The organism is Modicisalibacter xianhensis (assembly GCF_900113605.1).
Taxonomy (GTDB): domain Bacteria; phylum Pseudomonadota; class Gammaproteobacteria; order Pseudomonadales; family Halomonadaceae; genus Modicisalibacter; species Modicisalibacter xianhensis.
Window position 1 is genome coordinate 113,880 of record NZ_FOPY01000007.1, and the last position, 57,384, is coordinate 171,263.

The 57,384-nt window shown below is 61.8% G+C and carries 54 protein-coding genes and 2 tRNA genes (2 of these 56 running past the window's edge); 36 read left to right on the forward strand and 20 right to left on the reverse strand.

What is annotated here, in order from left to right:
- The 6 genes from BM194_RS09865 to thpD form a co-directional block, all read left to right on the forward strand.
- Positions 1–1,310 carry the 3' portion of a S8 family serine peptidase gene (locus BM194_RS09865; protein ID WP_092846230.1) on the forward strand. Its footprint begins 952 nt before the window's first position, so 1,310 of the gene's 2,262 nt are visible here — the last part of the coding sequence; its start codon lies beyond the left edge, outside the window; its stop codon occupies positions 1,308–1,310.
- 274 nt (positions 1,311–1,584) lie between these two features.
- The gene (locus BM194_RS09870; protein WP_092846232.1) at positions 1,585–2,799 is read left to right on the forward strand and encodes a thiamine pyrophosphate-dependent dehydrogenase E1 component subunit alpha; all 1,215 of its coding nucleotides are present in this window, start codon (positions 1,585–1,587) and stop codon (positions 2,797–2,799) included.
- Positions 2,792–3,769, forward strand: a complete 978-nt coding sequence (locus tag BM194_RS09875; RefSeq protein WP_092846234.1) for an alpha-ketoacid dehydrogenase subunit beta — start codon at positions 2,792–2,794, stop codon at positions 3,767–3,769. Before BM194_RS09870 ends, BM194_RS09875 begins: the two co-directional genes overlap by 8 nt.
- A gap of 26 nt (positions 3,770–3,795) precedes the next feature.
- Positions 3,796–5,430: a dihydrolipoyllysine-residue acetyltransferase gene (locus tag BM194_RS09880; protein WP_092846236.1), complete on the forward strand. Its 1,635-nt coding sequence runs from the start codon at positions 3,796–3,798 to the stop codon at positions 5,428–5,430.
- Positions 5,431–5,457: 27 nt separating this feature from the next.
- Positions 5,458–7,299, forward strand: a complete 1,842-nt coding sequence (locus BM194_RS09885; RefSeq protein ID WP_092846238.1) for a protein kinase domain-containing protein — start codon at positions 5,458–5,460, stop codon at positions 7,297–7,299.
- Positions 7,300–7,415: 116 nt separating this feature from the next.
- Positions 7,416–8,327: an ectoine hydroxylase gene (thpD, locus tag BM194_RS09890; protein ID WP_092846240.1), complete on the forward strand. Its 912-nt coding sequence runs from the start codon at positions 7,416–7,418 to the stop codon at positions 8,325–8,327.
- Positions 8,328–8,467: 140 nt separating this feature from the next.
- Here thpD and BM194_RS09895 read toward each other — a convergent pair whose 3' ends face one another.
- Positions 8,468–9,418 carry a potassium channel family protein gene (locus BM194_RS09895; protein WP_092846242.1) on the reverse strand — a complete coding sequence of 317 codons (951 nt, stop codon included), beginning with the start codon at positions 9,416–9,418 and terminating at the stop codon, positions 8,468–8,470.
- Between the two features lie 119 nt (positions 9,419–9,537).
- Between BM194_RS09895 and BM194_RS09900 the strand changes: the two genes are divergently transcribed.
- Together BM194_RS09900 and BM194_RS09905 are read left to right on the forward strand one after the other, a co-directional pair.
- Entirely contained in the window at positions 9,538–10,128 is a 591-nt protein-coding gene (locus BM194_RS09900; protein ID WP_092846244.1) for a DUF4202 domain-containing protein, read from the forward strand.
- Positions 10,129–10,323: 195 nt separating this feature from the next.
- On the forward strand, positions 10,324–10,776 hold the full coding sequence (locus BM194_RS09905) for a hemerythrin domain-containing protein (RefSeq protein WP_092846246.1): 453 nt from the start codon (positions 10,324–10,326) through the stop codon (positions 10,774–10,776).
- A gap of 79 nt (positions 10,777–10,855) precedes the next feature.
- Here BM194_RS09905 and BM194_RS09910 read toward each other — a convergent pair whose 3' ends face one another.
- A complete protein-coding gene (locus BM194_RS09910; RefSeq protein WP_092846248.1) occupies positions 10,856–12,523 on the reverse strand; it encodes an FMN-binding glutamate synthase family protein in 1,668 nt (555 codons plus the stop codon).
- 109 nt (positions 12,524–12,632) lie between these two features.
- On the reverse strand, positions 12,633–13,376 hold the full coding sequence (locus tag BM194_RS09915; RefSeq protein ID WP_244890927.1) for a helix-turn-helix domain-containing protein: 744 nt from the start codon (positions 13,374–13,376) through the stop codon (positions 12,633–12,635).
- 248 nt (positions 13,377–13,624) lie between these two features.
- On the opposite strand from BM194_RS09915, the gene BM194_RS09920 reads away from it, so the two are divergent.
- The 5 genes from BM194_RS09920 to ku (BM194_RS09940) all read left to right on the forward strand — a co-directional run bounded on the left by BM194_RS09920 (position 13,625) and on the right by ku (BM194_RS09940) (position 18,997).
- A complete protein-coding gene (locus tag BM194_RS09920; RefSeq protein WP_092846252.1) occupies positions 13,625–14,122 on the forward strand; it encodes a ferritin family protein in 498 nt (165 codons plus the stop codon).
- Between the two features lie 209 nt (positions 14,123–14,331).
- Complete coding sequence (gene ligD / locus BM194_RS09925) at positions 14,332–16,902, forward strand: DNA ligase D (protein WP_092846254.1); 2,571 nt, start codon at positions 14,332–14,334, stop codon at positions 16,900–16,902.
- 16 nt (positions 16,903–16,918) lie between these two features.
- A complete protein-coding gene (locus BM194_RS09930) occupies positions 16,919–17,140 on the forward strand; it encodes a hypothetical protein (protein WP_143097581.1) in 222 nt (73 codons plus the stop codon).
- Between the two features lie 14 nt (positions 17,141–17,154).
- Positions 17,155–17,931 (forward strand): non-homologous end joining protein Ku, encoded by a 777-nt coding sequence (gene ku, locus BM194_RS09935; RefSeq protein WP_092846258.1) that lies wholly within the window; start codon positions 17,155–17,157, stop codon positions 17,929–17,931.
- On the forward strand, positions 17,924–18,997 hold the full coding sequence (gene ku / locus BM194_RS09940; protein WP_092846260.1) for a non-homologous end joining protein Ku: 1,074 nt from the start codon (positions 17,924–17,926) through the stop codon (positions 18,995–18,997). The genes ku (BM194_RS09935) and ku (BM194_RS09940) overlap by 8 nt, the downstream gene beginning before the upstream one ends.
- Before the next feature lie 4 nt (positions 18,998–19,001).
- On the opposite strand, the gene BM194_RS09945 is transcribed toward ku (BM194_RS09940), so the two are convergent.
- Complete coding sequence (locus BM194_RS09945) at positions 19,002–19,349, reverse strand: TraR/DksA family transcriptional regulator (protein ID WP_177223384.1); 348 nt, start codon at positions 19,347–19,349, stop codon at positions 19,002–19,004.
- 52 nt (positions 19,350–19,401) lie between these two features.
- Between BM194_RS09945 and BM194_RS09950 the strand changes: the two genes are divergently transcribed.
- Entirely contained in the window at positions 19,402–20,202 is an 801-nt protein-coding gene (locus tag BM194_RS09950) for a L,D-transpeptidase family protein (RefSeq protein WP_340148079.1), read from the forward strand.
- A gap of 77 nt (positions 20,203–20,279) precedes the next feature.
- Positions 20,280–20,543: an Lpp/OprI family alanine-zipper lipoprotein gene (locus BM194_RS09955; RefSeq protein ID WP_092846266.1), complete on the forward strand. Its 264-nt coding sequence runs from the start codon at positions 20,280–20,282 to the stop codon at positions 20,541–20,543.
- 131 nt (positions 20,544–20,674) lie between these two features.
- On the opposite strand, the gene BM194_RS09960 is transcribed toward BM194_RS09955, so the two are convergent.
- Positions 20,675–21,745 (reverse strand): L,D-transpeptidase family protein, encoded by a 1,071-nt coding sequence (locus tag BM194_RS09960; RefSeq protein WP_092846268.1) that lies wholly within the window; start codon positions 21,743–21,745, stop codon positions 20,675–20,677.
- Between the two features lie 133 nt (positions 21,746–21,878).
- Positions 21,879–25,343, reverse strand: a complete 3,465-nt coding sequence (gene mfd / locus BM194_RS09965; RefSeq protein WP_092846270.1) for a transcription-repair coupling factor — start codon at positions 25,341–25,343, stop codon at positions 21,879–21,881.
- 255 nt (positions 25,344–25,598) lie between these two features.
- Here mfd and BM194_RS09970 point away from each other — a divergent pair, with 255 nt between their 5' ends.
- From BM194_RS09970 to sthA, 10 genes are all read left to right on the forward strand, one after another.
- The gene (locus BM194_RS09970; RefSeq protein WP_092846272.1) at positions 25,599–27,059 is read left to right on the forward strand and encodes a glyceraldehyde-3-phosphate dehydrogenase; all 1,461 of its coding nucleotides are present in this window, start codon (positions 25,599–25,601) and stop codon (positions 27,057–27,059) included.
- A gap of 292 nt (positions 27,060–27,351) precedes the next feature.
- Complete coding sequence (locus tag BM194_RS09975) at positions 27,352–28,701, forward strand: Na(+)-translocating NADH-quinone reductase subunit A (RefSeq protein WP_092846274.1); 1,350 nt, start codon at positions 27,352–27,354, stop codon at positions 28,699–28,701.
- Positions 28,701–29,936: an NADH:ubiquinone reductase (Na(+)-transporting) subunit B gene (locus tag BM194_RS09980; protein WP_092846276.1), complete on the forward strand. Its 1,236-nt coding sequence runs from the start codon at positions 28,701–28,703 to the stop codon at positions 29,934–29,936. Before BM194_RS09975 ends, BM194_RS09980 begins: the two co-directional genes overlap by 1 nt.
- A complete protein-coding gene (locus BM194_RS09985) occupies positions 29,933–30,706 on the forward strand; it encodes a Na(+)-translocating NADH-quinone reductase subunit C (RefSeq protein ID WP_092846278.1) in 774 nt (257 codons plus the stop codon). The genes BM194_RS09980 and BM194_RS09985 overlap by 4 nt, the downstream gene beginning before the upstream one ends.
- Positions 30,707–30,708: 2 nt before the next feature.
- On the forward strand, positions 30,709–31,383 hold the full coding sequence (locus tag BM194_RS09990; protein ID WP_092846280.1) for an NADH:ubiquinone reductase (Na(+)-transporting) subunit D: 675 nt from the start codon (positions 30,709–30,711) through the stop codon (positions 31,381–31,383).
- The gene (nqrE, locus tag BM194_RS09995; protein WP_092846282.1) at positions 31,383–32,003 is read left to right on the forward strand and encodes an NADH:ubiquinone reductase (Na(+)-transporting) subunit E; all 621 of its coding nucleotides are present in this window, start codon (positions 31,383–31,385) and stop codon (positions 32,001–32,003) included. Before BM194_RS09990 ends, nqrE begins: the two co-directional genes overlap by 1 nt.
- A 23-nt stretch (positions 32,004–32,026) precedes the next feature.
- The gene (nqrF, locus tag BM194_RS10000) at positions 32,027–33,259 is read left to right on the forward strand and encodes an NADH:ubiquinone reductase (Na(+)-transporting) subunit F (protein WP_092846283.1); all 1,233 of its coding nucleotides are present in this window, start codon (positions 32,027–32,029) and stop codon (positions 33,257–33,259) included.
- Between the two features lie 50 nt (positions 33,260–33,309).
- On the forward strand, positions 33,310–34,317 hold the full coding sequence (locus tag BM194_RS10005; RefSeq protein WP_243836112.1) for an FAD:protein FMN transferase: 1,008 nt from the start codon (positions 33,310–33,312) through the stop codon (positions 34,315–34,317).
- 2 nt (positions 34,318–34,319) lie between these two features.
- Positions 34,320–34,577 (forward strand): (Na+)-NQR maturation NqrM, encoded by a 258-nt coding sequence (gene nqrM, locus BM194_RS10010; protein ID WP_092846285.1) that lies wholly within the window; start codon positions 34,320–34,322, stop codon positions 34,575–34,577.
- 49 nt (positions 34,578–34,626) lie between these two features.
- Positions 34,627–36,018: a Si-specific NAD(P)(+) transhydrogenase gene (gene sthA, locus BM194_RS10015; RefSeq protein WP_092846287.1), complete on the forward strand. Its 1,392-nt coding sequence runs from the start codon at positions 34,627–34,629 to the stop codon at positions 36,016–36,018.
- An 84-nt stretch (positions 36,019–36,102) separates the two neighbouring features.
- On the opposite strand, the gene BM194_RS10020 is transcribed toward sthA, so the two are convergent.
- The 4 genes from BM194_RS10020 to BM194_RS10035 all read right to left on the reverse strand — a co-directional run bounded on the left by BM194_RS10020 (position 36,103) and on the right by BM194_RS10035 (position 40,176).
- Positions 36,103–36,969, reverse strand: coding sequence for a DNA replication terminus site-binding protein (locus tag BM194_RS10020; protein ID WP_092846289.1), 867 nt, complete (start codon positions 36,967–36,969; stop codon positions 36,103–36,105).
- Between the two features lie 123 nt (positions 36,970–37,092).
- The gene (gene trhO, locus BM194_RS10025) at positions 37,093–38,049 is read right to left on the reverse strand and encodes an oxygen-dependent tRNA uridine(34) hydroxylase TrhO (protein ID WP_092846291.1); all 957 of its coding nucleotides are present in this window, start codon (positions 38,047–38,049) and stop codon (positions 37,093–37,095) included.
- A gap of 158 nt (positions 38,050–38,207) precedes the next feature.
- The gene (locus tag BM194_RS10030; RefSeq protein WP_092846293.1) at positions 38,208–39,107 is read right to left on the reverse strand and encodes a carbon-nitrogen hydrolase; all 900 of its coding nucleotides are present in this window, start codon (positions 39,105–39,107) and stop codon (positions 38,208–38,210) included.
- Between the two features lies 1 nt (position 39,108).
- Positions 39,109–40,176, reverse strand: coding sequence for an agmatine deiminase family protein (locus tag BM194_RS10035; RefSeq protein ID WP_092846295.1), 1,068 nt, complete (start codon positions 40,174–40,176; stop codon positions 39,109–39,111).
- 187 nt (positions 40,177–40,363) lie between these two features.
- Here BM194_RS10035 and BM194_RS10040 point away from each other — a divergent pair, with 187 nt between their 5' ends.
- Complete coding sequence (locus BM194_RS10040) at positions 40,364–41,605, forward strand: lipoprotein-releasing ABC transporter permease subunit (RefSeq protein ID WP_092846297.1); 1,242 nt, start codon at positions 40,364–40,366, stop codon at positions 41,603–41,605.
- 9 nt (positions 41,606–41,614) lie between these two features.
- On the forward strand, positions 41,615–42,307 hold the full coding sequence (locus BM194_RS10045) for an ABC transporter ATP-binding protein (protein ID WP_244890928.1): 693 nt from the start codon (positions 41,615–41,617) through the stop codon (positions 42,305–42,307).
- A gap of 3 nt (positions 42,308–42,310) precedes the next feature.
- On the opposite strand, the gene BM194_RS10050 is transcribed toward BM194_RS10045, so the two are convergent.
- Positions 42,311–42,916, reverse strand: a complete 606-nt coding sequence (locus BM194_RS10050) for a DUF2062 domain-containing protein (RefSeq protein WP_244890929.1) — start codon at positions 42,914–42,916, stop codon at positions 42,311–42,313.
- On the opposite strand from BM194_RS10050, the gene BM194_RS10055 reads away from it, so the two are divergent.
- The 9 genes from BM194_RS10055 to murB are packed head-to-tail and all read left to right on the forward strand — an operon-like array spanning position 42,915 to position 51,689.
- Complete coding sequence (locus BM194_RS10055) at positions 42,915–45,293, forward strand: DNA internalization-related competence protein ComEC/Rec2 (RefSeq protein WP_244890930.1); 2,379 nt, start codon at positions 42,915–42,917, stop codon at positions 45,291–45,293. The two genes, BM194_RS10050 and BM194_RS10055, sit on opposite strands and share 2 nt — an antisense overlap.
- A gap of 55 nt (positions 45,294–45,348) precedes the next feature.
- Positions 45,349–46,020: a MotA/TolQ/ExbB proton channel family protein gene (locus tag BM194_RS10060; protein ID WP_092846301.1), complete on the forward strand. Its 672-nt coding sequence runs from the start codon at positions 45,349–45,351 to the stop codon at positions 46,018–46,020.
- Complete coding sequence (locus BM194_RS10065) at positions 46,017–46,451, forward strand: ExbD/TolR family protein (RefSeq protein ID WP_092846303.1); 435 nt, start codon at positions 46,017–46,019, stop codon at positions 46,449–46,451. The genes BM194_RS10060 and BM194_RS10065 overlap by 4 nt, the downstream gene beginning before the upstream one ends.
- Complete coding sequence (msbA, locus tag BM194_RS10070; RefSeq protein WP_092846305.1) at positions 46,448–48,190, forward strand: lipid A export permease/ATP-binding protein MsbA; 1,743 nt, start codon at positions 46,448–46,450, stop codon at positions 48,188–48,190. Before BM194_RS10065 ends, msbA begins: the two co-directional genes overlap by 4 nt.
- Complete coding sequence (gene lpxK, locus BM194_RS10075) at positions 48,187–49,200, forward strand: tetraacyldisaccharide 4'-kinase (RefSeq protein ID WP_092846307.1); 1,014 nt, start codon at positions 48,187–48,189, stop codon at positions 49,198–49,200. The genes msbA and lpxK overlap by 4 nt, the downstream gene beginning before the upstream one ends.
- Entirely contained in the window at positions 49,193–49,426 is a 234-nt protein-coding gene (locus tag BM194_RS10080) for a Trm112 family protein (protein WP_092846309.1), read from the forward strand. The genes lpxK and BM194_RS10080 overlap by 8 nt, the downstream gene beginning before the upstream one ends.
- A complete protein-coding gene (gene kdsB / locus BM194_RS10085; RefSeq protein WP_092846311.1) occupies positions 49,423–50,199 on the forward strand; it encodes a 3-deoxy-manno-octulosonate cytidylyltransferase in 777 nt (258 codons plus the stop codon). Before BM194_RS10080 ends, kdsB begins: the two co-directional genes overlap by 4 nt.
- Before the next feature lie 3 nt (positions 50,200–50,202).
- Positions 50,203–50,676 (forward strand): low molecular weight protein-tyrosine-phosphatase, encoded by a 474-nt coding sequence (locus tag BM194_RS10090; RefSeq protein WP_092846313.1) that lies wholly within the window; start codon positions 50,203–50,205, stop codon positions 50,674–50,676.
- Complete coding sequence (gene murB / locus BM194_RS10095) at positions 50,673–51,689, forward strand: UDP-N-acetylmuramate dehydrogenase (RefSeq protein ID WP_092846315.1); 1,017 nt, start codon at positions 50,673–50,675, stop codon at positions 51,687–51,689. Before BM194_RS10090 ends, murB begins: the two co-directional genes overlap by 4 nt.
- A 68-nt stretch (positions 51,690–51,757) precedes the next feature.
- Here the strand turns inward: murB and BM194_RS10100 are convergent.
- The 9 genes from BM194_RS10100 to BM194_RS10140 form a co-directional block, all read right to left on the reverse strand.
- Positions 51,758–51,834: transfer RNA gene (locus tag BM194_RS10100), tRNA-Met, on the reverse strand.
- 66 nt (positions 51,835–51,900) lie between these two features.
- Entirely contained in the window at positions 51,901–52,992 is a 1,092-nt protein-coding gene (gene ychF / locus BM194_RS10105; protein WP_092846317.1) for a redox-regulated ATPase YchF, read from the reverse strand.
- 173 nt (positions 52,993–53,165) lie between these two features.
- Positions 53,166–53,750: an aminoacyl-tRNA hydrolase gene (pth, locus tag BM194_RS10110; protein WP_092846319.1), complete on the reverse strand. Its 585-nt coding sequence runs from the start codon at positions 53,748–53,750 to the stop codon at positions 53,166–53,168.
- A 37-nt stretch (positions 53,751–53,787) separates the two neighbouring features.
- Entirely contained in the window at positions 53,788–54,432 is a 645-nt protein-coding gene (locus tag BM194_RS10115) for a 50S ribosomal protein L25/general stress protein Ctc (protein WP_092846321.1), read from the reverse strand.
- 97 nt (positions 54,433–54,529) lie between these two features.
- On the reverse strand, positions 54,530–55,471 hold the full coding sequence (locus tag BM194_RS10120) for a ribose-phosphate pyrophosphokinase (protein WP_177223385.1): 942 nt from the start codon (positions 55,469–55,471) through the stop codon (positions 54,530–54,532).
- 204 nt (positions 55,472–55,675) lie between these two features.
- Positions 55,676–55,750 (reverse strand) — tRNA-Gln (locus BM194_RS10125).
- Between the two features lie 71 nt (positions 55,751–55,821).
- Positions 55,822–56,673, reverse strand: coding sequence for a 4-(cytidine 5'-diphospho)-2-C-methyl-D-erythritol kinase (gene ispE, locus BM194_RS10130; protein WP_092846325.1), 852 nt, complete (start codon positions 56,671–56,673; stop codon positions 55,822–55,824).
- Positions 56,670–57,296, reverse strand: a complete 627-nt coding sequence (gene lolB, locus BM194_RS10135) for a lipoprotein insertase outer membrane protein LolB (protein WP_092846327.1) — start codon at positions 57,294–57,296, stop codon at positions 56,670–56,672. The genes ispE and lolB overlap by 4 nt, the downstream gene beginning before the upstream one ends.
- A 41-nt stretch (positions 57,297–57,337) precedes the next feature.
- A protein-coding gene (locus BM194_RS10140) for a tetratricopeptide repeat protein (protein ID WP_092846329.1) crosses the window boundary here: on the reverse strand, positions 57,338–57,384 show its end. The gene runs 1,666 nt beyond the window's last position; 47 of the gene's 1,713 nt are visible here — the last part of the coding sequence; the start codon falls outside the window, past its right edge; its stop codon occupies positions 57,338–57,340.

Below are 57,384 nucleotides of genomic sequence, written 5' to 3' on the forward strand. Positions count from 1 at the left end.
TCGATACAGCGAGCAAGTCGTCCGACCTGTACCGGCAGAATACCTGCGGGGCGGCGGGGGCCACCAACTGTGGTGTCTACTACCTTGGCCAGGGCGAAGCGGATATCCAGGCAGCCTTGTCGCCTCAGGGCGAGCTGTCGGTGCCGACAGGCGACCGGGTCGAAGGCGAGTCTCATACGGCCAGTCAGAGCGTGGCCCAGCTTTCCGGGGCTTTTGGACAGGCACTGGCCGATTCCGGGGCGCTGAGCGACGTGGCCATGTTCGACGATTTGGGAAGAGATTATCGTATCGACCTCTCCGGGCATGTCGCGGCGCAGTCATCACGCTCGGAAGATATGCGCCTCGCCATGGGGCGCATGGCCGGTGCGTCGATGAAAGCGCGTTCGGTCGTTGAGACAGGCGGTACGCAGTCCGGCTTCATGGCCCGTTTCGATATGTCAGGCGAAGGCGTCGCCTCGCGCTTCGATGGCCAGTTGGGGCGCAGCCACTGGACGTCGTTCCAGTATCGGGGAGGTGAAACAAGCCCGGTCGGGCCATTCGCGGAAGCGGGCTTCATGCCCATGCTGTCTTTCCAGGGCGGGTCGGCATTCACACGCCATCTGGATAGCGTGACCGGGCTCGAGAGCCGCTATGCCTTGACGGAGGCCCTGTCGCTGACGGCCGGGCACTGGCAGGGCGATAGCGAACGGCAACAGGCATTGAGCGATTACGCGGTAGAGAGGACAGATCTCGGACTGAATTATGCGCTGACCGATGACCTGACGCTGTCTGCCGGAGCCGGTCTGGTGCAGGAGGAAAATGGCCTGCTGGGCGCTCAGGGCAGCGGGGCGTTCGATCTTGGCGAAGAGAATCGTCTGACCTTGGGACGTGTTGGCCTTGATTATGCGTTCGGCGATCGCTGGTCGGGCTTTGCCAGCTACGAACGGGGCCATGGCGACAGCGTGCCGGGAGACGGCCTGATTGAGCGCATCGATAATCTTCGTGCCGAGGAGATGGCGTTGGGCATGCAGTGGCGTGGCGATCGCCACCAGGCGGCGCTGACGCTCAAGCAACCCCTGCGCCTGGATGATGCCACGGCCACGCTCGACGTGCCGGTAGGGCGCACACTGGACGGCCAGGTCGTTCGCGAAACACGTCGTGTGCCGCTGGCGCCGTCCGGACAGCAGCGCGATATCGAACTGGGCTATGCCTTTCAGCAGGACCTGCTGACCCAGTGGCGTCTCAACTTGTTGTACACCCTGGAGCCCGGTCACGACCGCGGGGCCGATAGCGAGATGGCTACGCTGCTGAACTACTCGCGCACCTTCTGACCCCTGCCATGCACGTCTCTGCAAGGCGGCCTCGTGCCGCCTTTTTTCGTGCTTGCATAGACTAACGTTGCAGACTGCAATGGCTGACGTGGCGACGTGCTTTCTCTATCTTACGTTAACGTAAACCTGCAATCTTGCGCATACGCCGGTGGCCTCGCCACCTTGCGTGCGAAAGGTGCGGCGGCGACACCGCCGGCGGGTGACCGACACCAGGCACCCACAAGGTGTCATAGCGTCTCTCCCTACCCGGGACACGAGAACGAGGAAGAGGACCATGACCACAACAACAACGGCACCCGTCGTGCATTCGCTGGCCTTCATGAACGGCGACGAGTTCCGTATTCCCGTCTTCAAGTTGCTCAAGCGCGACGGTACCCCCTACAAGCACGCCAAGCTGCCCGAGCTCGACAAGGACAAGGCGCTGCGCATCTACCGCGCCATGCTGTTCACGCGCGTGCTCGACGAACGCATGCTGGCCGCCCAGCGTCAGGGGCGGCTGAGCTTCTACATGCAGTGCACCGGCGAGGAAGCCACCATCATCGGCAGCGCCGCAGCCCTGGACGATGAAGACATGATCATGGCCCAGTACCGCGAGCAGGGCGCACTGGCCTATCGCGGCTTCGGCGTCGACGAGTTCATGGACCAGTTGTTCGGCAACGAGCGCGATCATGGCAAGGGGCGCCAGATGCCGGTGCACTATGGCTCGAAAGACCTGCACTACATGACCATCTCGTCGCCGCTGGCCACCCAGATACCGCAGGCCACCGGTTACGCCTATGGCCAGAAGTTGTCCGGGCTCGGCCACTGCACACTGACCGTGTTCGGCGAAGGGGCGGCATCGGAGGGCGACTTTCATGCAGCCCTGAACATGGCCTCGGTGCATCAGGTACCGGTCATCTTCCTGTGCCGTAACAACGGCTACGCGATTTCCACACCGGCCCACGAGCAGTTTTCCGCCGATGGTATCGCGCCGCGTGCCTTTGGGTACCACATGAAAGTCGTGCGAGTCGATGGCAACGATATCCTCGCTGTTTACCAGGCGACGCGCGAGGCACGCTGCTGGGCGGTGGAGAACAACCGGCCTGTGCTGATCGAGGCCATGACCTATCGCCTGGCGGCGCATTCATCGTCGGACGATCCTTCCGGCTATCGCAGCAAGAAGGAAGAGGAGGCCTGGCGCGACAAGGATCCGGTGCTGCGCATGCGCCTTTGGCTGGAGCAGCAGGGGTGGTGGGCCGAGGAAGACGAGAAGCGCGAACAGGACACCCTACGGCGCGAGGTGCTGGAGGCCATGAAGCGTGCCGAGAAGCGCCCGCCGCCGCCGTTGGAAAGCCTGGTCACCGACGTCTACGATCAGGTGCCCCCGTTGCTGGCAGAACAGCTCGACAGGCTCAAGGAGCATATCCGCAAGTATCCCGATGCCTACCCGAGAGGGGCCAGAGGCCTGAAGGAAGACACCCAGGGCAGCGGAGGTGGCGAACATGCCTAAGATGAACATGTTGCAGGCCATCAATAATGCGCTCGACATCGCCATGGCCGCGGACGACAAGGTGATCTGCTTCGGTGAGGACGTGGGCATTTTCGGGGGCGTGTTCCGCGCCACCAGCCACCTGCAGGAAAAATACGGTCGGGCGCGCTGCTTCAACACGCCGCTGGTCGAGCAGGGCATCATCGGCTTTGCCAACGGCCTGGCCGCCCAGGGCTCGACACCCGTGGCCGAAATCCAGTTCGCCGATTACATCTTTCCGGCCTTCGACCAGATCGTCAACGAGTCGGCCAAGTTCCGCTATCGTTCGGGAGATCTGTTCAATGTCGGTGGGCTGACCATTCGCACACCCTACGGTGGCGGGATTTCCGGCGGGCTTTATCACTCGCAATCGCCGGAGGCCTATTTCGCCCATACCCCGGGGCTCAAGATTGCGGTGCCACGCAACCCCCACCAGGCCAAGGGCTTGTTGCTGGCGGCGATTCGCGACCCCAACCCGGTGCTGTTCTTCGAGCCCAAGCGCCTCTACCGTGCCTCTACCGGCGAGGTGCCGGAAGAAGACTACCAGTTGCCGCTCGGGCAGGCCGAGATCGTCAAGGAAGGCGGCGACATTACCCTGCTGGCCTGGGGGGCGCAGATGGAGATGGTCGAGAAGGCTGCCGAGCTTGCCGAGAAGGAAGGCGTTTCCTGCGAGATCATCGACCTGCGCACCATCGTGCCGTGGGACATTGACACCGTGGTCGACTCGGTGCTTAAGACCGGGCGCCTGGTCGTCACCCACGAGGCGCCTTTGACCGGGGGCTTCGCCGGCGAGATCGCCGCGACAATACAGGAGCGCTGCTTCCTCTACCTGGAATCGCCCATCGCCCGAGTGACCGGCCTGGACACGCCTTTCCCGCTGACGTTGGAAAAGGAATACATGCCGGATCACCTCAAGGTCTTCGAGGCGATCAAGCAGAGCATGGCCTTTTGAGCACGGGACGATTCCAGGAGCAAATCATGAGCGATTTCATACTGCCGGACATCGGCGAAGGTATCGTCGAGTGCGAGCTGGTCAAATGGCTGATCAGCGAGGGTGACATCATCGAGGAAGACCAGCCGGTTGCCGAGGTCATGACCGACAAGGCGCTGGTGGAAATTCCCGCACCCCACCGGGGCCGTGTGACACGGCTGTACTACAAGGAAGGCGAGACCGCCAAGGTGCATGCACCGCTGTTCGCTGTCGAGGAGGAGAGCGATGGGGCCCAGGGTGCTGCGGATGATGCAGATGCAGCACGCACCGCGGCCAGCGCTCACGATACGAAAGATGATCTTGAGAGCGATGCGCTACAGGTTGCGCAGGGCGACAGTGGCGACGAGGCCAGCGAGGATTTCATCCTGCCGGACATCGGCGAGGGCATCGTCGAGTGCGAGGTGGTGACCTGGCGGGTCCGCGAGGGCGACGAGATCGCGGAAGACCAGCCGGTGGTCGATGTAATGACCGACAAGGCGCTGGTCGAGATCACCGCACCCGAAGCGGGGCGCGTCACGCGGCTCTATTACCGCGAGCAGGAAAGTGCCCGCGTGCATGCACCGCTGTTCGCCTTCGTCCCGCATGGTCGGGCTGCGCAGCCTAAGCCAGGCACTGCCTCGTCGTCACCGGAGCCTGTGGCTTCGCGGCCCGAATCCCGGCTACTAGCGGCATCCGCCGACAATGCGCGTGGCCAGGGCGCTCGCGGACGCATTCCCGCCAGTCCCGCCGTGCGCCGTCTGGTGCGCGAGCTCGGGGTGCGACTCGAGGACATTCCCGGCTCCGGCAAGGACGGGCGTGTGCTCAAGGAAGATATTCTGGCCTGGCAAAAGCAGGGTGGCGAAGCGACGCCGACCGAGCCTGTCGTTGCCCAGCGGGAACCCGCGCAGCCGATGCCGGAGCGCAGTGCTGCTCCGGACGACGTCCGTGTCGAGCCGCTGCGTGGCATGCAGGCGGTCATGGCCCGGCGCATGGTCGAATCGGCCACGACCATTCCGCATTTCCATTATGGGGACGAGATTGATGTCACCGAGTTGCTGGCGCTGCGTGAGCGGCTCAAGGCTCGCGCCGAGCGCGAGGGTATTCGCCTGACATTGATGCCGCTGATCATGAAAGCGATGGCCTTGGCGATTCAGGAGTACCCTGTACTCAACAGCCGGCTGGGCGGTGCAGGCGACGAGATACACTACCTGCCGCACTGCAACATGGGTATGGCGGTGGACGGCAAGTCCGGGCTGGTCGTGCCCAACGTCAAGCGGGTCGAACGGTTGAGCCTCATGGAGATTGCCCGCGAAGTCGAGCGGCTCACCGCGGCGGCACGCGAGGGCCGGGTCGCCCAGGATGACCTGCGCGACGGTACCATCAGCATTTCCAATATCGGGGCGCTGGGGGGCACCTATGCGGCGCCGATCATCAACGCGCCGGAAGTGGCTATCGTCGCTCTGGGCCGGGTTCAGCAGCTGCCGCGCTTCGACATGGCAGGCAATGTGGTGTCACGGTCGATCATGACCATTACCTGGGCGGGCGACCATCGCCTTATCGACGGTGGCACCATTGCGCGCTTCTGCAACCTGTGGAAGGGGTTTCTGCAGGAACCGCAGGACATGCTGTTACACCTGGCCTGACGTCGGTCGGGCGCAAGAGGCGTTGCCGTGAGTCAGGAGAAGCTCGAGCAGTTCTACATTCCCGAAGAGCAGTCGATCTACCTGCTCAGCCATGACGATGCGCGCAAGCTCAGGGACTGGGTGGCGCTGTGTCGCTCGCAGCTCGAGCAGCTCGGCTATCGTGACATCGAACTGATCGGCAAGGGGGCCTACGGCTTCGTGTTCGGGGGCGTCACGGCGCTCGGTGACGAATACGTCTTCAAGTTCACGCGCATCACCCTGCCGCAGCCGATCCAGGACCGCCTCGAGGAAGAGGCCTTCATGCTCGAACAGGTCGAGCATCCTCGCGTGCCTCGCCTGATCGCCTTCCAGCGAGTGCGGCGTCAGGCGATCCTGGTCATGGAGCGTGCTCCTGGGATCAACCTCGAGGAGTTCTCGCTGCGTCATGGGCGCCTGTCGCCACGCCTGGTCGTGCGCATTGCTGCCCAGCTTGCCGATATCCTGCGCAGCCTGCGCCGCGAGGCCGGTCCGGCTGGCAAGCCCATCGTGCACGGCGACATCAAGCCATCCAATCTGGTCTACGATCCGCATGCCGAGCGCGTGGCCCTGATCGACTGGGGATCGTCGGTGTTCGCCCAACTCGATGCCAACCAGCAGTTCGTCTCGGCCAACGTCATGGAGCTGATGTCCGACGACCTGCAGCAGACCAATGCGCGTCTCGGTGATGTCTACTTCATCGGTGAGGAGCAACTCAATGGGCATCTGTCGTCGCCGCGTTTCGACGAGCAGGGGGTGGCCGGCACGCTCTACGCGTTGGCCTCGGCACAGTCGTGCCGCTTCGGTCATCGGGCGATTCCCGCCACGGCACTGGGCTTGCCGGTGGAGTTCGCGCGCGTCTTGGACACCATGCTCGACCCGGATCCGGCGGTGCGGACCCGGGCCGGCGACTATTTTCTCGATCATATGCCGCGCATGGCGCGCACGGTGATGATCGAACTCGACGAAAAACCAGAGGCGCCGATGGTGCCGGTCTGGGTCCGGCCCAGCCGCCGGGAGATCGATACCGTCGTCTACAGTTCACGCAAGTCGTTCCTGCGCGAGGAAGGCGGGCCGGATACCCTGCGTGCCGTCAATGACGTACAGCTCGACCGTTACTACAAGAATTTCATGCAAGGCATGGGAGAGACCGAAAAGGCCTTCCTCGTGGCGGTCAGTCGACTGGGCAAGTACCCGGTGGTCGGCGGGCTGGCGGTACGCTGGGAAAGTGATGGCGTCTACATCGATACGGTACTCAACCTCCATGACATGGCGCTCAAGGCGGCGTTCGTGGCGGCGGTCAACAACATGGTCAACCTGGCGCGGGCAATCTATCGTCGCGGCGTGTTCAAGAGCTGCCTGTTCAATGCCCGCGACACCCTGCACATCGACCGCGAGTCGCCGGAAGCACCATTCGTGCCCGACCCCGGCATGGCGATTCCCTACGAGGTCAGCGCTGCCCCGGATCTCGAGGATCGTACCCGCGTGCATTCCTACTTCGAGGATGGGCCCGATCCCGAGGAATTCCTGCAGTTGCCTGACGAGATCATGCGCAGCCTGGAAACGCTCAACGGCATTCATCACACCGGACTGATCATCTTCGAGGCCTTGTCCACCCACCTCAAGATCCACAGCTACTATCGCCTGCTCGATCCCTCCCGCGAGCCGGAATTCCAGGCCAGCCTGCAAGCCATGCTCGCTGCCGTGCCGCTCATTCGCGGTCTGGGGGTCTCCGGCTACATGAAAATGCCGTACAAGGATACCCGCACGTTCTCGCATATCGAACGGTTGCCCGAGCGCTTCTATCCGCGTGATCCGCGCGCCGAGGTGGCGAACAGGACGGTGTCGCCCTGAAAGCGTGCAAAGGCAGTAAAGATACAAACCGTAACGGAGCGGCATTGCGACGGGGAGGTATGGCCGCTACCTTGGGGTAGCTTGGAGATGTATCGCAGACTAATGGAGGAGTTTGCATGAAAGAAACACAGGATCTGTTTCCCACGCGCCTGGAACGCAAACTGGGAATGTTTGAACGCATCGATCCGGTGGTTCACAGCGAAGGCGCAGAGCGCACGAATGGTCCCTTGAGCAAGGAAGAGGTCGACGAGTTCGAGCGCAAAGGCTTTCTATCATTCGAAGGGTTCTTCGACAAGGCGGAGATGGAAGCTTTCATCCAGGAGCTCCGTGATTATGAGGATGACGAAGATCTCAAGCTGTCCGAAGGGACCGTTCTCGAGCCGGGGCGTCAGGAAATTCGCTCGATCTTTGGCATTCATGAAGTTTCCGAACGCTTCAGCCGACTGACCCGCGATCCACGCCTGCTGGCCATGGTTCAGCAATTGCTTGGCAGCGATGTGTACATCCACCAGTCGCGTATCAACTACAAGCCCGGCTTCAAGGGCAAGGGCTTCGACTGGCATTCCGATTTCGAGACCTGGCACAGCGAGGACGGCATGCCACGCATGCGTTCGCTGAGCTGCTCGATCATCCTGACCGATAATGGCGAGTTCAACGGCCCGCTGATGCTGATTCCCGGCTCGCACAACTATTTCGTCCCGTGTGTGGGGCGTACGCCGCAGGATAATTACAAGGAGTCGTTGAAGAGCCAGGACGTCGGTGTGCCCGATGACAACAGCTTGCGCAAGCTGATGCTCGAAGGTGAGATCGAGGCGCCCAAGGGGCCCGCAGGGTCGCTGGTCATGTTCGAGTGCAACACCATGCACGGCTCGAACATCAACATGTCCTGCTGGCCGCGCAGTAACCTGTTCTTCGTCTACAACAGTGTCGAGAACACGCTGCATGATCCGTACTGCGGCAACAAGCCTCGTCCGGAATTCCTGGCCAACCGCTCGGACTGGAATCCGCTCAAGCCGGTCGATACCTGAGCCGGAGCGACCCAAGGCGATTCAGGAAAGGCACCTACGGGTGCCTTTTTTCATTGTTGGTCAGGGGGCATCCCGGGGGGATACCAGACATCCTCCCACTGCCAGCCATCTTTGCGGATATAGGCGGCGAGTTGCTTCTGTCATTGCCTTGATGCCAGCAATCCCTGTATTTCTTCGGGCGTTGCATCGATACCCGCTAGACCTGCGTAAGCTTGCATGTCGGGTATTGCCGGCCTGCCTTGTACCGGGTGAATGAAGGCGCTGCTCAGCGTGTCGAGAAACTGCTCGAGCACTCGCTGGGTCGTGTTCAGCTCGGCTCGGGTCTTGGCCGACAGGTCGGGGCAGGCAAGGCGGACAATGGCCAGTGCCTGATAGAGCCGCGTCAATGAGAGAGGCAGGACATTGTCATGCGAATCTTTATCGCCGCTATGAAAATAGTGCAGGATAGGAAAGGCAAGATGCTGCTGCCCCACGGTATTGATGGACTGGTTAAGCTGCTGTAGCTGTGAACTCAGGTTTTCGTAGCGACCTTCATCGGCCGTACCCTCAAGAATTTGGTAGGGGGATTGGCCCATTGCACTGATTGTCAGGGCCAGTTGCCGCTTTTGCGTGACTGCGGAAACCACGTTAAGCAGATACGTCAGTGTCAGCGTGAACAGGAAGAAACCATTGCCGGCTGCCAGAAACGCCGGCAGGCGCCAGTCGTCGTCGTTAGGGACGAAATCGCCGTAACCCAAGGTGGTAATGGTATAGCCAGTGAAGTAAGCGCGCTCGATGAAGCTGGCGGGTTCCTTGGTGGTGGCATTGACCACGGCATCGTGAGAGGCGCAAAACAGTAGTAGCCAGCCCAGCCAGGCGATGGCCAGCCAAAAAAGTACCAACGAGAAGGCCGCCCAGGGGCCGGCAGCATTAAGCAATCGATGGCGTCTGCTTCGCTGATGGACGCGCAGCAGCAAGTCCCAGGCCAGCGATACCAGGCGGTTGGTGAGCGGGCCGGCGCGCGAGGCGGAAAAGGTGGTCATGATGGCATCGTAATTGATCACGATGACCAGCAAGACACCGAGGATACCCACCAGGGTGCTACCGATCATAGGGCCTCCTTACCTATGTAACTCGCTTGGCCGCGCTCCTTGCGGCCAGACTGGATGGCTTTCGCGGCAATCGCAACGATAGCCCTTTAACTTAGAAGGCAGCGGAGGAAAATCCAAACGTGAGCGGTGACAACGAGCGTTTCAATGACGCCCTCCAGCGACTCGATGCCCTGCATGAAGCAGACCCGAGGATCGAGCAGGTCGATGGCAGGGCCATGCCTCATGAACTGCTGTATGCCCAGCGCATGAGCGCCTGGCTCGAGCGTGTCGCGCCGGAAGCACCGGAAACATTGCGGTTGGCGATTCGGGCGCAGCATCTCCAGCGCTGGACGATTCCTCGCGATGACTACCCGCGCGATCGGCCGGGCTACCTGACGTGGCGACGCGATTTGGGGCGGCGCCAGGCCGAACAGGCGGCCGCCGTGCTGCAAGACGCCGGCTACGATGAGCAGGATTGTGAACAGGTCGCACGCTGGATCCGCAAGGAAGGGCTGCGGCGCGACCCGCATACCCAGGCCCTGGAAGACACGGCGTGCCTGGTATTTCTCGAATACTACCTGAGCGACTTCGCGAAGGAGCACGACGAGGACAAGTTGATACGCATCGTGCAGAAGACGTGGAAGAAAATGTCGCCGCGCGGTCACGAGCTGGCAATGACGATTGCCCTGCCGGATGCAGAGAAACGGCTGATCGAGAAGGCCTTGGCCTGATCTCGAAAGCCTCGTGGCGATAGCGTTATCGCAACGGGCAATCGGTGGCAAGCGGTTTGACACCTTCCAGCATGGGGCTACGTTGAAGTGGCAAGCCAAGCGCTGCATGGATGGGGCAAGCTGCACACAGGCATCTGGCCACCACCATGCAGTCGTTGATACGACCGATGACGATAGCAAGGAGAGCTCCTCACGATGAATGCCCTCGAACTGCTCAAGGAAGACCATGACAAGGTGCGTGACCTGCTCAGCCAACTGGTCAATACCACGGAGCGCGCGGAGAAAAAACGTCCCGAACTGCTGGCCAGAATCGAAAAGGAAGTGATGGTTCACACCAAGATCGAAGAAGAGATCTTCTATCCCGCTTTCAAGAAGGCCAGCGGCAAGCAGAACGACAGAATGTACCATGAGGCTCACGAAGAGCACCGGGCCGTTGAAGACCTGGTGATGCCGGATCTCAAGAAGGCCGACCCGACGGGCACCGAATTTTCCGGCAGGGCGAAGGTGCTCAAGGAACTGCTGGAACATCACGCCGATGAGGAAGAAGACGAGATGTTCGAACAGGCGCGCAAGACCATGTCGGAGCGCGAACTGGAAGAACTTGGCGAGCAGATGCTGGCACGCAAGAAGGAACTGATGGCTGCCTGAGTGCGGTCCGGTTCAGGAAGTGGTGGCCCTGGCAACATGCGGTTGCCAGGGCCTTGTCGTTGGCCTTGGCGCGTCTCGACTAGCGGAGCTTGGTAGCGCGCAATTCCTGCACTGGCACTGGTGGATGAAAGCTATCCGAGCGGGCCGCCTGCCAGTAGTCGCGAAACACGGCATGCTCGGGTGTGCCGTGGAGCAGTTCGTCGGGTTCGAGAAACGGGAAAAGTGACGCGAACGAGCGAATCTCGTTCTTCGAGACACGCCGCAGCACATGCTCCGGCCCCAGTTCGCTGGTGTCCTTCAGGCCTGCGGCGGCCAGCATCTCGGCCAGGGCCTTCAACGTATTGTCATGAAAATGAAAGACCCGCTGGGTCTTGTCGGGCACGTCGAGCTTCTTGCCTCGGCGCTTGTCCTGTGTCGCGACTCCGCTGGGGCAGCGGTCGGTGTGGCAGGCCATGGCCTGGATGCAGCCCAGCGCGAACATGTAACCGCGTGCAGCATTGCACCAGTCTGCGCCCAGAGCAATGGTGCGGGCAATATCGAAGGCGGAAACGATCTTGCCGGCGGCACCGACATGGATCTTGTCGCGCAGTCCGGCACCGACCAGCGTGTTGTGTACCAATAACAGGGCTTCGGTCAGCGGCATCCCGAGCCGGTTGATGAATTCCAGCGGTGCCGCGCCGGTACCGCCCTCGCCACCGTCGACGACGATGAAGTCGGGGCGCGTGCCTGTCTCCAGCATGGCCTTGACCAGGCCGAACCATTCCCACGGATGGCCGATGGTCAGCTTGATACCGACTGGCTTGCCGCCGGAAAGCTCGCGCAGGCGCGCGATGAAATCCATCATCTCCAGCGGCGTCGTGAAGGCCGAATGGGCATAGGGCGAAATGACATCCTGGCCGACCGGCACGCCGCGTGTCGCCGCGATCTCGGACGTTACCTTGGCCGCCGGCAGAATGCCGCCATGCCCGGGTTTGGCACCCTGGCTGAGCTTGATCTCGATCATCTTGACCTGCTCGAGTGTTGCCCCTTCGACAAAGCGCTCCTCACTGAAGGTACCGTCCTCGTTGCGGCAACCGAAATAGCCCGAGCCGATCTCCCAGACCAGGTCGCCTCCCTGGCGGTGGTAGGGCGAGATCGCTCCTTCGCCAGTGTCATGGTAGAAGCTGCCCAGCCTGGCGCCGGCGTTCAGGGCGATAATGGCGTTGGAGGACAGCGAGCCGAAGCTCATCGCCGAGATATTGAAAATACTCGCCGAGTAGGGCTTGGCGCACCCCTGCCCGATGGTAATGCGAAAGTCGTGGGACTCGATCCGGGTCGGTTTCAGCGACGGGCTGATCCATTCGTAACCCTCGGCGTACATGTCCTGTACCGAACCGAATGCCTTCTTGTCCAACACGTTCTTGGCACGCTGGTAAACCAGCGAACGCTGCTCCCGTGAGTAGGGTGTCTGTTCGGTATCCGACTGGATGAAATACTGGCGGATTTCGGGACCGATCGACTCCAGAAAATAACGGAAATGCGCCAGGATTGGATAGTTGCGGCTGACCGTGTGCCGGCGTTGGTGTCGATCGTAGGTGCCAAGCGCCGCCAACACTCCGAACAGCAGTGCCGCCCAGCCCCAGGTTGCCTCGAAGAGCATGGCGACCAGCGAGGCAGCCAGGCCGAGCAGGCTAAGCAGGTAGACGGCATAACGTAATGGCAGCCGGGAGTTGAGCGACAGTCCGAAGGGTTCCAGCGGTGATGGCATTGATAGCTGCGCTCCTTGCAATGATGTAGTGGGTACTGTGACTGCTCCGCATTGTAGCGATAGACGCAAGGGGGCTTCCACGACGAGTCCCGGAGCGGTTTGGTCGAGGTCAACAGCGTCCGTTGCTGTCGGCCAGGCGTGTCAGGGCTTCCAGGTCGTGAATGTGAAACTCTCGGCCGCGTGAAGTAATCAGGCCTTGCTGTTGAAAGCGTCCTAGCAGGCGACTGACCGTTTCCACCGCCAGGCCCAGATAGCTGCCGATGTCGCCACGTGACATGGCCAGATTGAAGCAATAAGGGGAATAACCGCGGCGCCGGAAACGCAATGACATGGCTACGAAGAACGTCGCCAGACGCACATCCGAGGTCTTGCGCAGCAACAAGTGCATCAACAGGCGCTCGTTCTGCAGTTCCTTGCTCATGCACTGGTAGAGGTAGTTGTGCAATTCGGGGCTACTGCATGTGAGTGCTTCCAGCCGCTCGAAGGGCAACTCGAACAGTGTGGTGGTTTCCAGCGCAATGGCATTGCCGGGATAACGGTGATCGCCAATGGCGTCGAGGCCGACGATTTCGCCGGGCAGGAAAAAGCTGGTGACCAACTCCTCCTGGTTTTCGGTCGTGGTGACCTGTTTCAAGCTGCCGGAATGGATCACGTACAGGCTATTGAACGGCATGCCCTGAACATAGAGGGCATCGCGCTTGCGCAGTGGAGCGGTACGCCTGGCAACCACGCCAAACCTGTCGAGCGTCTCCGAGGAGAGGGAGAACGGCAGGCAAAGCGAACTCAGCCGGCAGGTCTGGTTGTGCAGATCGTGCTGGCGGGCAAATCGCAACACGGGGCGCGGAGTCGTCATGCTCACCTCCACCATAGTGCGGTTTGCCTAGAGTATGGACGAGTTTGGACAATGCGGATATCGCCTCGGCCTTTGGTATGGCGTGATTGGTCTTTGGGAGTGAAGCGGGTCCCAAAGTGACGATCGTCAAAGTTTTGTCATGACATAGGCTGTACAGTGCGCGCCATCGCGCCTTAGGACCGACAATCGGAAGACAAGGCGTCGTGCCGCCGGATAGTCCGGGCAGGTGTGCCATCACGGAGACCCCAATGCAGCGCATCCAGAACATGACGACGACGACCAGCCTTCTTCCCGAAGAGTTGCTTGTCGCAGCCTATGCTCATGAACGCCGGGAAAAGCAGCGTTATAGGATGCTCGCGTTGCGCTTCCAGCCGTTCGATGCGGTCACCCATCGCTTGTTGCAGATGCTTGCCGAGGAGTGCGAGCAGCGTCTCGATGCCCTGGCGCGTGCCGCCGAGCGCCTGGATCTCTGTGGCTCTCCGTGCAGTCTGGCGACAGAGGAGCCGCTTGCGAAGGCGCGCCACTTCTTCATCGTCGACGAGCGTATGGCGGCACAGTTGCTGACCCGTACCGTAATCGACGAGCATCGTTCGCTGGCGTTCTACCGCCAGTTGGCGGACGCCAATGCCTTGCCGCAGTTGTACAAGCTGCTGGCCGGCTTCATACATCAGAAACAGGCCCAGATTCGCATTCTCGAGGAGGCGCAGAGTCAGTCGCCAAATCTCGCCTATCGCCACATCGCCTGAGTGGGAAGCGATTTTCGATTTATCGAATAGGCTACCCGCAAGACGCCCGCCGGCACTGTCGGCGGGCGTCTTGCGTTTCAGGCAACAGGCGCCGGTTGGCGCGCGGACACCGCTTGACTAGGCTTAAAGCCAACGACGCAGCAGCGCGGAGTAACGCATCCTGCTTCCGGGGTTCGGGGTGGTGATGGGCAGCTTCAAGGACGAGGGCAATGGCCAAGCTAGAGGAGTACCGACGCAAGCGCGATTTTCGGCGCACGACCGAACCGGCCGGCGGCGTCCCGCATGGTCAAGCGGGAGAAAGCGGGCACCTGTTTGTCGTGCACAAGCATGCTGCCAGTCATGACCATTTCGATCTGCGACTCGAACAGGATGGGGTGCTGAGGAGTTGGGCGCTGCCCAAGGGGCCGAGCCTTGAGGCGGGTGAGAAGCGTCTGGCCGTCGAAGTGGAAGATCACCCACTGGAATATGCCGACTTCGAAGGGGTGATTCCCGAGGCCTCCTATGGCGGCGGCACCTCGATGCTGTGGGATCGGGGGCGCTGGGCAACGACGGGCAAGCCGGGCAAGGATCGTATCGATTTCGAACTCGTGGGCGAAAAGCTGCACGGGGCCTGGACGCTGACTCGCATGACGGGGCGGCGCGAGAAAAGCGATCGCAACTGGTTGTTGATCAAGCGCCGCGATGGTCACGGTGGCGAAAAGGCGTCGATGACGCCGCCGTCCGACGGTGACCGCAGTGTCGCCACCGGGCGAACCATGCGCGAGATTGCCGAAGATCGCGACACGCTGTGGACCCGGGAAGGCGCCGTCAGCGAAGCGCCGCCGTTACCCGATCCCAGTGACCTCCCGGGTGCCCGACGGCAAGCCATGTCTCGCGAAGCCTCCCCCCAGCTTGCCACGCTGGTGCGTCAGGCCCCGGAAGGTGAGGACTGGATTCACGAGATCAAGTTTGACGGTTACCGGGTGCTGGCGCGCCTGGAAAAGGGTGAGGTGCGCCTGATCACGCGCAATAACAAGGACTGGACTCACCGCTTTCCCGAACTGGCCCGGGTCATCGCTCAGTTGCCCGTGGACAGTGCGCTATTCGATGGCGAGGTGGTCTCGCTGGGCCAGGATGGCATCAGCAGTTTCCGTCGGTTGCAGGAGGCATTGAGCACGGGACGCACCGCGGGCCTGGTCTACCAAGCCTTCGATCTGCTCTACCTGAATAACCATGACCTGCGCGAGGCCGTCCTCGTCGATCGCAAGCGGCTGCTGTCCCAGCTATTGGCGTCGCTCGGCCTGAAAGGGCACAACAGCGTACGTTATGCCGATCATATTGAATCTCAGGGTACAGCGTTCTTCGACCAGGCCTGTCGCATGGGGCTCGAGGGCATCATCAGCAAGCGCGCCGAGAGTCGTTACCAGAGCACTCGCAGCAAGGATTGGATGAAGACCAAGTGCGCCAACCACGAGGAATTCGTGGTGGGTGGCTATACCGACCCCAGTGGTTCGCGCAGCGGCTTCGGGGGGCTGCTGATGGGCGCCTTCGATGACGATGGGCGGTTGGCGTATGCCGGGCGGGTCGGCACCGGCTTCAATGCCCGCCTGCTCGATACGCTCAGCCAGCGCCTTGAGGCCCAGGAAGCAGCGACATCCCCCTTCAATGGGCCGGTTCCCGATGTGCGCCGCGTGCATTGGGTTCGACCGGAAATGGTGATCGAGGTGGAATTCACCGAGCGTACGCGGGATGGTCTGTTGCGTCATCCCGCCTTTCGGGGGCTGCGCGAGGACCGTAATCCGGAGGAAATCCGCGTGAGTCCTGACAAGACACGATCGACGCCCCCGTCAGAGGATGTTGAGCCATCCGCACCCAAGGCAAGCCCGGCCAGGGCGCGTGGCGATGAAAGCCGGTTGCTTGGCGTACGCCTGACGCACCCGGACCGTATCCTCTTTCCCGAACAAGGGCTGACCAAGCGCGACCTGGCGCAGTTCTACGAAGCGATCCAGGACTGGATTCTGCCTCGCCTTGCCCGGCGACCGCTGTCGCTGGTGCGATGCCCGCAAGGGCGCACCAGTGAATGTTTCTTCCAGAAGCATCCGCGGGTCGCCATTCCTGCCAGCGTGCCGCGCATCGACATCGCAGAGGCGTCAGGAACCTCGGAATACCTGTATATAGAGAGCGCCAGCGATCTGGTGGCATTGGTCCAGGCCGGGGCATTGGAGATCCATCCATGGGGTAGCCGTATCGAGGACGTCGAGCGCCCCGACAACCTGGTGTTCGATCTCGACCCGGCACCGGGCGTGGCCTGGCAGGAAATCCTGCGTGTCGCTGGTACCCTGCGCGAGCGCCTGGCGTCGCTCGGCCTGGGGGCGTTCGTGCGTACTACCGGCGGCAAGGGGCTGCATGTCGTCGTGCCGATCGTGCCAAGCGCGACCTGGGACGATGCCAAGGCTTTTACCAAGGCGGTTGCCCAGCAGCATGCCCAGGCCGACCCAAGGCGCCTGACGGTCAACATGGCCAAGAGCAAGCGCGAGGGGCGAATTTTCATCGATTACCTGCGCAACGGCCGCGGTGCCACGGCGGTCGCCTCCTATTCCGTGCGGGCGAGGGAAGATGCGCCGGTCTGCGTTCCCGTGCGCTGGGATGAACTCAATGCAGCACTGCGTTCCGACCGCTATACGACCGAGAACCTGAAGCGACGCCTTGCGGCACTGCGCGGGGATCCTTGGGCCGGCTACGAGGATGCCGCGCGCCCGCTCGAGACGGAACTGCTGCGTGCCGTGGGGCTTGTTCGATGAACTCAAGGAGAATGCCGTGAGCCACGACGATGCCGAGCCACCCTGGTGGCTGGAGTCCGGCGCCGAGACGTGCCAGTCATGCCATCGTACGTTTCATTATGAGGCGGGCTATCACTGTTTCCACTGCGACAGTCCTGTGTGCCCGATCTGTGTGGTAGAGCTGCATGAGACGCGTCAGGTGATCTGCCCGGAATGCCATGCCCAGGATGGCGGGACGAATGGTGAAGATGCCGGCTAGACGAGGAGAGGACAATGGCTGCCAGAGCGATGTGGAAAGGAGTGGTGCGCTTCGGCGAGGTACGCGTGCCGGTCAAGCTCTATTCCGCTGTGCAGGATCGCAGCGTGCACTTTCGCCTGCTGCACGGCAAGGACCGTTCTCCCGTCAAGCAGGCGATGGTCAATCCACAGACCGATGAGGCCGTACCGTTCAGCGAAGCCCGGCGTGCCTACCGCACCGACGAAGGACGCCTGGTGTGCCTGGAGCACGCTGAACTCGAGGAGCTCGAGCCCGAACAGACCCGTGATATCGAGGTGATCAGTTTCCTGCCGCCCGAGGAAATCGATCATCGCTGGTACAGCCGACCGTACTATCTGGGGCCGGATGGCAACGAAGATGCATATTTTGCGCTGATCGAGGCGTTGCAGCGTAACGGGCGCGAGGGCTTGGCGCGCTGGGTCATGCGCAAGAAGGCTTACATCGGTGCCCTGCGTCTGCATCAGGGTTATCCCATGCTCATCTCTCTGCGCCACGACGAGGAAGTGGTATCGCTCGATACCCTGAATCCGCCCGGCGGGACGCGCCTCGACGCCAAGGAGCTGGACATGGCTCAGCAACTCATTGGCATGCTCGAGGCGCCCTTCGAACCCGAGCAGTATCATGATGAATACCGTGAGCGCGTCATGGCGCTGATCGAGGCCAAGCAGCGCGGCGAAAGTGTCAAGGTAACCCCGATTCGTCGTCCCGAGCCCTCCGATGACGTGACGACGGCCTTGGAGGCCAGCCTGAAGGGAGGACGCAAGCGTGCCTAGAAAGCAGCGGGAAAGCGAGGAGCAGCAGAAGGCTCGTGTCAGCGGGCCGCGCCCGTTCTGGTCGGGCACCATCACGTTCGGCCTGGTCAGTCTGCCCGTGGGATTGTATCCAGCCAACCGTTCCCGGCCGGTGTCGCTACGCATGATCGACAGCGACGGCACCCCGCTGGCGCGTCGTTATTTCTGCGAGAAAGAGGGCCGACCGCTGCGCAGCGACGAGCTGGTACGGGGCTATGAAGTCGAGAAGGGCGATTACATCGTCATCGAGGATGAGGAGCTTGATGCCCTGGCGCCCGAGAAGTCCCAGGAAATCGATCTCAAGCGCTTTGTCGACCTGGACAACATCGACCCCATGTATTTCGAGCGTGCCTATTTCCTGACCCCCGACAAGGGCATTACCAAGGCCTACCGGCTGCTTGCCAAGAGCATGGAGGAATCGCGGCGGGCCGGCATTGCTACCTTCGTGATGCGTGGTAAGGAGTACTTGGTGGCGATACTGGCCGAGAAGGGGATTCTACGGGCCGAGACGATGCGTTTTCACGAGGAGGTCCGCAAGCCTGAGAGCGTCGGACTGCCCGAGCTGCAGCGCGCGGACAGCCAGCAAGTCGAGGATATCGAGAAAGCCATTGCCTCGCTGGCGACCGACAAACTGGAACGAAGTGCGCTGGAGGATTGGCACAGTCGTAAGATCATGGATCGGGTCAACGAAAAGCTCGACAAGGGCGAAGGAGTCATCGACATCGACGCCGAGGAGGAAGCGGAAGCCGAGCAGGGCGGTGAAGTGATCGACCTGATGCAAGTTCTCAAGCAGAGCCTGGAGCAGGGGCAGCCGCCCACTGAAACGCCAGCGTCGCGCCATCGCAAATCGGCCGGTGACAAGTCGCGCAAGGCCGCGCCCAGCGCAGGAAAAAAGCGTGGCAGTCACGGCAAGAGCAAGCAGGGTCATGATGACCTGGCTGGGTTGTCCCGTCATGAACTCTACGAGCGAGCTCAGGCACTCGACATCCCGGGGCGCAGTAACATGAGCAAGGCGCAGCTTATCCGGGCCATCGAACAGGCCGCCTGAATGGTCAATGGCGCGTGCGTTCGTGGCGCGACTGCACTGCCCGGGTGTATTTCGCCGCGGGGTCGAGCAAGAGCCGCTCGAGTCCGATGGCCTCGCCGCTTTCCAGGCAATAGCCATACTCGTCGTGGCGCAAGCGCTCCAGGGCGGCCTCGATACGGCCAAGCCTCATGGTGTCACGTTCGGCTTGCTTGAGCAGAAATGTCTGGTTGCCTTCTGCCACGGCACGGTCCATGGCGTCTCCCCAGCAGCGGCACCCTTCGATGCCTTCACGTGCCTCGGTCAGGCGCAGCCGCGTCTCGTTGCGAAGCCGCTGCAGGTATGCCTCGAAAAAGGCTCGTTGTTGCTGGTTCATGTAGTCCTCTTTCGGCATGGCCAAAAGAGTGATTTCATCGAGTGTCGTTGACATGACGTTGCGCTGGTGTCGCTGTGTCATCTTGGTTTGTATTGCACCGACAGGCCTGTTATCGAAAGCGTTTGCCGATCCATTCCCTGCAATCAGCTTGGTCATCTGGCGTGCAACTTGCCAATTGTTGAGGCAGAATCATGAAAAATTTTGCCACGGGGCATGGCTCAGGACGCCTGAATATCGGAAAATGTTGCCGGTCGAGATGTCCCGTGACCGGAAGGTGTCGTTATCGATGAGGCAGAAACTGTTATACGCGTTATCGTTGGGTTTGTGCTTGGCACTGATGGCTTCCGGTCTGCATGCCGCCGAGGAGTCGCGGGAGGTGTGGCTGCTGGTGGACGACAGGACGTCGACCCTGCATGTCTATCGTGGGAACCAGGAAATCGAACGCTTCTCCCCCGTATCGCTGGGGCGCGGAGGCGCCAAGCGCCTGCGTTTGAGTGGCAGTCGTGCGACTCCGACCGGGGAATTCAAAATAAATTGGATCAATGAAGATAGCCGCTTCCATATCTTCCTGGGTCTCGATTATCCTACGCTCGCCCATGCTCGCGAAGCTCACGAGTCAGGCATGTTGAGTGAACCCGAGTTCTATGATTATCTTACGTATTATCGTCGGCACGGTGCTCCACCTCAGGACACCGTGTTGGGCGGTAGCATCGGGATACATGGTCTCGGTGAAGCCGATCCGAGTGTTCACCAGCGATATCATTGGACCGATGGCTGCGTGGCAGTCACCAATGACCAAATCGAAAAGCTGGCGACACTAGTACGGCTTGGCACAAAGGTAATCATCCGCTAGGTTACTAGCAGCAAGTAGCAACAGGCCTGCCTGTGCAGGAAATGTAAGTCAACCAAGGAAGACTCAAGGAGAACCGCATGAAAAAAACCAGCACCATGCTCAAGCTCGCCGCCGCAACTCTGGCCATGGGTGTCATGGCTGGCTGTGCATCTCAGGCCAGCGAAGAGCAGAGCGGCCAGATGAGCCAGGCGCAGCAGGAAGCCAACGAGACCCGCAGCATGGCTCGTGAAGCGCTGACCACTGCACAGCAGGCCCAGCGTACTGCCCAGCAGGCTCTGCAGCTCGCACAGCAGAACCGTCAGGAAATGGATCGCATGTTCGAGCGTTCCATGCGCAAGTAATCGAATGCCAACGGCATCCGTGAGGATGCCGTCAACGCTTTCGATGAGAAAGCCCTGCCTAGGCAGGGCTTTCTTCGTTTCAGCATCACCAGCGTCAAGTGGAACGCCTTCTCGGCAACCGCGATACGGCCTCAGGCGTCGTCTTTAGCGACCGACGTTTCCAGCTGGCTGTATAGGGCTTCATGCAGCTCCAGCCAGTCGTAGAGAGAGGCTGGCTTCTCGACAGCGGGAATATCGATCGGTGCCCGAACCAGCAGCAGCGACTCGGGAGACCCGCTGGGGCGTTCGACTTCGCCACGCAGCTTGGCGTAGTCGACGGGATACTCCTTGCCCCTGACTTCCTTCGTGACGGCATCCAGGGCCTTGGTGATACGACTGACGGGCGTATCCCCTGATTCTTCCATCGATGGATACGACTGAACGAAGAGGGTACCCCCTTCCGTCCAGCCTAGCTTGAAGGGCTCATTGATCAGGCGTACCTGCGTGTCGACCGGCACCCGGGGAAACAGTCGCGCGATATCCTCGTTCAGCATACGAATGCAGCCATGGGTAACACGCATGCCGACACCCAGCGGCTTGTTGGTCCCGTGGATCAGGTAGCCAGGGATACCCAGTCGCATGGCGAACGGGCCGAGGGGATTGTCCGGGCCAGGTGGCACGACGCTTGGCAACATGTCGCCCTGTTCGGCATGTTCCTTGATGATCGAAGCGGGCGGATACCAGGCGGGGTCCTTGGCCTTGGCGGTAACCCGCGTTTCGCCCAGCGGCGTCTTCCAGTCCATGCGCCCGACACTGACCGGATAGGTCTCGACCATTCGAGCCTCGCCTTTCACCACCTTGGGGTAATAGTAAAGGCGCATCTCGGCAACGTTGACGACGATCCCTTCCCGGGGGCCGGGCGGCAGGATGAAGCGCGACGGGATCACCACCTCGGTCCCTTCGCCAGGGATCCAGAGGCTGACGTCGGGATTGGCCCGGCGGATTTCCTCGTAACCGATGCCATGGCGATGCCCGATGGAGAAAAGCGTATCTTCATGCGAGGCCTTGATGACCTGAATCTCGCCAACCACGTCGCCTTTTTCGGGCAGCCGATAGTGTCCCGTCGGCAGCGGGGCCTGTGCCTCGACGGCCTCGGGCAGAGTCGGTTCCTGGGCCATGAGCAATGGCGGCATCGCCAGCAGTCCCACAGCCAACCAAAGCATGCTTGCTTGCTTAACTCGCATCAGACGCGACCTATTCAATCCTCGTAACCGGCGGGGTGCCGGAAGATCGAGTATATTCCTGTGTATCGCCCCGGGACACAATGCCTGCAAGCGATAATTTGCAGCGGTCGACTCACGCCGCCTGGGCCTTGCGATTGAGGGTGTCGAGCAGGCCTTCCACCTCTTGGAAGCGGGCGTCCTCACCCTCCATGCTGGCCTCGAAACGCAGTATCTCGGCGCCTTCCAGCCTGTAGTGCCTGGGGTCGCGCTGGATCAGGTTGACCAGGGTCATGGGGTCCACGGCCGGGTTGGCGCCGAAGATCACCCGGCCGCGCTCGGGCCCTGCCTCGAGGCGCACGATGCCCAGGCGCTCGGCACGCTGGCGCAGACGGGTCTGGCGGAACAGGGTCTTGACCGGGGCGGGCAGCAGGCCGAAGCGATCGATCATCTCCACCTGCAGTTCCTTGAGTTCCGCTTCGTCGGCAGCATTGCTGATGCGCTTGTACATGATCAGGCGTTGCTGTACATCATGCAGGTAGTCGTCGGGAATCAGTGCCGGCAGGTTGAGACTGACTTCCACGCCCTCGTCCAGTGGCGCCTCGATGTTGGGCGTCTTGCCGGCGCGGATTGCCTTCACGGCGCGATCGAGCATCTGCATGTAAAGGCTGTAGCCGATAGTTTCCATCTGGCCGCTCTGCTCGTCCCCCAGCAGCTCGCCAGCCCCGCGTATTTCCATGTCATGGCTGGCCAGAGTGAAGCCGGCGCCCAGATCCTCGGCCTGGCCGATGGCCTCCAGGCGCTTGATGGCATCCTTGGTGATGGCCTTGGGTGGCGGTGTAAGCAGGTAGGCATAGGCCTGGTGGTGGCTGCGTCCGACGCGTCCCCGCAACTGGTGGAGCTGGGCCAGGCCGAACTTGTCGGCACGCTCGATGAGAATGGTGTTGGCGCTGGGGACGTCGATGCCGGTTTCAATGATCGTCGAGCAGACCAGCACGTTGAAACGTTTATGGTAGAAATCCGACATCACCCGCTCCAGCGAACGCTCTGGCAACTGCCCATGAGCGATGCCGACCCGGGCCTCTGGCACCAGTTCCGTAATCTTGCGGGCCGCGGGTTCGATGGTCTTGACCTCGTTGTGCAGGAAGTACACCTGGCCGCCGCGCAGGATCTCGCGCAGGATCGCCTCCTTGATCACGGGTTCGTTGCGTTGCTGGACGAAGGTCTTTACCGACAGCCGTCGGGCCGGCGGGGTGGCGATGATCGACAGGTCGCGGATGCCGCTCATTGCCATGTTCAATGTGCGTGGGATAGGGGTGGCGGTCAGCGTCAGGATGTCCACCTCGGCGCGCAGGCTCTTGAGGCGTTCCTTCTGGGCCACCCCGAAGCGATGCTCCTCGTCGATGATCAGCAGGCCCATGTTGGGGAGCTTCATCGACTTGGACAGCAGCTTGTGTGTGCCGATGACGATATCGGCGCGACCTTCCTCGATACGCTTCAGGGTATCCGCCTGGCCCTTGCCGCCGGTAAAGCGTGAGATCAGTTCGATCTGTACTGCGGTATCGGCAAAGCGGTCGCGGAAATTGTCGTAGTGCTGCTGGGCGAGCAGGGTGGTGGGGACCAGTACCACGACCTGACGACCGGAATGCACGGCCAGGAAGGCGGCACGCATGGCGACTTCGGTCTTGCCGAAGCCGACATCACCGCACACCACGCGATCCATGGGGCGCGGTGCAGTCATGTCGCCGATCACCGCATGGATCGCCGCACGCTGGTCGGGGGTCTCCTCGAACGGGAAGCTGGCCGCGAAGCGCTGGTACTCCTCACCCGGTGGGTCGCAGGCGAAGCCTTCGCGGGCCTCGCGCCGCGCATACACATCGAGAAGTTCGGCGGCGGTATCGCGAATCTTCTCGGCGGCCTTCTTCTTGGCCTTGTCCCAAGTGTCAGAACCCAGTCTGTGAAGCGGTGCCAGCTCGTCGCTGGCGCCGGCATAGCGCGAGATCAGGTGCAGGCTGTCCACCGGTACGTAGAGCTTGGCGCCACCGGCATATTCCAGCGCGACGAATTCGGCGGCCTGGCCCCCGGCTTCCAGGGTCTCGAGGCCCTGATAACGGCCCACGCCATGGGTCTGGTGAACGACCGGCGCACCGGGGCGCAGTTCGGACAGGTGACGAATCGCCAGCTCGTTGTCGTCGGTGGCCTTCTCGCGGCGCCGGGTCTGGCGCACCACGTCGCCGTAAAGTTCGGTTTCGGTGACGATGGCCAGGGTGGGGTCGCCAAGCCCCGAGCCGCTTAGCCAGAGTCCCTCGTCGAGTTCACCCTCGGTGATCGCCAGACGCGAGTTGCCGCCGAGGAAGGCCGGCCAGCCGTCAACATGGGGCAGGTCGAGGTGCAGTACACCGAGAGTCTCTGCCAAGGCTTCGCGACGGCCTCGCGACTCGGCGACGAACAGCACGCGCATCTCGCAGTGCGAGGCGAGAAACTCCTCGAGACGCGCCAGGGGCTTCTGAGCCCGGGCATTGATTGCTACCTGAGGCGGGCCTTGGGTGGCTGGCAGGCGGGCGTGCGGGTGGTCTTCGTCGGTGATTAGTTCGACACGTGGCCTGCCCTTGATGGCGGCAAACACCTCGGGAACCGGAATGAACGCCCGTGCGGGAGGCAGCAGTGGCCGGGTCGGATCGACGCCCAGGTTTTCGTAACGGCTTTCTATGGCAGTCCAGTGATGCTCCGCTGCACCGAAAACGCCTGGCAGCAGGGCCACGCGGGTGTCATCGACGAGATGATCGAATAGCGACGCGGTCTCCTCGAAGAACAAGGGCAGGTACTGCTCGAGTCCCGGTGCCGGAATACCCTTGAGCGCATCGTTGTACAACGGGCATTGCCGTGGGTCGACGTCAAATAGCGTCTCGAAGCCTTCGCGGAAGCAGGCAATCGCCGAACGCGATAACGAATATTCGTGAGCCGGCAGCAGTTCGACACTTTCTACCTTGTCCTGACTGCGCTGGGTATCGGGATCGAAATGGCGCAGCGTGTCGACCTCGTCATCGAACAGGTCGATTCGCAACGGGGCACTGCTGCCCATCGGGAACAGGTCGATGATGGCGCCGCGCAGGGCATATTCGCCGGGTTCGTAGACGGTCTCCACGGCCCGGTAGCCGGCCCGGGACAAGGTCTCCCGGAAGCCCTCGCGATCGAGCGTCATGCCCACGCTCAAGGTGAGGACGCGCCCGGCGATGTAGTCGCTGGGTGGCAGGCGCTGCATCAACGTATTGATCGGTACCAGTACGATGCCATCCCGGGTGTCCTGCAGGCGACGCAAGGTGCGCAGACGCTCGGAAACGATGTCCTGGTGCGGGGAGAAGCTGTCATAGGGCAGGGTTTCCCAATCGGGAAACGGCATGACCGGAACCCTGGCAAAGAAGCGCAAGGCGTTTTCCAGGCGCTGGGCCGAGGCGGTATCCGGGGTGATTACCAATAGCGGGGCATCATCGGCCAGCCGGGCCAGGGCCAGCGCCGTTGCTGCGCCGTGGGGAGCCTGCCAGTAGAGCGTATCGCGCGTTCCGGTAGGGCTGGGCGGGGCCAGCGGAGAAAAGTTCGACATTGGCGTCTTCAAGCAAAGGTTAGGGTGTTGGGCAAATGATAACAGGGGCGGCGTCCGTGGGAGAAAACCCGCATACTGACGTGGCTGTTCGTTTCTTTTGACACCGCAAAGCCGGAAACCGGTTTGTAGTCAACCCCGGATTTCTGTAGTGGTCTTACAACTTCTGCGACCATACAGCAATTGCGCTGGCTGACGCATGGCAAGGATAATGAACAGGAAATTTCATTCGCGATTCCGTAAGGAAGGGAGTAGTACGTGAGTCAGGAAAAGCTCGACGCTCATTTTCAGGAATGGCAGGACAATGAGGCTGTCGCCGAGGAAATGATTCCCCTGCTCGGCAAGCTGTACCGCAAGTACAATGTCGTGCCTTCCCTGTATGGCCGTTCGCTGATCAACCGCTCGGTCATCCGGATTCTCAAGAATCATCGCTATGTGAAGAAGGTCGAGGGCACCGAGCTTTCCGTTCGCGATACCTTCCCGCTGGTCAAGGCAATGACCGAGCTCGACCTCGGTCCCGCGCACATCGACCTGGGCAAACTGGCCGTCTCGTTCAAGAAAAGCGGTCGCAGCGATGTCGAGGACTACCTGCGTGAAGAACTTGCCGAAATCGTCGGCAAGCACGGCGAAAACGGCATGGGGGGAGAGCCCAAGGACGTCGTCCTCTACGGCTTCGGGCGTATCGGACGTATCCTGGCGCGTATCCTGGTCGAGAAGGCCGGGGGGGGCAACCTGCTTCGCCTGCGTGCCATCGTGGTGCGTGGTGATGGCAGCGGCGACGATCTCGAGAAGCGCGCCAGCCTGTTGCGTCGCGACTCCATCCACGGCCCGTTTGCCGGCTCGATCAGCGTCGATCATGACAACAAGGCGATCATTGCCAACGGCAACTACATCCAGGTGATCAACGCCAATTCGCCCAGCGAGGTCGATTACACCGCCTATGGCATCGACAACGCCATCGTCGTCGACAATACCGGTAAATGGCGCGACGAGGAGGGGCTGTCCCAGCACCTGGCCTGCAAGGGCGTTGCCAAGGCGCTGCTCACGGCACCTGGCAAGGGAAGCGTCAAGAACATCGTCTATGGCATCAACCATCGCGACATCGGCGATGAGGATCGCATCATCTCGGCGGCCTCATGCACGACCAACGCCATCGTGCCGGTGCTCAAGGCCATCAATGACGAGTACGGCATCGAGCATGGCCACATGGAGACGGTGCACTCCTATACCAACGACCAGAACCTGATCGATAACTACCACAAGGGTGACCGTCGTGGCCGCAGTGCGCCGCTCAACATGGTGTTGACCGAAACCGGTGCCGCCAAGGCTGTCGCCAAGGCACTGCCCGAACTGGGCGGCAAGCTGACCGGCAATGCCATCCGTGTGCCGACGCCGAACGTCTCCATGGCCATTCTCAATCTCAACCTGGAGAAGGCGTCCGACACCGAGAGCGTCAACAACTACCTGCGCGACATGGCGCTGCATTCCTCGATGCAGAAGCAGATCGACTATGTCGATTCGCCCGAGGTGGTGTCCTCCGACTTCGTCGGCAACCGCCATGCTGGCATCGTCGATGCCAAGGCGACCATCGTCGACGGCAAGAATGCCGTGCTTTATGTATGGTACGACAACGAATTCGGCTACAGCTGCCAGGTGGTGCGCATCCTGCAGTACATGTCCAACGTGCACTTTCTCTACCTGCCGCGCGCTCGTGCCTGAGTGACGCCAATGCCATGCCGGCTCCGGTCGGCATGGCGTTTTTTTGCCTTCCGCCCCGATGCCGACCTTCGGTCAGGTAGTCTTTCCATCCTCGTCTCTTTATAATAGTCGCGATTTATTGGTGCGATCCGTCTGGCCATGGGTCGTGCAGGACAACCTTCTGATAAGAAAAGAATCGAGCACCGTGACGCCAGCTGACATGTGCGCGTGCCATCGCGTGGGCCAGGCTCGTCACCGTCGTGCGTCGAACCCCTTTCCTTTCGAAAATCAGATCCGATAACTGGGCGAGACTATGATCGATGTCAAACGAGGCCTGGATCTCCCCATCGCCGGGGCGCCGGACCAGCGTATCGAGGATGCGCGGCCGGTACGTCAAGTGGCGATCCTGGGACCCGACTACGTCGGCATGAAGCCGACCATGGAGGTCCGGGAAGGGGACAGGGTGAAGCTGGGTCAGGTGCTGTTCACCGACAAGAAGATTCCAGGTGTGCGTTTTACCGCACCGGGCGCCGGCGAAGTGGTTGCGATCAATCGCGGCGAAAAGCGCATGCTGCTTTCTGTGGTGATCCAACTGGACGAGCAGGAAGAGGCCGTCGAGTTCACCGCTCATGATGCCAGTGCGCTCGAAGGCCTGGATCGCCAGGCCGTGGTCGATCAGTTGGTCGACTCGGGGCTGTGGACGGCCCTGCGAACCCGTCCCTTCTCGCGTACGCCTGCCCCGGAAGCCGTGCCGGCCGATATCTTCGTCACCGCCATCGACACGCATCCGCTGTCTGCCGATCCGGCCGTGATCATCAACGAGGCGCCGCAGGCCTTCGCCAATGGCCTCAAGGTGCTCAAGCGCCTGACACCGGGCAAGGTGTTCCTCTGCAAGGCGCCCGAGGCAAGCCTTCCCGGCGAGGATGTCGCTGGCGTTCAGGTCGAGTCCTTCAAGGGGCTGCATCCAGCAGGGCTTGTCGGTACGCACATCCATTTCCTGTCGCCAGTCGGCCTGAAAAAGCAGGTCTGGCATCTGGGTTATCAGGATGTCATTGCCATCGGCAAGCTGTTCGTCGAAGGGCGCCTGGACATGACGCGTGTCGTTGCCGTGGGTGGCCCCCGTGCCAAGCAGCCGCGCCTGCTGCGTACCCGTGTCGGTGCGAGCAGTGCCGAACTGCTCGAGGGCGAGGTGCTCCAGCCGGAAGAAACGCGGGTCATTTCCGGATCGGTGTTCGGTGGTAGCACGGCGGAAGGATCACGCCGTTTCCTGGGGCGTTTCCACAACCAGTTCTCGCTGATCGAGGAAAGCAACAAGCGGGCCTTCATGGGCTGGCTGTCGCCAGGACGCAACCGCCACTCGGTCATGGGGATCTATATTTCCCGCTTCCTGGGCCTCAACGATTACAAGCCTGACACTTCCACCAATGGCTCCGAGCGTGCCATGGTGCCGGTAGGCGCGTACGAAGAGGTCATGCCACTGGATATCCTGCCCACGCAGTTGCTGCGTTCGCTGATCGTCGGCGATATCGAGAATGCCATGCTGCTCGGCTGCCTGGAGTTGGACGAGGAAGACGTCGCGCTGTGCACCTACGTGTGCCCGGCCAAGTACGAGTACGGTCCCATCCTGCGTGACAACCTCACCACGATCGAGAAAGAGGCCTGATGATGGGTATTCGCAAGACACTCGACAATCTCGAGCCGCACTTTCACAAGGGTGGCAAGTACGAGAAGTTTTACGCCCTCTATGAGGCCGTGGACACCATTTTCTATGCGCCGCCCGATGTCACCAAGGGCACGGCTCATGTACGTGACGGGATCGACCTGAAGCGCATCATGATCACGGTGTGGCTCTGCACCTTCCCGGCGATGTTCTTTGGCATGTACAACGCCGGCCTGCAGGCGAACATGGCGATCGAGAACGGCTACGGTGCGCTGGGAGGCTGGCGCGAGGCGCTGACCCTGGCACTGGCCGGCGGTCATGACCCGGGTAGCATCTGGGCCAACTTCGTGCTCGGGGCGACCTATTTCCTGCCCATCTACCTGGTGACCTTCGTTGTCGGGGGCTTCTGGGAAGTGCTGTTCGCGGTCAAGCGTGGTCACGAAGTCAACGAAGGCTTCTTCGTCACTTCGGTGCTGTTCGCCCTGATCCTGCCGCCGACCATTCCGCTCTGGCAGGTGGCTCTGGGGATCACCTTCGGTGTCGTGATCGGCAAGGAGATCTTTGGCGGGACCGGCAAGAACTTCCTCAACCCGGCATTGACGGGCCGTGCATTCCTGTACTTCGCTTACCCGGCACAGATTTCCGGTGATGCGGTGTGGGTTGCCGCGGATGGCTATACCGGGGCCACGCCGCTGTCGATGGTAGTCACCGATGGCATGCCGGGGCTGACCGACCAGTACAGCTGGATGGATGCCTTCCTGGGCTTCCTGCCCGGCTCGGTCGGCGAGACCTCGACGCTGGCCATTCTCCTCGGCGCCATCGTGTTGCTGCTGACCCGCATTGCCTCCTGGCGCATCATGCTGGGCGTCTTCCTGGGTGTCGTGGGTACGGCCATGCTGTTCAATGCCGTCGGCTCCGAGACCAATCCGATGTTTGCCTTGCCCTGGTACTGGCATCTGGTGATCGGCGGGCTGGCGTTCGGCCTGGTATTCATGGCCACCGATCCGGTGTCGGCCTCTATGACCAACAAGGGCAAGCTGATCTTCGGTATTCTGATCGGCGTGATGACGGTGCTGATCCGTGTCGTCAACCCGGCCTTCCCCGAGGGCATCATGCTGGCGATCCTGTTCGCCAACCTGTTCGCGCCACTGATCGATCACTTCATCGTGCAGGCCAACGTCAAGCGTCGCCAGAAACGTGAAGCGTCCTACACCCCCGTTACCGAGGAGACCGCCTGATGGCTAGCAACAACTCCATCAAGAAGACGCTCACGGTCGCGCTGGCGCTGTGTATCGTCTGCTCGGTCGTTGTCTCCACTGCCGCCGTGGTGCTGCGTCCGGCACAGGTGCTGAATCAGGAACTCGACCGCAAGAGCAATATCCTGCAGGTCGCTCAGCTCTACCAGCCGGGCATCAACGTCAATGAACAGTTCGCCCAGCAGATCACGTCACGTGTCGTGAACCTGGATACCGGCGAATATGCCGAGGATCTCGATGCCGAGACCTACAACCAGTTCGACGCTGCCAAGGATCCTGCCACCTCCCGTACCTTGTCCGGTGACGATCCGGCGGGCCTGGGGCGCCTGGAAAACTACGCGACGGTGTACCTGGTCGGTGATCCCGAGAATCCCGAGCAGATCATCCTGCCGATTCGTGGCCAGGGTCTGTGGGGCTTGATGCGCGGCTTCCTGGCGCTGGAAGGGGATGGCAACACCATTGTCGGCCTGTCCTACTACGATCACTCCGAGACCCCGGGATTGGGCGGTGAAGTGGACAATCCGCGCTGGAAATCCCAATGGCAGGGCAAGAAGGTCTATGCTGACGACCCAATGGATCCGATGATCCAGCTGGTCAAGGGTGGGGCCGACTCCGAGTACGAGGCCGATGCCCTGTCCGGGGCGACCCTGACCAGCCGTGGCGTGACCAACATGCTGCAATTCTGGCTGAGCGAGATGGGCTTTGCCGACTATCTCGCCCGGTTTCATGACAATTCGCAAGGAGGAGCGTGAGCATGGCCTCTGATACTCCCAAAAGCGTCGTCCTATCGCCGGTGTTCAAGAACAACCCCATCGCCTTGCAGGTGCTGGGTATCTGTTCGGCGCTGGCGGTGACCAACTCCTTGAGCGTATCGCTGGTCATGGGGCTGGCGGTTATCGCGGTGACGTCGTTCTCCAACCTGTTCGTCTCGTTGATTCGTCACCATATTCCTTCCTCGATCCGCATCATCGTGCAGATGACCATCATTGCTTCGCTGGTCATCGTGGTCGACCAGTTGCTCAAGGCATATGCCTACGAAATGTCCAAGCAGCTGTCGGTGTTCGTCGGCCTGATCATCACCAACTGTATCGTCATGGGACGCGCCGAAGGCTACGCCATGCAGAACGGCCCGGTGATGAGCTTCCTCGATGGCGTGGGCAACGGCCTGGGCTATGCCGTGATCCTCCTGTTCGTCGGCTTCGTGCGTGAACTTCTCGGCTCTGGCAGCCTGTTTGGCTTCACCATCCTGCCGGCGGTCCAGAACGGTGGCTGGTACGTGCCCAACGGCCTGATGCTGCTGCCGCCCTCGGCGTTCTTCGTCATCGGCCTGCTGATCTGGATCCTGCGTTCGTTCAGCCCGGACCAGGTCGAGAAAACCGAGTACCGGATCGTTGCCAACAGCAAGACCAAGATCAAGGAGACCGCGTAATGTTCGAGCATTATCTGAGCCTGTTCGTACAGGCAGTGTTCGTCGAGAACATGGCGCTTGCCTTCTTCCTGGGGATGTGTACGTTCCTTGCCGTATCCAAGAAGGTCTCCTCGGCGATCGGTCTGGGCATTGCCGTCATCGTGGTACTGACCATCACGGTGCCGGCCAACAACCTGATTCTGAACTACCTGTTGCGCGAGGGTGCCCTGACCTGGACCGGTCTGGAAGGCGCCGAGAACATCGACCTGTCGTTCCTCGGATATCTTTCCTACATCGGCGTGATTGCCGCGATGGTGCAGATCCTCGAGATGTTCCTCGACAAGTTCGTGCCCGCACTCTACAACGCGCTGGGCGTGTTCCTGCCGCTGATCACGGTCAACTGTGCCATCCTGGGTTCGGTGCTATTCATGGTCCAGCGTGACTATGAATTCGGCGAGTCCGTGATCTACGGGTTCGGCTGCGGCGTCGGCTGGGCGCTGGCAATCACCGCCCTGGCGGGAATTCGCGAGAAGCTCAAGTACAGTGACGTTCCGGCTGGCCTGCAGGGGCTGGGTATCACCTTCATCACCGTGGGGCTGATGTCGCTGGGCTTCATGTCCTTCTCCGGCGTTCAGCTATAAGCCAACGGGAATAGGAAAACGACATGGTCGATACTTCCATCATCTTGCTCGGCGTCGTCATGTTCACCGTGGTCATTCTTGGCCTGGTTGCGGTGATCCTGGCGGCACGGAGCCGACTCGTCAGCAGTGGCGATGTCACCATCGAGATCAATGACGATCCCGACAACACCATGACGACGCAGGCCGGCGGCAAACTGCTGCAGACCCTGGCCGCCAATGGCATCTTCCTGTCTTCCGCGTGTGGCGGTGGGGGCTCCTGTGCCCAGTGCAAGTGTCGGGTCACCGAGGGCGGCGGGTCGATCCTGCCGACTGAAGAGTCCCACTTCACCATGCGCGAAAAGAAGGACGGCTGGCGTCTTTCCTGCCAGGTACCTGTGAAGCAGGACATGAAGGTCGAGGTGCCGGAAGAGGTCTTTGGTGTCAAGAAATGGGAATGTGAGGTAACCCAAAACCCCAACGTGGCCACCTTCATCAAGGAGCTCAACCTCAAGCTGCCCGAGGGCGAGGAAGTGGCTTTCCGTGCCGGGGGCTACGTGCAGCTGGTGGCGCCGCCTTACGACATCAAGTTTTCCGACTTCGATATCGAGGAGGAATACCGGGGCGATTGGGAAAAGTTTGGTCTCTTCAACATTTCCCACAAGAACGACGAGGAAGTCATCCGCGCCTACTCGATGGCCAACTACCCGGAAGAGAAGGGTATCCTCAAGTTCAACATTCGTATCGCCACGCCGCCGCCCAACACCAACCACCCGCCCGGCCTGATGTCGACCTACGTCTTCAGCCTCAAGCCGGGCGACAAGGTGACCGTGATGGGGCCGTTCGGTGAGTTCTTTGCCAAGGACACCGACGCCGAGATGGTCTTCATCGGGGGCGGTGCGGGCATGGCACCGATGCGTAGCCATATCTTCGACCAGCTCAAGCGGCTCAAGTCGAAGCGCAAGATGTCATTCTGGTACGGTGCACGCTCCTGGCGCGAGACCTTCTACAACGAAGAGTACGATCAGCTCGCCGAAGAGTTTGACAACTTCGAGTGGCATCTGGCGCTTTCCGATCCGCAGCCGGAGGACAATTGGGAGGGGCCGACAGGCTTCATTCACAATGTGCTCTACGACATGTACCTCAAGAATCATCCGGCACCGGAAGACTGCGAGTACTACATGTGCGGGCCGCCCATGATGAATGCGTCGGTCATCAAGATGCTGACCGACCTGGGGGTCGAGCCCGAGAACATCATGCTGGATGACTTCGGCGGATGATGACGATACCGCCATGCAACGCAGCAGGGCCGGCTCCGAGAGGGCTGGCCTTGTTGTTGATAGCGTGCCTTCTGCTGCTTGCCGGGTGTGACTCATCTCCCCAGGCCCATCGCTTCCAGGGGCCAGTGTTCGGTACTGGCTACCATGTCACGCTGTATGCCGATCTGGACGAAGAGAGCTACGCCGAGATTGACGCGGGTATCCAGGCGGAACTAGAGCGTGTCGATGCGTTGATGTCGACCTATCGTGACGATTCCGAGCTTTCCCGTCTCAATCGCTATCCGGTCGGCGTTCCCTTCTTCCTGTCGCCGCCTACGGCAGAGGTGATAGGGGAGTCGCTGCGTATCGCACGATTATCGAACGATGCCTTCGATGTCACGGTTGGACCTGCCGTCAACCTGTGGGGTTTCGGTCCCGAAGGTCGCCCGGAACGCGTTCCGGATGCTGCAGCATTGGCCGATGCGCTGTCGCGTGTCGATGTTCATGCCCTGCAGCTCGACGGCGAGACTCTCGTCAAGACCAAGCCGGTCTATGTCGATCTGTCAGGCATCGCCAAGGGGTATGCGACCGATCAGGTGGCCGACTATCTGGCGTCTTGGGGGGTCGAGGATTACCTGGTCGAGATCGGGGGTGAAATCCGTACCCATGGCGAGAAGCCGGATGGCACGCCCTGGCGTATTGCCGTGGAAAAGCCGATCTCCAGCGAACGCAGTGTTCAGCAAATCATCGATCTGGGCAACGCCGGCGTGGCGACCTCGGGCGATTACCGCAACTACTTTGAAAGCGATGGGATCCGCTATTCGCATACCATCGATCCTCGCACCGGCAAGCCGATTACCAATCGTGTCGCATCGGTGACGGTGATTACCGAACGCTGCATGACTGCCGATGCGCTGGCCACGGCCTTCACTGTCATGGGTGCCGAGGCCGGACTGGCCCTGGCCGAGCGAGAAAACATTCCTGTGTACTTCATTGTCAGAAGTGATGACGGATTCGATACACGCATGAGCCCCGCCTTCGAGAGGTATCTCGAAGACAGCGCTCAAGAGGGGGGATAACCATGACTATCTGGATTCTGGCTTTCGCGTTCATCCTGCTCATGGTGACTGCCATGTCGATTGGTGTGCTGCTGGGACGCAAGCCCATCGCCGGTTCGTGTGGCGGACTCAACCGGCTTGGTCTCAAGCAGGGTTGCGATATCTGTGGTGGCAAGGATGAGGTCTGCGAGGAAGAGAATCGCAAGCGCAACGCTGCCCGTTTCCGGGAGGACGACGAGCAGCGTGGCGCCGACCTGGGATATGACGCTACCCGACGCTGAACCGAGGGGTGTGACAACGCAAGCGGAGCGAGAGGAGTCAACGAGACTAATGGCAGTTCATAATTACGATGTAGTAGTCATTGGTACAGGGCCGGCAGGAGAAAGCGCGGCCATCAACGCTGCCAAGCATGGCAAGCGGGTCGCGATCGTCGAGAAGCAGCCGGCGGTGGGCGGGAACTGCACCCATTGGGGTACGATCCCGTCCAAGGCGCTTCGTCATCAGGTCAAGCAGATCATGCAGTTCAACACCAACCGCATGTTCCGCGATATCGGCGAGCCTCGTTGGTTCTCGTTTGCCAAGGTTCTCGAACGCTCCCGGGTGACCATCGAGCAGCAGGTCGAAATGCGCACGACATTCTATGCGCGCAACCGCATCGACCTGTTCTTTGGGGTAGCGCGCTTCAAGGACGAGCATACCGTGGTCGTGCGGGACAACCACGAGGGTGCCGAGGAGTTGTGTGCCCAGAAGATTGTGATTGCCACCGGTTCGCGTCCCTATCGACCCGGCGATGTGAATTTTCGCCATCCGCGCATCTATTGCTCCGATACCATCCTGGGCCTTTCGCATACGCCGCGGACCCTGATCATCTACGGTGCCGGTGTCATCGGCTCCGAGTATGCCTCGATCTTCTCGGGGCTGGGTGTCAAGGTGGATCTCATCGACACTCGTGACCGCTTGCTGTCGTTCCTCGACGACGAGATCAGCGATGCCTTGTCCTACCATCTGCGGCAGCATGGCGTCCTGGTTCGCCACAACGAGGAGTACGAGCGGGTCGAAGGCGACGAAGCCGGCGTCGTGGTGCACCTGAAGTCGGGGAAGAAGCTGCGTGCCGATGCTTTCCTGTGGGCCAACGGGCGTACCGGCAATACCGACGAGCTGGGGCTCGAGAATATCGGGCTGGAAGCCAACGGGCGCGGGCAACTGCAGGTCGACGAGCATTACCGTACAGCTATCCCGCATGTCTATGCGGTGGGCGACGTGATCGGTTGGCCCAGCCTGGCGAGTGCCGCTTATGACCAGGGGCGCAATGCCAGCGCCGACCTGCTCGACGAGGAGTTCCGTTTCGTCGATGACATTCCCACTGGCATCTATACCATTCCCGAGATCAGTTCGGTGGGCAAGACCGAGCGCGAACTGACCGAGGCCAAGGTGCCCTACGAGGTGGCACAAGCCTTCTTCAAGGATACCGCCCGCGCCCAGATCACCGGCGATACGGTGGGCATGCTCAAGATCCTGTTCCATCGCGAGACGCTGGAAATCCTGGGAATCCACTGCTTTGGCGACCAGGCTTCCGAGATCGTTCACATCGGCCAGGCGATCATGCAGCAGAAAGGCGAGGCCAACAGCCTGAAGTACTTCATTCATACCACCTTCAACTACCCGACCATGGCGGAGGCCTACCGCGTCGCCGCCCAGAACGGCCTTAACAGGCTGTTCTGATTCCTCCCTGACCCGGCATATGCCGGGTCTTTGCTTTATTGCTACGCTTTCGCCCTGCCTGCTTCTGCACTTTCCCGGCTCGTGTCAGGCGGACCTGTAGCGATAGACGCGAAGGCTGGGCAGGAAAGCCTCTTCCTCGAGTTTTTCGTCGCTGCGCTTGGCCCGGGTTCGTCCTGCCGGTGGCGACGGCAATGGCTGATTATGGTCGGGCAGACGACCATCGGCCGTGGGAATGAACAGCGGTAGCGGCAGGTTCATGGCTCGTCGGGTACGTCCGTCGGCGAGGGGCTCCTGAAAGAACAGGTTGGCACGCATCACAGGGGCCTGTCGCTGGACCTGGGCCAGTGGCTCGCCGTCGGGTATGCCGGCAAGGCGCCTCAGTTGTATACGAATATGTGGAGCGTCGCTATTCAGGTCCAGCAACTTGCGCTCGGCTTCGCGCACGCTCAGGCGCTTGATGGAGCGGCCACTGGTATACCAGGCCAGGCGCACCCGTGCCAATGGCGCATCGGCCACCGGCAAGTGACGCCAGCATTGCTTGAGGTGCAGGCGAGCCAGCCCTTGGCCGCGCAGATGGTCGTGCAGTGCCGGATGGCGAAACGGAAGGACAGCCTTGATCTCGGGAATCAGGTCGGCAGCCTGCTCTCGAATCTGCGCAAGCACATCGGCAAAGTGGTCCTTTGCGGCATTGGCATGCACTACAGCGTTCATCAATGTGTCGTCTGCAGCAATCAAGCCGACATAGCTGCGTGTGGCACGACCATCCTGTCCATCCTCGTACCAGAAATCGAGCAAGGCTCGACGTAGCCATGCTGCATCCGGGCGAGGCGTGTCCAGTGCCCAGGCTGCGCTAGAGGCTTCATCGTAGTGACTCAGAAGGCTCTCGATACGCTGGATCACTTGATCGAAGGCGGCTTCGAGTTCGGCCAGCAGGCGGTACTGTATATCCATGGCGGCATCCTCTGAATTCTTATACCGTTATCTTAGCGGCACATAAGGGAATGGCCAATAGTTCTACGGGGGCACGAGTGGACCGTTTGGGAAAACGGCGTCCCAAGGGACGCCGTCACTGAATCATGCGTCGCTTTCTTCCAAAAGCTTGGCCGTCTGGCGCGGGTCATGGCCAATCGGGTGGGGCTGGTTGCGGGCACGGGCCAGCTCGATCTGACGCTGACGTTCGCGGGCGCTGGCTCGTGTCTTTTCGGGCAATGTATCCCAGCAGTGCGGACAGCTGATGCCAGGCGAGTAGTGTTCCGACTGACGATCTTCCACGGAAATCGGCCGGCGACAGGCATGGCACTGGTCGAACTCGCCTTCGGATAGGTCATGGCGAACGGTGACCCGATTGTCGAACACGAAGCATTCACCACGCCACAGCGACTCGTTTTCGGGCACTTTTTCCAGGTAGTTGAGAATGCCGCCCTTGAGGTGAAAGACCTCCTCGAAGCCCTCGCTGAGCATGTAGCTCGAGGCCTTTTCGCAACGAATGCCGCCAGTGCAGAACATGGCGACCTTCTTGTGGCGGCTTGGGTCGTAATGCTGCTTGACGTAGTCGGGAAACTCGCGAAAGGACTTGGTCCGGGGATCCACCGCTCCCTCGAAGGAGCCGATCTCCACTTCGTAGTCGTTGCGTGTATCGATCACCAGGACCTCGGGGTCGCTGATGATGGCATTCCACTCCTGAGGTTCGACGTAGGTGCCGACGCGCTGGTTGGGGTCAACGCCCTGCACCCCGAGGGTCACGATCTCGCGCTTGAGCTTGACCTTGGTGCGATAGAACGGGTGAGCTTCGCAGTAGGATTCCTTGTGATCGATCCCTGCGAAGCGGTTATCTTCCTTGAGCCAGGCCAGCAGGGCATCGATGCTTGCCCGGGTACCGGACACTGTGCCATTGATGCCTTCTTCGGCGAGCAGCAGGGTGCCCTTGATGTCATGCGACTTGAGCGTTTCGAGCAGCGGCTCGCGCAGGGCTTCGTAGTCAGGCAGGGCGACGAACTTGTACAGCGCCGCCACGACGATGGTTTGGGTCATGCAGAGTCTCCAGCAGGTCGCCCGCGTAAAGGGCGGACCGGATCGGTAAATCGTTTGCGGGCGTAGTTTACGTCAAACGCCTGCGGCTTTCATGCCGGCGGGAAAATGCGACGGGCCCGCAGAAGCGGGCCCGTCGGGCGGCATGAAGGGCCTGGCAATCAGCGGTCGCGGTAACGCCTGGTCAGGTCGCCATAGGCATCGATGCGGCGGTCGCGCAGGTAAGGCCACATGCGGCGCACATGCTCGCTGCGGCTCATGTCGAGCTCGACCAGCAGGCGCTCGGGCTCGTCGCCGGCATGGGCCAGGAATTCTCCCTGCGGACCGCAGATGAAACTGCCGCCCCAGAAGTTGATTCCCTCGCTTACCTTGCTGTGGTCGGGTTCGAAACCGACGCGGTTGGCGACCATCACCGGCAGGCCGTTGGCCACCCCATGGGCGCGCTGAACGATGGTCCAGGCGTCCTTCTGGCGGCCTTTCTCGGGCAGGTCATCGGGCGGATGCCAGCCGATGGCGGTCGGGTAGAGCAGGATCTCGGCCCCGGCCAGTGCCATCAGGCGCGCGGCTTCCGGATACCACTGGTCCCAGCAGACCAGCACGCCGAGACGGCCCACGGAGGTGTCGATAGGTTCGAAGCCCTGCTCGGCATCGGCATCGCCCGGCGTGAAGTAGAACTTCTCGTAGAAGCCCGGATCGTCGGGGATATGCATCTTGCGGTAATGCCCCACACGCCCACGACTGCGGTCGAGCACGATGGCCGTGTTGTGGTAGACCCCGGCAGCACGACGCTCGAAGATCGAGCCGACCAGCACGATATCGAGTTCGCGAGCGAGATCGGCCAGGCGTGTGGCAGTCGGGCCATCGAGCGGTTCGGCCAGATCGAACAGCTCGGCATCCTCGCACTGGCAGAAATAGTGCGTGGCATGGAGTTCCTGCAGCAGCACCAGTTCCGCGCCGCGCTCCGCCAACTCGCGAATGCCGGCTTCGCTCTCGTCCAGGCTGCGCTGCTTGTCCGGCCATGCGGCTTGCTGGACCAGGCCAACCTTGAGGGTCTTGCTCATCTCAACGCTCCTCGTCGTCTTGCGGGGCCCCGGGCGCAGCCAGGGTACCTCGCGGTAACTGCATCGTCAGGCAGTGTAGGCTGCCATGTTGACGAATGACACTGCGACAGTCGATAGGAACGATGTCGCGGTCGGGAAATGCCTCGGCCAGCGTCCTGAGTGCCTGGGCATCGGCGGCATCGGCATAGGTCGGAACCAGCACGGCGCCGTTGATGATCAGGAAATTGGCGTAGGTCGCCGGCAGGCGGTGGCCGTCCTCGGGGTCGAAGCACGGCTTTGGCCAGGGCAGGGCAACCAGGCGATACGGCGCCCCGTTAGACTGCCGCAGTGCCAGAAGTTCCTCTTCCATCGCAGCCAGTGCGGCATGGTGCGGGTCGTCACGATCGTTGCAGCGCACGTAGGCGATGGTCTGCGGGTCACAGAAACGCGCCAGGGTATCGATATGGCTGTCGGTGTCGTCGCCTTCGAGATGACCATGTTTTAGCCACAGTACCCGTTCGACGCCGAAATCCGCCCGTAGACGCGCCTCGACCTCGTCGCGCGAAAGCTGCGGGTTGCGGTTCTCGTTGAGCAGGCAGGCTTCGGTGGTCAGCAGTGTGCCCTGTCCGTCAGTCTCGATGCCTCCGCCTTCCAGCACCATGTCGCGTGATTCCACCGCGGTGACGAAGGTGCCGCTGGCCGCGAGGCACTGGGTCAGGGCGTTGTCACGCTGGGCCGGAAACTTGCCACCCCAGCCAGTAAACGTGTAGTCGAGCAACACGACCTTGCCGTCGCGCTCCACCCCGATAGGGCCATGATCACGGGCCCAGGTGTCATCGGCTGGCGCTTCGACCATCCGTACCCGGTCGGCAGTAATACCAAGATTGGCAAAGGTCGCTGCCAGGCGTTCTCGCGTGCTTTGGTCAGGGACCGTGATCAATACCCCCTGATAGCGTGCAATGGCGACGACCATGGCTTCCAGCGTAGCTTCGATGCGTTCGAGCTGGGGCGCCCAGTCGCTCTCGCGAGTCGGCCAGGTGAGCTGGATGGCATCCTGCGGATACCACTCGGGGAACAGACGCTGTGACATGGCGGTCTCCATAGGGCCAGTCGTTTACCGTACCGCCGCTGAGGGTTCGGCTCCGTCAGCATCGCAGTGGGCCGCGGCATTGTATTGACCGGCGCGCAACATGCAAGTCCTTTTGAACCGTTACCCGGCGATGCGTCACGACGCGAAAAACCGTACCATGGCCGCTCGTCGACAAGGAACCGAATTGATGCTGGATCGCCTACCCTTTCTCATCGGGCTGCGCTATGTGCGCGCCAAACGACGTAACCACTTCATCTCCTTCATTTCCCTGACCTCGATGCTGGGGCTCACCCTGGGGGTGGCCGTGCTCATCCTGGTGCTGTCGGTGATGAACGGCTTCGATCATGAGCTGCGCTCGCGGGTACTGGGCATGGTGCCGCATACGCGTATCGAGCAGCCCTCGGGCATGACCGACTGGAAGCCGCTGGCCGAGCGCCTGATGCAGCGCGAGCATGTCGTGGGTGCTGCCCCCTACGTACAACAGCAGGGCATGTTCTCGGTAAGTGGCCGCAACGAAGGCGGCCTGGTCTATGGCATCGTGCCGGAATACGAGCGCCAGGTGTCGATCATCGAGGATCACATGCAGCAGGGCAGCCTCGACTCGCTCGAGCCGGGGTCATGGAACATCGTGCTGGGGGATCTGCTGGCGCGCAATCTCGGTGTCGGTGTCGGTGACAAGGTCACGTTGCTGGTGCCCGAGGCTTCCATCACGCCGGCCGGGGTCTTTCCGCGGCTCAAGCGCTTCAACGTGAGCGGGACCTTCAAGGTCGGGGCGGATATCGATGCCAGCCTCGCCTATGCCAACATCGAAGACATGCAGACCCTGGCACGCATGGGCGATGCGGTAGGCGGCCTGCGCCTCGAACTCGACGACCTGTTCCTGGCCAACCAGGTCACCCGCGAGATCGTCAATGACCTGGGCTACGGCTACCGGGGCATGGACTGGACCTACACCCACGGCAACCTGTTCCAGGCAATCCAGATGGAGAAGCGTATGATTGGCCTGTTGCTGATGGTGATCGTCGCCGTGGCAGCGTTCAACATCGTCTCGACGCTGGTCATGGTGGTTACCGACAAGCATGCCGATATTGCCATCCTGCGTACCATCGGTGCCCGGCCGAAGTCGATCATGGGTATCTTCATCGTTCAGGGGCTGACCATCGGCGTCATCGGGATCGTCATCGGGGTCATCCTGGGCATCGTTCTCGCCCTGTCAATCTCGGACATCATCGCCTGGTTCGAAGCCACGACCGGCATCCAGTTCCTGGATCCCAATGTCTACTTCATCAGCTACCTGCCGTCGCGACTCAATCTCGAGGATGTAGGCATCATCGTGGTGTCGGCCTTGGTATTGAGCTTCCTTTCCACCTTATATCCGGCCTGGCGTGCAGCGCGTATCCAGCCGGCCGAAGTGCTGCGTTACGAGTAAGGGCCCGTCATGACCGAACAGACCAGACAACCAATGCTCGAGTGCCGGAACCTGACTCGCACATACCATGAAGGTCCACAGGACGTGACCGTTCTTGATGACCTCGAACTCGACGTGGGCGCAGGAGAGCGAGTTGCCATCGTCGGCAGCTCCGGCTCGGGCAAGACCACGCTGCTCAACCTGCTGGGGGGGCTCGACCGGCCCACGTCGGGAACGGTGACTATCGCCGGCCAGACACTTTCGGCGCTGAGCGATACGGCGCTTGGGGATTTTCGTAACCGCCATATCGGCTTCGTCTATCAGTTTCACCATTTGCTGGCCGAGTTCACGGCGTGTGAAAACGCTGCACTGCCGCTCATCGTGCGCGGCCAGAAACGCCGCGAGGCCGAGCGGCGAGCCATGGATATCCTCGAGCGGGTGGGCATGGCCCAGCGGGGCCACCACAAGCCCGGCGAGCTGTCCGGGGGAGAGCGCCAGCGAGTGGCAATTGCCCGGGCGCTGATCACCGATCCCAGTCTCATGCTGATGGATGAGCCGACCGGTAACCTCGATCAGGCGACAGCAGCCACCATCCTTGGATTGATGGATGAGCTATCGACCACGAGCGCCTGTGCATTCGTGATCGTGACCCACGACCCGGGCCTGGCCCAGCATCAGGACCGGGTGCTCAGGCTCGATGGAGGACGCCTGGCAGCGTCCTGACCGTCAACGCCTTGGCGGATCGATGTCGGCTTCCTGGGTGGGCGCGTCAGCGCAGGAGCGGGTATCCGCAGGCGGAACCGCTTGTTGGCGGGCCTGCCTGCGACGACGTGCACGGCGACGCCAACTGCGTGAGACGTGCCAGCGCCAGATCAGGCGGATCAGCGCATTGCCGGCCAGGCCGAGGACGACGGCGGAGACCAGCGAACCGAGCAGCAGGGCCGGCAAGGCTTCCACCATGCGCTCGGCGATCCACTGGGTGCTGATCCGGTCGGGAACGTGACTGGCTGGCGTGTCGAGCAGCCAGGCACCGAGCCGGTAATTGCAGTAGAAGATGGGCGGCATCGTCAGCGGGTTGGTCAACCAGACCAAGCCAACCGATAGCGGCAGGTTGCAGCGCAATAGCCAGGCACCGAAAGCCGCCAGCAACATCTGGAAGGGGATCGGCAACAGGGCGCAGAACAGGCCCACCATGAAGGCATTGCCCACCGAGCGGCGGGTAAGCACCCAGAGCGAGGCATCGCCGATGATATGGCTCATGAAACGCAGCGAGCGGGTGCGCTTCAGGGTGTCCGGGTGGGGCATGTAGCGCTGGATCAGACGGCGCGGCATGGCATGGCTCGCTGGTTCGAATCCGGATCATTATCCACACATGGCCGCCATCGTGCCACGGCTGGTCTGTCTTGCGACAAGGAACGGGCTCATGGGGGTGGCTGCGCCACTGGCCATTGCAGCGATACTCGGTGCCTGTCTAGGCGCTTGGGGGCCCGCCGGCGCCTTTGGCGCAGCGGCGCTGGCGCTACTGATCAGCCTGGCGGCTTCACGCTATCTTGCCGCTGCATTGATCGTGGTGGCTGCCTTCAGTGCCGGGCAGGTGCTGGTGGCGCGCGGTGCCGTGCTACCGGCCGGCCTGGCCAGCGAGGATGTGGCAGTCACCGGGCGCATTGAGTCACTGAGTGACGAGGGGCGTTTCCGACGCCTGCGTCTCTCGCTCGAAGCGTGTCAGCCCCTGGAGGCCGTGCGCGTCTCCTGCGGGCGATTGCGCCATGTTCGGGTCAACTGGTATGACTCGCCCCCGTTGGAAAAGGGCGAACGCTGGACGTTGACCCTGCGCGTGCGCCCACCATCTGGCTTCGCCAACCCCCACACCTTCGATTACGCCGCCTGGCTGTGGCGCGAAGGGATCGGTGCTACCGGTTACGTGCGCAATATCCCTTCGCCCCGTCGACTGGACGAGGCCAGGCCGGGGCTGCGCGAACGGGCGCTTGCCTTTCTTGATGACCACACCTCAGATGGCTTGGTACGTCGCTGGCTGGCAGCGCTGACTTTGGGTGAGGGCGAGCGCCTCGACGATAGCGACTGGGCGCTGCTCAATGCCAGCGGTACCACGCATCTGATGGTGATTTCCGGGCTGCATGTCGGTTTGGCGTCCACATTCATGCTGATGTTGGCACGCGGCACGGCACGCCTGACCATGCCCCGACGCTGGCGGATGACGACCTGGCCATGGTGGTGTGCTGCCGGAGCGGCCGTCGGTTACGCCTGGTTGGCCGGTCTCGAGCCACCGGCCATGCGTGCCATGATCATGACGTTGATCGGGCTGTGGGTGGCCAGTGGGCGCCATGCGCCTGGTCCCTGGCAAGGCTGGTGGCTGGCACTGGCCATCGTGCTGCTGGTCGATCCGCTGGCATTATGGCGTCCGGGGCTCTGGTTATCCTTTGTGGCCGTGGGGCTGTTGATCCTGGCTTGGCAGGGACGGCCTCGGCCGCATGGGGTGCGTGGCTGGCTATGGGCGTTGTTGCGTACCCAATGCCTGCTGGCGCCGCTGATGGCCGCTGCTGTGCTGATCGCGTTCGATCGGCTGTCGCCGGTAGCGCCGCTGATCAATCTCGTGGCAGTTCCGCTGGTCGGTAGCGTCATGGTACCGCTGGGGTTGGCAGGCTGGTTGCTGGCCTGGCTGCCGCCCTTGGCGGAGGCCTGCTGGGCGCTGTTCGGTTGGTTGGCCTCAGGTGTTTACTGGGCGTTGACGCTCGCTGTCGACGTGGCGCCAGTATGGCAACCGGCAGCCTGGCAGACTTTGCCCCTGGCGCTGGTGCTGGCCTCACTGACTCTGCTTTGGGCACTGCCGGGGTGGAGTCTGGTGCCACGCTGGGCAGGCAGTGTTGCGCTTGGACTGTTGAGTGTGACTCTGGTGCCTCCCGGTCTTCCCGAAGGCCGGGTGAAAGTCCGTCTCCATGACGTCGGCCAGGGTCAGTTGATCGAATTGCGGACTGCACGACATCGTCTTCTCTATGACACAGGGCCGCGCTTCGGTTCCGGCTTCATGCCGCTGTCCACGCTCTGGCCGGTTGGGCAGCGCTTTGATGGTGTCATCGTCAGTCATGCCGATACGGACCATGCTGGCGGTATCGCTGCCCTGCGCCAGGATCACTCCGTTGCGCGCTGGTGGTCGCCGGGTGTCGAATCGCTGGCGGTGCCGGTCACACCTTGCCGTGCCGGCCAGCGCTGGCAGTGGGATGGTGTCGAGTTCCGCTTTCTCTGGCCGTTTGCCGACCCCTCGGCGCTAGCGGACAACGATCGTTCCTGTGTATTGCTGGTGAGTGCCGGTGGGCAACGCCTGTTGATCGGTGGCGATGCCGGGAGCGAAGTGGAAGAGGCCTTGCTGTCGCGGCTGGGCGGCAACGTGGATGTGCTCGTGGCCGGCCACCATGGCAGCCGCACCAGTTCCTCGCCCGCCTGGGTGTCGTCGACCCGGCCGGCAGCCGTCTTGTTCAGTGCGGGGCGTGGCAATCCTCATGGCCATCCGCATGCCGAAGTCGTCAAGCGCTTCCGGCGCGCCGATAGTTGCTTGTGGAACACTGCAATCGACGGGGCTCTGACGTTCATGCTTGGCGATCCGCAGGGCGTCGGCGTCACACCGCGACGAGCGCTTGCGGGCTCGCGAGGCGGTGTCGGTCATGTCTGCCATGCGATAGAATCGCGACCTTGATGGTCCGCATCATTGATCGATGCAGGCTGGGCCGACGCATCAGGAGACATGACGAATGGGCGCGCTCGACGCTTTGGTGGCTGGCGGGCTGTTGATGCTACCTATCCTCGGCTGTTCGCTGGTGGCTACGGCCATCATCATCGAACGCCTGTGGAGTCTACGTGCATCACGCATTGCACCCGCGGGACTCAGTACGCAGGTGTGCGAACTGATTCACAAGGGCCAAGTCAATCTCAACTGGCTGGAGAACCATTCTCCGCTGGGGTCGATCTTGGCTGCCGGATTGCGCAATGTGCGGCTGGGGCATGAGCAGGTGCGTGCACGCCTTCAGGAAGCGGCAACGGCGGTGATCCATGACATGGAGCGCTTTCTCAGCCCGCTGGGTACGATTGCCTCGATCACGCCGTTGATCGGGCTGCTGGGAACCGTCGTGGGCATGATCAAGGTGTTCGCCGTGATCGTCGCCGCCCATGGCGTCGAGCGCACCGCCGATCTCGCCGGAGGCATCTCCCAGGCGCTGGTGACAACGGCGGCCGGCCTGACCGTGGCCATTCCCGCGCTGATATTCCACCGCTACTTCCAGCGCCGGGTCGAGGAGCTGACGGTGCGCATGGAAGAACAGGCGAGCCAGGTGGTCGACTACCTGGCACATCACCAGGGGGAACTAACCTTGGCCGAACGCCACGAGGCCCACGAGCGCCCCTTGGCCAGGGGGAAGCGGGCATGAAATTCGTCCGGCCGCGGCGCGATCCGGTCGAGATCAACCTGACACCACTCATCGATGTGGTGTTCCTGCTGTTGATCTTCTTCATGGTATCGACCACCTTCGAAACGCGCCAGGCACTGGAACTGACACTGCCGGAGAGCCAGGCCGGCGCACCGGCCGAGCCCTCGGCGCCGGTCACGCTGACCGTCGACGCCGCAGGCAACTACCGGTTGGGTGAGCGCTCCCTGGCATCGCTTGAGGCCCTGCATGACGCCTTGGCCGACCAAGCGCCTGCGGCCCGTGAACATGGGCTGGTGATCGAAGCCGATGCAGCCACGGCCCATGCCGATGTGGTCGCCGCCCTGGACCAGGTTGCCATGCTTGGCATCCAGCGTGTGCGCATCGCTACCCGGCAAGGGGCACAAATACATGAACGAGCGGAGTCGCCGTGACCCAAGCAACCAGCTGGACTCTCTATCGTCGTCTGCTTGGCTACGTCAAGCCGTACTGGAAATGGTTTGCGGCAGCGATCGTGGGCTATGCCATCTATGCGGCGTCGAGCACGGCGCTGGCCGAGATGATGAAGCGCCTGATCGATGGTATCCAGAATCCCGACGCTGCCTTTCGCGTCTATCTGCCGCTGTTCGTGATCGGCATGTTCGCCGCGCGCGGTGTCGGGACCTTCCTGGGAACCTATTGCATGAGCAACGTGGCGCGTAACGTGGTCCACGACCTGCGTTGCGAGGTGTTCAATCACATGCTGCACCTGTCGGGACGGTTCTTCGACTCGCATTCCAGCGGGCATCTGATTTCCCGGGTCACCTATCATGTCGAGCAGGTGACTGGCGCGGCCACCAAGTCGATTACGATCCTGTTGCGCGAGGGACTGTTCGTCATCGGCCTGCTCTCTTACCTGCTCTGGACCAACTGGATGTTGACCCTGGTCTTCCTTGCCGTGACACCACTGATCGGCTGGGTGGTCAGCGTGGCCAGCAAGCGTTTTCGCAAGCTGTCGCGGCGTATCCAGACGTCGATGGGCGACGTGACCCACGTGGCTTCCGAAGCGCTGACCGGTTATCGCGTGGTACGCACTCACGGCGCCGAAGAGTACGAGAAGCGCCGCTTTGCCAAGGCCAGCAATTACAACCGCGAACAAAGCATGAAAGAGGCGCTGACCAAGGCCACCAGTACGCCGATCATCCAACTGTTGATTGCCGTGGCCCTGGCCGGCCTGGTGTGGCTGGCCATGGCGCCTGAGCTGATGGCCAACATGACCGCAGGCGAGTTCGTCGCGTTCATCACGGCTGCCTCGCTGATGGCCAAGCCCGTCAAGCAGCTCACTGAAATCAATGGCGAGATCCAGAAGGGATTGGCCGCCTCGCAGGAGCTGTTCGGCTTGCTCGAGGTGCCCCGCGAAAAGGATGAAGGGACACGCATGCCCGAGGGGCTCGAGGGGCGTGTGGCCTTCGAAGGCGTGCGTTTCGCCTATGGCGAGGATCAGCCCGAGGTTCTCAAGGGAATCGACATCGAGGTGGCGCCGGGCGAGATGATCGCCATCGTGGGGCGCTCCGGCAGCGGCAAGTCGACGCTGGTGGGGCTGTTGCCGCGCTTCTACCATCCCACGGCGGGGCGCGTCACGATAGACGATATCGATATCGATGAATATCGGCTTTCGCCGCTGCGTCAACAGATTGCGCTGGTCTCCCAGCAGGTCACGCTGTTCAACGCTACCATCGCAGAAAACATTGCCTATGGTGACCCTGGCGCCAGCCGCGAGCGGATCGAGGCGGCAGCCCGCTCGGCCTACGCCAGCGAGTTCATCGAGCGCTTGCCCAACGGCTACGATACGGTCATCGGCGACAATGGTGTGATGCTCTCCGGCGGTCAGCGTCAGCGCCTGGCAATTGCCCGGGCCATCTTCAAGAATGCGCCGATCCTGGTACTCGACGAAGCCACGTCGGCTCTGGACACCGAGTCCGAGCGCTATATCCAGAAGGCGCTCGAGGAAGTCTGTCGCGGGCGCACCACGTTCGTGATCGCGCATCGTCTGTCGACCATCGAGCGCGCCGATCGCATCCTGGTCATGGAGCAGGGCCAGATCGTCGAAAGTGGCACGCATGCGTCACTGCTCGAGCAAGAGGGGGCCTATGCTGCGCTTTACCGCCTTCAGTTCCAGGAGGCCACCGCGTGAGCCGCTGGGTCGACGCCTGGTATCGCGACGCCGCCTGGCTGCATGCGCTGCGTCCTCTGGAGCGCATCTATCGCAGTGCAGTCGCACGCCGTGACGCCGCTTATCGCAGCGGTCGCAAGCCAGTCTGGCAGGCACCGGTGCCGGTGGTCGTGGTCGGCAACATTACTCTGGGAGGTACCGGCAAGTCGCCGCTGGTGGCCTGGTTGGGACGCTGGCTGAGCGAGCACGGCTGGCGGCCGGGTATCGTCTCGCGCGGCTATGGCGGGCAGGCACCAGGCTATCCGTTCTACGTGCGGGACGATGCCGAAGTGGCGCATGCCGGTGACGAGCCATTGATGCTGGCCCAGCAGACCGGGTTGCCTGTGGTGGTCGATCCGGACCGGCCGCGTGGCGCGAGACGGCTAATCGATGCCGGCTGCGATATCCTGATATCCGATGACGGGCTACAGCATCTGGCCTTGGGGCGTGATCTCGAATTGGTGGTGGTGGATGGCCAGCGGGGGCTGGGTAACGGTCGCTGTCTGCCGGCCGGGCCCTTGCGTGAGCCGAGCTCGCGGCTGTCCCGGGTCGATGCGGTCATCGTCAATGGCGATACGGCCCGTGAGTTGCCCATCGATGGCTACCGGATGCACTTGCAGCCTTCGCGCTGGCGACATCTCATCGATGGCGTGTGCTACCCGGTGGACAAGCAACCGTTTTCTGGGCGTGTCCATGCCTTGGCAGGCATCGGCCACCCGTCACGCTTCTTCGCCACGTTGTCGTCGCTGGGCGTGGAAGTCGATACGCATCCCTTTCCGGATCATCACCGATTTTCCGCCAGCGACCTACGTTTTACCGATAACCGTCCTGTCGTCATGACGGCCAAGGACGCCGTGAAATGCCGCCCCTTCGCCAACGAGCGTTGCTGGGCGCTGGATGTCGAAGCTTGTCCCGAGCCGGCCTTCGTCGACTGGCTGGGCGAGCGGCTCGAGGCACTTCGATCCGCCGAACGAGAGGAACACGATGGATAAGGAACTGTTGGCTATGCTGGTCTGCCCGCTGTGTCAGGGCAAACTCAAGTACGACCGTGAGCGGGGAGAACTGAAGTGCCACTTTGATGGCCTGGCCTATCCCATTCGCGACGATATCCCCGTGATGCTCGAGGAAGAAGCCCGAGTCATGGATGCCGATGAGAAGCTGAACAGCTCGCCGGCCCGGATGCCGAATGCCCCGGGGACGGGAAACCCGCTGTCATGACCGGGTTCGTCGTCGTCATTCCCGCGCGCTATGGCTCAAGTCGCCTACCCGGCAAGCCATTGCTGGAGATCGACGGCAGGCCGATGGTGGCACACGTCTGGCAACGTGCCTCGGAGAGTGCGGCGACACGTATTGTCGTTGCGACCGATGACCAGCGAATCGTCGAGGCGGTCAAGGCCTTCGGTGGCGAAGCGATCATGACCCGGGCCGATCATCCCTCGGGCACCGATCGCCTGGCCGAGGTGGCACGGTGCCTGAAACTGGACGACGATACCATCGTCGTCAACGTTCAGGGCGACGAGCCGTTGCTGCCGGCCGCCTTGATCGATCAGGTTGCGGTACGCCTCGAAGAGGATGCTCAAGCCTCGATTGCCACCCTGGCCGAGCCGATCGGCGATGTCGATACGCTGTTCAATCCCAACGTGGTCAAGGTGGTCCGCGACGTTCATGGACGCGCGTTGTATTTCTCCCGGGCACCGATTCCCTGGGACCGCGAGGGCTTCACGTCGCGGCCGGCGCTGCTCGATACCGATGCCTGGCTGCGGCACGTCGGCCTCTATGCTTACCGGGCCGGCTTCCTGGCGGAGTATGTCGACTGGCTGCCCAGCCCGCTGGAACAGCTCGAGCAACTCGAGCAACTTCGCGCCCTGCACCATGGTCATTGCATTCAGGTCGCCCTGAGTACCGAACCGCACCCTGCCGGCGTGGATACGCCAGATGACCTGCAGCGGGTTCGTCAGTACATCGAGCGCAATGCACCGGGAGGAAAATGATCGATGCGTGTTCTGTTCGTCTGTCTGGGTAACATCTGCCGTTCGCCCTCTGCCGAAGGAGTGTTTCGGGCGCATCTGGCGCAAGCCGGGCTGACCGATCGTGTCGAGGTGGATTCCTGCGGTGTCGGCGACTGGCATGTCGGCAAGGGTCCCGATCCGCGGGCGCTTGATGCTGCGCGCCGGCGCGGCATCGATATTTCGGCGCTTCGTGCCCGCCAACTTGCGCCCACCGACTATCAGCATTTCGATTACATTCTGGCCATGGATCACGACAATCTGGAGGCGATCCGTCAAGGATGCCCGTCCTCGTGTCGCGCTCATATCGGCTTGTTTCTGGAGTTCGCCGGTGAGCGCGATCGAGCCGTGCCCGATCCCTACTACGGGGGTGAGCAGGGTTTCGAAGACGTGCTCGACCTGATCGAGGCGGCCAGTGACGGCCTGATCGAGGAGCTTCGCCAGCGGCTGTCCCGCCAATGATGCGTCGGGATGTCGATTTGCAGCGGGCCAATACGTTGGGTCTGCCGTGCCGTGCCGAACATTTCCTGGCCAGCGACGACCTCGCGGAGATACGTGCGGCCCTGCGACAGGCCAAGGACCATGATTGGTCGTTGACGGTGCTGGGAGGGGGCAGCAACCTGGTGCTGTATCCGCAGCTGCCTGGGTTGGTGCTGCAGCCAACATTCAGCGACTTTCGCCTGGAGGAGGTCGGTGGCGGTGAGGTGTTGGCGCATGTTGGAGCAGGCAGGGACTGGCCGAGCCTGGTCGTTGCCCTAGCCGAATGTGGACTATGGGGCACCGAGAATCTGGCTTTGATTCCCGGCCATGCCGGCGCTGCGCCCATCCAGAATATCGGTGCCTACGGTGTGGAGCTTGCCGACGTGCTCGAGGAAGTGCACCTGCTGGATCGGGAGGGGCAAGAGCGGCAGTTGCACCGCGACGAGTGTGCCTTCGGTTACCGCGACAGTATCTTCAAGCATGAGCTGAAAAACCGGGTCGTGATCACGAGGCTCGTGCTGCGTCTCAGCCGTCATGCGACACCCCGGCTCGACTATGGCGATCTGGCCTCGCGCGTTGCCTCGGTCTCGCCCAGAGCATTGGACGTGGTGGACGCAGTCAGTGCCATCCGCCGCGAGAAGCTGCCCGATCCGCGACATGTCGGTAACGCCGGCAGCTTCTTCAAGAATCCGGTGGTGGCCGCCGACAAGGCGCAGCAATTGCTCGAGCGGTATCCGCAAATGCCGCATTTTCCGCTGGCGGAGGGGGGCGTCAAGCTGGCGGCAGGGTGGTTGATTGATCAATGCGGGCTGAAGGGCGTTCGCGATGGCCACGTCGGGGTGCATGATCGTCAGGCGCTGGTACTCGTGCATCATGGCGGCGGCAGTGCCGAGGAGTTGCTGGCGCTGGCAGCGCACGTGTCGGCATCCGTCCAGGAGCGTTTCGGTGTCGCCCTGGATCGTGAACCCCGGCTCATGGGCAAGCCGGAAACCTGATGTAAAAAAAGGGAGCGGCAAATAAAAAACCCGTCAGGCATGACCTGACGGGTTTTTGGTAATCGCTGTGGTGGCTACGCCCTGATTCGAACAGGGGACCCCATCATTATGAGTGATGTGCTCTAACCAGCTGAGCTACGTAGCCGTCCAACGGGGGCGAATATTACGCGTAACCGGCTGATACGTCAACCTTTACGTGCTCTCTCCCGTTTCAGACATTGAACCGGAAGTGGACCACGTCACCATCCTTCACCACGTAGTCCTTACCTTCCAGGCGCCACTTGCCGGCATCCTTGGCCGCTTGCTCGCCGCCCAGGGAGACGAAATCGTCGTAGCTCACGACCTCGGCGCGGATGAAACCCTTCTGGAAGTCGGTGTGAATCACGCCGGCGGCTTCCGGTGCAGTCGCTCCGACCTTGACCGTCCAGGCACGCACCTCCTTGACGCCTGCGGTGAAGTAGGTCTGCAAGCCAAGCAGGGCATAACCGGCACGGATCACGCGATCCAGTCCGGGCTCTTCCATACCCATCTCATCGAGAAACATGCTGCGCTCCTCGTCGTCGAGTTCGGCAATCTCGGCCTCGAGCTGGTTGCATACCGGCACTACCACCGCATCTTCCTCGGCAGCGATCTCGCGCACGGTGTCCAGGTAGTGATTGTTCTCGAAGCCATCCTCGTTGACGTTGGCGATGTACATGGTCGGCTTCAGCGTCAGGAACCCAAAACTCTTCAACTGGCGCTTTTCGTCGTCATCGAGCCCGAAACTGCGTAGCGGCAGGCCCTCGGCCAGGTGCGGCTGGATACGGTCCAGGATGGCCTTGGTGGCGATGGCGTCCTTGTCGCCGCTCTTGACCACGCGGGTCAGTCGCTGGATAGCGCGGTCGACCGTGTCGAGGTCGGCCAGGGCCAGTTCCATGTTGATGATTTCGATATCGGCGCGTGGATCGACCTGGTTGGCGACATGAATGACATTGTCGTTATCAAAGCAGCGGACCACATGGGCGATGGCATCGGTTTCGCGAATGTTGGCGAGGAACTGGTTTCCCAGTCCTTCACCCTTGGAAGCCCCTTCCACCAGACCGGCGATATCCACGAACTCCATGGTAGTGGGGACCACTTTCTCGGGCTTGACGATCTCGGCCAGCTTGTCGAGACGGGGGTCAGGCATCGGCACGATGCCAGTATTGGGCTCGATGGTACAGAACGGAAAGTTCTCGGCGTCGATACCGGACTTGGTCAATGCATTGAAAAGCGTGGACTTGCCGACATTGGGCAGGCCGACGATGCCGCAATTGAAACCCATGGTGTGTTCCTGGAGAGCTGATGCTTGGATTAGAACCTGACTGAAAGATGCCATCGTTCGACGGCTTCAGGCAGAACCTAGAGAATGGCGGGCATTTTACGGGAAAAGCGTGTCGATCTGTACGCTTGAAGAGACAAGAAATCGTGTTCCGCTTGCGCGGCAGAGCGACCGGCCTAGGGTTTGAAGCTGTGCAGGCGATTCATCGCCTTGGCCCAATCTCCTTTCAAGGCATCAGGTAGCGTGACAAGACATTCTTCGATAGCGGCGTCGATGGCCTGTCGTTCTGCCTTGCCGGGACGACCAAGCACGTAATTGGTGACCAGCTTGGCATCACCGGGATGGCCGATACCGATGCGCAGACGATGGAAAGCGTTATTGTTGCCCAAGGCGCGAATGCTGTCACGCAGGCCGTTGTGACCACCGTGACCGCCGCCTTGCTTGTAGCGGGCAGTGCCCGGGGCGATATCCAGCTCGTCATGGGCGACGAGCAATTCCTCGGGGACCAGTTTGAAGAACTGACAGAGAGCGGCGACAGCCCCACCGCTGCGATTCATGAAGGTGGTCGGGTTGAGCAGGTGCAGCTCGTGACCGGCGAAATTGACCTTGGCATAAAGCCCCAGGAATTTCTTCTCCACGCGCAGGGGAGTGTGGCTGTCGCGCGCAATGGCTTCCACCAGCCAGGCGCCCGCGTTGTGCCGGGTGTCTTCGTACTCGGCCCCGGGATTGCCCAGGCCGATGATCGCTTTCACTTGGCTCATGCGAACGCCTTGCTGTGGTTGACCTCAAGGCAGCCGATTACTCGGCGCTGCCTTCTTCCTCGCCGCTTTCCGTGCCTTCTTCGTCAGTGTCGCTGGCGCTGACGGTCGGACGAGTCACGCTGACGATACCGGCGTCGTGGTCTTCGCCGTGGGTCAGGGCGACCAGGGTGACACCTTCCGGCAGCTTGAGGTCGGACAGGTGCAGCGTGGAACCGAGCTCGAGGTCGGCAACGTCGACTTCGAGGTATTCCGGCAGGTTCTTGGGCAGGCAGCTGATTTCCACATCAGTGGCCAGCACGTGCAGAACACCGCCTTCGTCCTTGACACCCTTGCACTTGTCTTCACCCACGACGTGCAGCGGCACGTGCAGGGTCATCTCGTGCGTTGCGTCGACACGCAGGAAGTCGGCATGGGTCACCAACGCCTTGTAGGGGTGGCGTTGCAGATCACGGATGACGACCTGTTCGTTGCTGCCTTCGACATCGATATTGATGATGGAAGAGAAGAACGCCTCGTCCTCGATGGCCTTGTAGAAAGCGGCCTTGTCGAGGGTGATCGGCTGGGGCGTCTTTTCACCACCATAGATGATGGCGGCAACCTGTTCGTTCGCACGACGCAGGCGGCGGCTCGCACCTTTCCCCAGGTCGTGACGAACATTGGCGGTAAGTTTGTAATCGGACATGGTGTAACCTCTCAGGGTTGAAATAAGGAATCGGCACCGCCCGCGACCAAGCGATGCCGATTCCGAGAGCACCTAGGGTGCACGTATCCCGGCGATGTCAGTGGAACATCGCGCTGACGGATTCTTCGTTGCTGACGCGGCGAATCGCCTCGGCAATCAGTCCCGCCACGCTGAGCTGACGGATCTTGCCGCTACGGCGAGCCAGCTCGGACAGCGGAATGGTATCGGCCACGACGAGTTCGTCAAGCACCGAGCCGGAAATATTGTCCACGGCAGGGCCGGACAGGATCGCATGCGTGGCATAGGCGACCACACGGTTGGCGCCGTGATCCTTGAGTGCCTCGGCGGCCTTGCACAGCGTGCCGGCCGTATCGACCATGTCGTCGACGACGACGCAGGTGCGGCCTTCGATCTCGCCGATGATGTGCATGACCTGGGCCTGATTGGCCTGAGGGCGGCGCTTGTCGATGATGGCCAGGTCGACGTTGAGTTGCTTGGCAATGGCGCGGGCGCGCACCACGCCGCCCACGTCGGGAGAGACCACGACCAGATTGTCGTAGTTCTGGCGTTCGATGTCGTCGAGCAGGATCGGTGAACCATAGACGTTGTCCACCGGGACGTCGAAGAAGCCCTGGATCTGGTCGGCGTGCAGGTCCATGGTCATGACGCGGTCGACGCCGGCCTTGACCATCATGTCGGCCACGACCTTGGCGGAAATCGGCACCCGAGCCGAGCGTACCCGGCGATCCTGACGCGCATAGCCGAAGTAGGGAACCACGGCGGTGATTCGCGCAGCGGAGGCACGACGCAGTGCATCCACCATCAGAATCAGTTCCATCAGGTTGTCATTGGTCGGGGCGCAGGTGGACTGCAGAATGAAGACGTCCTTGCCGCGAACGTTCTCGTTGATTTCGACCGCGATCTCGCCATCGCTGAACTGGCCGACCGTGGCATGGCCCAGCCGGTTGTCGAGAGACTCGGCTACCTTGCGGGCAAGTTCGGGATTGGCGTTCCCGGCGAAAACCATCAATTTAGACACGCACAGCCACCTTTGGAGTCTGGGAGCCCATTTGACGCCACCCTGATCGCTTGCGAAAAAACCACGCGTCTCTCGGCCAGTGAGCTATGTCGCCTCACGGGGCCTGGTATCGGGTGGTTCTTCCCTCGGCTACGATCAGCCGCGCCCAACAGACACCTGGGGGATCTCGAGAGGGAGTTTTCTATTATGCAGTCGTCAAGGGAATGGCTGGGGTACCAGGATTCGAACCTGGGAATGGCGGTACCAGAAACCGCTGCCTTACCACTTGGCTATACCCCAGCAACCGTTGCCCTTCACTGTCGCTCGATGCCTGTCTCGGCATCACCTCGCGACTGCCTGGTCGCTGTCGGTCAAAAGAGACCCAGCGCCTGATGGAGGGGAGACGTGTTGCAGCCGCGCGCCATGAAAGCGGTCCAGCCTGAGCGAACACGGCTCAATATACTAGAAGCCTCGTCTGCGTTCGTCAAACGGCAGAAGACGCAAGCACCCGTTCCGGTCAGCAAGGTCGGTGCCACCCCGCTCAGCCAGTTCAGGGCATCGTCGACTTCCGGATAGAGTTCGCGAACGGTCGATTGGCAATCGTTGCGCCAGGCTTCCGGCCCCTCCTGCAGTGCGCGCGCCATACTAATTGGGGGGGTGTCCCGTGTCAATTGCGGTGCATTGAACACACGCGGGGTCGAGACCTCGATGCCGGGATGCACGACCACGAACCAGGGCGTGTCGAGGTCTACCGGGACGAGGCGTTCGCCGATGCCTTCGGCCCATGCGGCATGGCCCCTGACGAAGACCGGGACATCGGCCCCCAGTTGCAGGCCCAGTTCGGCCAGGCGGTCCAGGCCCAGGTCAAGCTCCCAGAGCCGATCCAGGGCGAGCAGGGCGGTGGCTGCATCGGAGCTGCCTCCGCCCAGGCCTCCGCCCATCGGCAGTTGCTTGCGTAGCTGGATGTCGGCGCCAACGGGACGCTGGCTATGATGTTGCAGCAGGCGGGCTGCCCGCACGATCAGGTTGTCTTCGTCGGCGACGCCGGCAAGGCTCGGGAACAAGGTTACTTCGCTATCGGGGCGTAACTGGAACGTCAGGGTATCGCCATGGTCAAGGAACTGAAACAGTGTCTGCAGTTCGTGGTAGCCATCGCCACGGCGGCCGGTGATATGCAGCATTCGGTTGAGCTTGGCCGGGGCCGGCAGGGTCAGTACCGTCACGCGCTTGTCCCCGTGTCGATGGGGCGCCACTCGTTGACCACCAGGGTGGCTCGGAAATCGTCGATGGACATGACCAGGCGCCGAGGCAGCCAGAGCCCTCCGTTGAGATCGGGCGCCCAGGTCCAGTCACGATATTCGATCGTCCATCCCGCCTGCTTCATTTGCCTGGGAAAGCCTTGGTCGTCGGTGGTCGTCTGGTGCGGCAGGATATAGGCCGGCAGACCACGTACCCAGCGATCCAGGGCGGAGACCGGCAAGGCCCAGCCGAGCTGGTCCTCCATCAGTTGTTCAGCAGTCTCGGCTTCGAAACGGCCGTCGCCGGTGGTCAGGGTGACCCCCGTCGCACTGCTCTCCAGAACGCTGCGACCGGCCCCGAACGGGCCACTGATGAGGATGCGGTAGTCGAACCCCGTCTGTGTCCAGTCCAGATTGGCGCTCACCGCGTCCTCGGGCGTTCGCAGGCCCACCTTGCCGGCCAGTCGCCATGCGTCGAGGGCTTCGATGCGTTCGCGTTGCTCGCTCCAGTTGACCTGGTCGCGGGCTACCTCGGGGGTGGGGGCCTGGCTGGCACAGCCGGCCAGCAGGGTCAGGCAGAGCAATAAGGGTATCGTGAGTCGTTTCATGGTCGAAGTCTCGTTTCGGTACGGCGGGCAAGCGTCTCGACTCAAGGGGCGAGCTCGGGGATGCGCTGCAGCAACTCGTCGATGCGGG

Coding starts and splice junctions, on each gene's coding strand:
- BM194_RS10045 (WP_244890928.1), top strand. CDS start 41,615: ATGACCGAACAGACCAGACAACCAATGCTCGAGTGCCGGAACCTGACT.
- BM194_RS10050 (WP_244890929.1), bottom strand. CDS start 42,916: ATGCCGCGCCGTCTGATCCAGCGCTACATGCCCCACCCGGACACCCTG.
- sthA (WP_092846287.1), top strand. CDS start 34,627: ATGGCAGTTCATAATTACGATGTAGTAGTCATTGGTACAGGGCCGGCA.
- kdsB (WP_092846311.1), top strand. CDS start 49,423: ATGACCGGGTTCGTCGTCGTCATTCCCGCGCGCTATGGCTCAAGTCGC.
- BM194_RS09980 (WP_092846276.1), top strand. CDS start 28,701: ATGATGGGTATTCGCAAGACACTCGACAATCTCGAGCCGCACTTTCAC.
- BM194_RS10065 (WP_092846303.1), top strand. CDS start 46,017: ATGAAATTCGTCCGGCCGCGGCGCGATCCGGTCGAGATCAACCTGACA.
- thpD (WP_092846240.1), top strand. CDS start 7,416: ATGAAAGAAACACAGGATCTGTTTCCCACGCGCCTGGAACGCAAACTG.
- BM194_RS09910 (WP_092846248.1), bottom strand. CDS start 12,523: ATGCCATCACCGCTGGAACCCTTCGGACTGTCGCTCAACTCCCGGCTG.
- BM194_RS10115 (WP_092846321.1), bottom strand. CDS start 54,432: ATGTCCGATTACAAACTTACCGCCAATGTTCGTCACGACCTGGGGAAA.
- nqrM (WP_092846285.1), top strand. CDS start 34,320: ATGACTATCTGGATTCTGGCTTTCGCGTTCATCCTGCTCATGGTGACT.
- BM194_RS09950 (WP_340148079.1), top strand. CDS start 19,402: ATGACGTTGCGCTGGTGTCGCTGTGTCATCTTGGTTTGTATTGCACCG.
- mfd (WP_092846270.1), bottom strand. CDS start 25,343: ATGTCGAACTTTTCTCCGCTGGCCCCGCCCAGCCCTACCGGAACGCGC.
- ligD (WP_092846254.1), top strand. CDS start 14,332: ATGGCCAAGCTAGAGGAGTACCGACGCAAGCGCGATTTTCGGCGCACG.
- BM194_RS10055 (WP_244890930.1), top strand. CDS start 42,915: ATGGCATGGCTCGCTGGTTCGAATCCGGATCATTATCCACACATGGCC.
- BM194_RS09915 (WP_244890927.1), bottom strand. CDS start 13,376: ATGACGACTCCGCGCCCCGTGTTGCGATTTGCCCGCCAGCACGATCTG.
- BM194_RS09905 (WP_092846246.1), top strand. CDS start 10,324: ATGAATGCCCTCGAACTGCTCAAGGAAGACCATGACAAGGTGCGTGAC.
- BM194_RS09990 (WP_092846280.1), top strand. CDS start 30,709: ATGGCCTCTGATACTCCCAAAAGCGTCGTCCTATCGCCGGTGTTCAAG.
- BM194_RS10035 (WP_092846295.1), bottom strand. CDS start 40,176: ATGTCACAGCGTCTGTTCCCCGAGTGGTATCCGCAGGATGCCATCCAG.
- BM194_RS09945 (WP_177223384.1), bottom strand. CDS start 19,349: ATGAACCAGCAACAACGAGCCTTTTTCGAGGCATACCTGCAGCGGCTT.
- BM194_RS09920 (WP_092846252.1), top strand. CDS start 13,625: ATGCAGCGCATCCAGAACATGACGACGACGACCAGCCTTCTTCCCGAA.
- ychF (WP_092846317.1), bottom strand. CDS start 52,992: ATGGGTTTCAATTGCGGCATCGTCGGCCTGCCCAATGTCGGCAAGTCC.
- trhO (WP_092846291.1), bottom strand. CDS start 38,049: ATGACCCAAACCATCGTCGTGGCGGCGCTGTACAAGTTCGTCGCCCTG.
- BM194_RS10080 (WP_092846309.1), top strand. CDS start 49,193: ATGGATAAGGAACTGTTGGCTATGCTGGTCTGCCCGCTGTGTCAGGGC.
- BM194_RS09880 (WP_092846236.1), top strand. CDS start 3,796: ATGAGCGATTTCATACTGCCGGACATCGGCGAAGGTATCGTCGAGTGC.
- BM194_RS09975 (WP_092846274.1), top strand. CDS start 27,352: ATGATCGATGTCAAACGAGGCCTGGATCTCCCCATCGCCGGGGCGCCG.
- BM194_RS10060 (WP_092846301.1), top strand. CDS start 45,349: ATGGGCGCGCTCGACGCTTTGGTGGCTGGCGGGCTGTTGATGCTACCT.
- BM194_RS10020 (WP_092846289.1), bottom strand. CDS start 36,969: ATGGATATACAGTACCGCCTGCTGGCCGAACTCGAAGCCGCCTTCGAT.
- ku (WP_092846258.1), top strand. CDS start 17,155: ATGGCTGCCAGAGCGATGTGGAAAGGAGTGGTGCGCTTCGGCGAGGTA.
- murB (WP_092846315.1), top strand. CDS start 50,673: ATGATGCGTCGGGATGTCGATTTGCAGCGGGCCAATACGTTGGGTCTG.
- BM194_RS09895 (WP_092846242.1), bottom strand. CDS start 9,418: ATGATCGGTAGCACCCTGGTGGGTATCCTCGGTGTCTTGCTGGTCATC.
- BM194_RS09960 (WP_092846268.1), bottom strand. CDS start 21,745: ATGCTTTGGTTGGCTGTGGGACTGCTGGCGATGCCGCCATTGCTCATG.
- pth (WP_092846319.1), bottom strand. CDS start 53,750: ATGAGCCAAGTGAAAGCGATCATCGGCCTGGGCAATCCCGGGGCCGAG.
- BM194_RS10090 (WP_092846313.1), top strand. CDS start 50,203: ATGCGTGTTCTGTTCGTCTGTCTGGGTAACATCTGCCGTTCGCCCTCT.
- lolB (WP_092846327.1), bottom strand. CDS start 57,296: ATGAAACGACTCACGATACCCTTATTGCTCTGCCTGACCCTGCTGGCC.
- BM194_RS10030 (WP_092846293.1), bottom strand. CDS start 39,107: ATGAGCAAGACCCTCAAGGTTGGCCTGGTCCAGCAAGCCGCATGGCCG.
- BM194_RS09870 (WP_092846232.1), top strand. CDS start 1,585: ATGACCACAACAACAACGGCACCCGTCGTGCATTCGCTGGCCTTCATG.
- BM194_RS09955 (WP_092846266.1), top strand. CDS start 20,280: ATGAAAAAAACCAGCACCATGCTCAAGCTCGCCGCCGCAACTCTGGCC.
- BM194_RS09875 (WP_092846234.1), top strand. CDS start 2,792: ATGCCTAAGATGAACATGTTGCAGGCCATCAATAATGCGCTCGACATC.
- nqrE (WP_092846282.1), top strand. CDS start 31,383: ATGTTCGAGCATTATCTGAGCCTGTTCGTACAGGCAGTGTTCGTCGAG.
- BM194_RS10040 (WP_092846297.1), top strand. CDS start 40,364: ATGCTGGATCGCCTACCCTTTCTCATCGGGCTGCGCTATGTGCGCGCC.
- nqrF (WP_092846283.1), top strand. CDS start 32,027: ATGGTCGATACTTCCATCATCTTGCTCGGCGTCGTCATGTTCACCGTG.